The organism is Tsukamurella paurometabola (genome assembly GCF_900631615.1).
In the GTDB taxonomy this organism is placed as follows: domain Bacteria; phylum Actinomycetota; class Actinomycetes; order Mycobacteriales; family Mycobacteriaceae; genus Tsukamurella; species Tsukamurella paurometabola_A.
Genome location: NZ_LR131273.1, coordinates 559,987 through 613,119, shown reverse-complemented (window position 1 = coordinate 613,119; position 53,133 = coordinate 559,987). Strand labels below are relative to the sequence as shown.

The following is a 53,133-nucleotide window of genomic DNA, read 5'->3' as shown; positions in this document are numbered from 1 at the left end:
CCCGCATCATCGGCCCGAACTGCCCCGGCATCATCACCCCGGGCGAGGCCCTCGTCGGCATCACCCCGGCCAACATCACCGGCACCGGCCCCGTCGGCCTCGTGTCGAAGTCGGGCACGCTGACCTACCAGATGATGTACGAGCTGCGCGATTTCGGCTTCTCCACCGCCATCGGCATCGGCGGCGACCCGGTGATCGGCACCACCCACATCGACGCCATCGAGGCGTTCGAGAAGGACCCGAACACCAAGCTCATCGTCATGATCGGCGAGATCGGCGGCGACGCCGAGGAGCGCGCCGCGGCGTACATCCAGGCCAACGTCACCAAGCCCGTCGTGGGCTACGTGGCCGGCTTCACCGCTCCCGAGGGCAAGACCATGGGCCACGCCGGCGCCATCGTCTCCGGCTCCTCGGGTACGGCCGCCGCGAAGAAGGAGGCCCTCGAGGCCGCCGGCGTCAAGGTGGGCAAGACCCCGTCCGAGACCGCCGCTCTCGCCCGCGAGATCCTGCAGTCGCTGTAACCGCAGCGTATTCGGTCCACGACCCCGCCTCCCGTCCGGGAGGCGGGGTCGTCCCGTATCCCGGGTAGGCGCGCAGCTGTGCCTTCCGGCGGCGCCGGCCCGGCGCGTCCGGGGGGAGCCGCGCCGCTCAGGCGCACACGTCAGCGGGTGCCGCCGCTACCCCGACCCGGCGGAAGGCGAGGTACAGGACCAGCGCCGCGGCGGCGAGGCCCGCGCCCAACAGGCACGCGCCGGTCCAACCGGCGAGCGGCCACAGCGCGGCGGTCGCCGCGGAACCCAGTGTGCCGCCGAGGAAGAACGTGCCCATGAAGACCGCGTTGATCCGTCCGCGCGCCTCCGGCCGCAGCGAGAAGACCACCGCCTGCGACGAGTTCAGAGCCGCCTGCTGGCCGATGCCCATGAGCGCCAGCCCCACGATCAGCGCGGGCAGGCCGATCCCGCCGCCGGCCGGGATCATGAGCAGCCACGCCGCGGCCTGCAGGCCCAGTCCGCCCGCGGTGAGCACGGCGCCGTGGCCGCGGTCGACGAACTTCCCGATCGTCGGGCCCGAGAGTGCGCCGACCGCACCGAGGAGCCCGATCGCGCCGATCGACGCGGGCGTCCACCCGTAGCGCGGGCCGGCCAGCAGGAAGGTCACGGCGGCGCCCTGCACCATGAACGAACCGAGCGCGAGGCCGATCAGCACCGCGCGCAGGCGCAACACCGGTAGTTCGCGCACGAGCCCGGCCATCGAGACCAGCAGCGCGCGGTAGCCCGCCGGGGTCAGGCCCGGCCGGCCCGGATCGTGCCGGGGGAGCGCGCGGGACAGGGCCGCGGCGACGGCGACCAGGAGCGCCGCGAGGACGAGGTACGGGGCGCGCCAGCCGGCGAGGTCGGACAGCACGCCGGACAGGAACCGGCTCACGACGGTGCCCAGCACCAAACCGCTCATCACGATGCCGACCGCGCGGGCCTGATGCTCCGGTCCCGCCAACTCCGCCGCGTACGGCACGATCACCTGGGCACCGACCGACGTGATCGCGGCGACGGTCGCCGCGGCCAGCAGCACCCCGCCCGACGGAGCGGCGCCCGCGAGCACCAGCGCTGCCGCCGTGACGAGCAGCAACGCCAGCGCCAGCGGGCGGCGCCGCACCGCGTCGGCCATCGGCACCAGCAGGAGCAGGCCGACCGCGTACCCCGCCTGCGCGGCGGTGACCAGCATCCCGGCCGCGGTCTCGGACATCCCGAGCCGGTCCTGCAGCAGGCCCAGGATCGGATGCGCCAGGTAGTTCCCGGCCACCGACAGCCCCGTCGCGAGGGCCATGAGGCGGAGCAGGCCGGGCGCGGCCGCGGCGGTGTGCGGCGTGGTCGTGGTGGTCATGCTTCCACTGTCGCCGCTAGCGCATCATGCGTCCAACGTATGATTTCGATGAAATGATCTCTCTAGGAGATGGTCGATGGAGCTGCGCAGCTGCGGTACGTGATCGCGGTGTCCGAGACGCTGAACTTCACCCGCGCCGCCGAACGATGCCACGTCGTGCAGTCCGCGCTCAGCCATCGCATCGCAGCGCTCGAGAAGGAACTCGGCGCGCGCCTGTTCGATCGCACCAACCGCTCCGTCCGGCTCACGAGGGCCGGCGAGGCCTTCCTCCCGCACGCCCGGGCCGCACTCGCCGCCACCGAGCGCGCCGCCGACGAGGTCGCCGCGACCCTCGGCGGGGTCCGCGGCACCGTGACCGTCGGGATGATCCCCACGTTCACCGCCTTCGACGTGGTCGACGTCCTGCGCACGTACCGCGCCGCCTATCCCGACGCCACGGTCCGGCTGCGCAGCGGCCCCAGCGAGGACCTCATCGAGGACGTGCGTACCGGCACAGTCGACCTGGCCCTTCTCGGCGTGCCCGACGGCTTCTCCACCGCCGGCGTCGTCGCCCGACGGCTCGCCGTCGACCACCTCGTGCTCGTCGTCCCCGAGGCCGAGCGGGTCGACGGTCCGCTCACCCTCGCCGCGACCGCCGATCGCCCGTTCGCCGACTACCCCGCCGGCGGCGCCGGCCGCGCCGAATCCGACCAGGCCTTCGAGCGCGCGGGCGTCCGGCGCACCGTCGCCTTCGAGGTGGACCGCTCCGAGACCATGCTCGAACTCATCGCCGCCGGGCTGTGCGTCGGGACGGCCGCGCGGGAGACGGTGCCCGACGGTGCCGGGCTCGCCGTGGTCCCCCTCGTCGACGGCCCCACCCGCTCCCAGCTGCTGGTGCACTCCATGCTGCTGAGCCCCGCGGCCCGGGCGCTGCTGACCGTCGTGGACCAGCACACTCGATGAGCTGAATCGGGTTGCCGTCGGACAGCGTGTATAGGGTGGTGGCGTACTGGCTCCGTGCGGAGCCGCGTCGACCGTCGGGGAGAAGGATCATGACCTACTCAGGTGGAGGGTACGGGCAGCAGCCGGGCCAGGGGGGCTACGGGCAGCCGGACTACTCGCAGCAGGGCTACGGCCAGCAGGGCTTCGGTCAGCCGGGCCAGCATGGCGGCTACGGCCAGCCGGCTCAGCAGGGCGGCTACGGCCAGCCCGCGCCGCAGGGCCAGCCCGCGCAGCAGGGCTACGGCCAGCAGCCCGATTACTCCCAGCAGGGCTACGGTCAGCAGGGCTTCGGCCAGGGCTACCCGCAGCAGGGCTACGGCCAGCAGTACGGCGGCTACCAGCAGGCGCCGGCCGCACCGTCGAAGCCGCTCGACCTGGCGCTCGTGCTGTCCATCGCCACCGCCGCGCTGGGTGTCATCACTTTCCTCCTGGGCTTCCTCAACTTCTTCGAGCGGACGGTGTCGGCGGGGTCGTTCTCGGCCAGCGCGTCCGCATCCGGCCTCGAGAGCCCGACCGAGCCGCTCCTCGTGCTGCTCCTTGCAGCGGGCATCGCAGCGGGTCTCAGCCTGATCTCGAAGGGCTCGACCGGCCGTACGCCGGCCGCGGCACTCGCCGTCGCCGGCTTCCTCGGCTTCCTCGTCGGCATCTTCTCCTGGGAGAACCTGGCCTACGGCTACTGGATCGCGCTGGTCTTCTCGCTGTTCACCGCGGCCGCCGCGGTCGTGCTGGTGCTCGTCGACGCGGGCATCGTGAAGAACCCGGCCGCCGCGGACACCGCGCCCGCGGACGCCGCCGCGACCGCCACTCCGGCCGCCGCTGAGGCGCAGTCCGCGCCGTCGAACCCGGCCGCCCCGTCCGCGGCCCCGGTCCAGCAGGAGCAGCAGGCGCCGCAGGCGCAGGGCCAGTCGCAGTGGCCGTCCTACGGCGGCTACCAGGCTCCGGCCTCGTCGGGCTACCAGGCTCCGTCGTCGACCCCGTCGACCCCCGCAGCTCCGAGCGCGGGCTTCCCGTCGGGCGCACCGTCGAACCCCGGCGCCTCCGCCTCGGGCGACGAGGTGACCACCGCCTTCGGCCAGGCCTCCACGGCCAGCACGCAGGCCTTCGGCTCCCCGTCGACCCCGCAGCACGGCTCGCACTCGTCGGACGACGAGAACAAGCCGCAGGGCCAGTAGTCCCCGCCTGCGGCGCGCCTGAGACAACATCGACCACTGCGATGTCACAGTGGTGAAGATGATCGACTCAGCGCGCGCCGCCGGGCCGGGCCCGAGCGAGACCCGGCCGCTGTTCGTGATGGCCTTCGGGCCGTCGCTCGTGACCCTCGCGACCACCCTGGTGGTGGGGCTGGGGGTCCTGCTCACCACGTCGACGGGGCTGGGGGCGATCGTCCCGACCGTCGCCGGGCTGTGGCTGGCCGTGCACCAGGTGCCGGTCACCATCAGTGACATCACCCTCGGCGTGCTGCCCCTGATCCCGACCGTCGCCCTGGTTCTCGGCGTCGCCCGGGCCGCGCGGCGCGCCGGCGGCGAGGGCCGCGCGCTCGCCGATCTGCGCTCCGTCCTGCTGTGCGCCATCGCCGGCCCCGCCCTGTTCACCGCCATCGCGCTGGCCGTCGTCAACGACGCCGCCGGGCGGTACACCATCGGCACGCCGCCGCCGCTCACCGCCTTCGTCGCCACCGTCGCGGTGCACTTGGGTGCGGCGCTCCTCGGCCTCGCGCCCGCCTACTGGCGCGACGCCGCCCGGTTCCTCCGCATCCCCGGCTGGGTGGACGACTGCGCCCGCCTCGCCGGCCGGGCGCTGCTCACCTTCGGCGCCGCGGGCCTCGTCATCGTCGTGGTCCGCCTCGTGATCCGCTGGGAGACCGTCTTCGAGCTGGTCCGCTCCGGCAACGACGGCGTCGGCATGGTCTCGCTGGTCGTGCTCTCGCTGCTGTACCTGCCCAACGCGGTGATCGCCGCCGCCGCGCTGCCGCTCGGCGCGACCGTGGACCTCGGCCCCATCTCCCTGAGCGTCTTCTCCGCCGTCCCGGGCCGCGCGCCGGGCGTACCGATCCTCGCGGTTCTGCCGCAGGGGCCGTCGCCCTGGTACCTGCTGCTTCTGCTCGCGGTGCCCGCCGTCGTGGCGGTCCAGGTGGGTCGACGGTGCGCCGCCCGCTCCCTCGACCTCGGGCCGACGGTGACCGCCGTCGCCGCGACCGCGGTGCTGACCGCGACGGGCTTCGCCGCCGCGGCGTTCGTGGCCGGCGGCGAGCTCGGCGGGTTCGGCTACGCCGGCGCCGACCTGTTGCAGGTCTTCGGCTTCACCCTCGGCTGGGTCGGCCTCGTCGGTGTGCTCGCGGCGCTGGTGCTGCAGCAGGCGGGCGAGTCCCGGGCCGTGCGCGCCGCGCGCCGGGCCGCCGAGGAGGCACCGTCGGGCTACACCACCTACGCCGACGAGGCGGACGTGATCGACGACGGCGTGACGGTGGAGATCGAGCCCGCGGACCGCGAGGCCCACGACGACCAGCGCGCAACCGAGGACGAGGCGGCCGACACCGGCGACTTCGATGCCCTCGCCGACCAGCCCACCGAGGAGGTGCGGCCGGCCTCGCGGCAGGCGGTCGGGCCCGCCGCCAGCAAGCGCGAGCGCGACATAGCAGACATCGAGGAACTCGACAGCTACACCTTCGGGCAGTAGCGCGCGGGACCGGCGCTAGGCTGTTGCCGAATCGTCCCTCTGCGATGGAGTGCATCCTGACCACGCCCAGCCCCACGGTCGTGCCGCCGTGCGCGCCCGCCCGGATCGTCGTGCTGGCGTCCGGCACCGGTTCGCTGCTCGAGGCGCTGCTCGCTGCGGCGGCGGAACCAACCTACCCCGGGTCGGTGGTCGGCGTCGTCGCGGACCGGAGCTGCCGCGCGCTGGAGATCGCCGCGGGCGCCGGCGTCGAGTCGGCCGAGGTTCCCGTCCGGGCCTACGAGGACCGTGCCGCCTGGGACGAGGCGCTCACCGCCGCCGTCGCGGAGCTGGAGCCGCACCTCGTGGTCGCGGCCGGCTTCATGAAGATCCTCGGCCCCGCGTTCCTCGCCGCGTTCGGCGGCCGCGTCATCAACGCGCACCCCGCGCTGCTGCCCGCCTTCCCGGGCGCCCACGCCGTTCCCGCCGCCCTCGAGCACGGAGTCAAGCTCACCGGCTCCACCGTGCACCTCGTGGACGCGGGGCTCGACACCGGACCGATCCTCGCGCAGGAGGCGGTCGCGGTGCAGCCGGGGGACACCGAGGAGACCCTGCACGAACGGATCAAGGTCGTTGAGCGCCGACTTCTGACAGAGGTCGTCGCCGCAGTCGCCCGCCAGGGCTACAGCACGGATGGACGAAAGGTCACCATTCCATGAGCAGCAACATCCCGATCAAACGCGCGCTCATCAGCGTGTACGACAAGTCGGGCCTGGTGGAGCTGGCCACCGGCCTGGCCCAGGCGGGCGTCGAGATCGTCTCGACCGGCTCGACCGCGCGCACCATCGCCGACGCCGGCGTCGCCGTCACCCGCGTCGAGGACGTCACCGGCTTCCCGGAGTGCCTCGACGGTCGCGTCAAGACCCTGCACCCCAAGATCCACGCCGGCATCCTCGCCGACACCCGCGTGCCCGAGCACCTCGCGCAGCTGCGGGAGCTGGACGTGAAGAAGTTCGAGCTCGTCGTGGTGAACCTCTACCCGTTCACCGACACCGTGGCCTCCGGCGCCTCCGAGGACGAGTGCATCGAGCAGATCGACATCGGCGGGCCGTCCATGGTGCGCGCCGCCGCCAAGAACCACCCGTCGGTGACCGTCGTGGTCTCGCCCGACGACTACGGCGACGTGATCGACAACGCCCGCCTCGGATTCTCGCTGGAGCAGCGCAAGGCGTTCGCCGCGAAGGCCTTCCGGCACACCGCCGACTACGACGTGGCCGTCGCCTCGTACATGACCAACGTCGTGGCCCCCGAGCCCGAGCAGACGTTCCCGTCGTGGATGGGCGGCACCTGGACCCGTGAGGCCGTGCTCCGCTACGGCGAGAACCCGCACCAGGGTGCGGCCCTGTACGTGGGCGGCGAGAAGTCCGGGCTGGCGCAGGCGCAGCAGCTGCACGGCAAGGAGATGAGCTACAACAACTACACCGACGGCGACGCCGCGTGGCGCGCCGCCCACGACTTCAACGAGCCGGCCGTCGCGATCATCAAGCACGCCAACCCGTGCGGCATCGCGATCGGCAAGGACGTCGCGCAGGCCCACCGCAAGGCTCACGCCTGCGATCCGGTCTCCGCCTACGGCGGCGTGATCGCCGCCAATCGCGAGGTCAGCCTGGAGATGGCCGAGCAGGTCTCGGAGATCTTCACCGAGGTGATCATCGCCCCCGCGTACGCCGACGGTGCGCTGGCGGTGCTGCAGCGCAAGAAGAACATCCGCGTGCTGCTGGCCGAGCCGCCGGTGCTGAGCACCGAGATCAAGCAGATCACCGGCGGCCTGCTCGTGCAGCAGTCCGACGCGATCGACGCCGGCGGGGACGACCCCGCCGAGTGGACGCTGGCCGCGGGCGACCCGGCCGATGAGGCCACCCTCGCCGACCTCGAGTTCGCCTGGCGCGCCTGCCGTGCCGTGAAGTCGAACGCGATCCTGCTGGCCTCCCGCGGCGCCTCCGTGGGCGTGGGCATGGGGCAGGTCAACCGGGTCGATTCGGCGCAACTCGCCGTGACCCGCGCGGGTGACCGTGTGCTGGGCTCGGTCGCCGCGTCCGACGCCTTCTTCCCGTTCCCCGACGGCCCGCAGATCCTGATCGACGCGGGCGTCAAGGCCATCGTGCAGCCCGGCGGCTCCATCCGCGACAAGGAGGTCGTCGAGGCGGCCGCCGAGGCCGGCGTGACGATGTACTTCACCGGGACTCGGCACTTCTTCCACTGATCGGCGCGTCGCGAACGCCTCCGGGGTGACATCATCGCCCCCCGGGGGCGTTCGCCGTTTCCGCCCTCTCGTCGCGCTCGCGACGATCACACGGAGGAGATGTCGATGCAGGTGCCCGCCGAATACCTACCGCTGCTCGAGGCCGCCGTCGGGCCGATGCCCGAGAACGCCGACCTGCCACTGCCGCCCATGGGATTGTCGGTGGAGGAGGAGCGCGAGCAGCGCAAGCGCGACCTCGCCGTGGCCTTCCGCGTCTTCGGGCGGCTCGGCTTCTCCGAGGGCGTCGCCGGGCACATCACCGCCCGCGACCCGGAGGATCCGGGCCTGTTCTGGGTGAACCCGTTCGGCATGAGCTTCAACCAGATCCGCGTCTCCGACCTGATCTGTGTGGATCACAACGGTGTCGTCGTGCACGGGCGGCGGCCGGTGAACCGGGCCGCGTTCGTCATTCACGCGCAGGTGCACGACGCGCGAGCCGACGCCGTGGCCGCGGCGCACGCGCACTCGGTGCACGGCAAGTCCTTCTCGTCGCTGGGCATCCCGCTGGCACCGCTCACGCAGGACGCCTGCGCCTTCTACGAGGACCACGGCGTCTACGACGACTACGCGGGCGTGGTCAACGAGACCGTCGAGGGCAAGCGGGTCGCCGCGGCGATCGGCGACTACAAGGCCGCGATCCTCAAGAATCATGGGCTCATCACCGTCGGCGGCTCGGTGTCGTCCGCGGCCTGGTGGTTCGTGACGATGGAGCGCTCCTGCCAGGCCCAGCTGCTCGCCATGGCCGCCGGGAAGCCGCACGAGATCGATCCCGCGACCGCGCGGCTGACCCACTCGCAGGTCGGCAGCGACGTCGCCGGGTGGTTCCAGTTCCGTCCGCTGTGGGAGCAGACCGTCGCCGCCTCGCCCGACGTTTTCGATTGAGAACAGCCGCAGTCGCGGCGCAATGTGGTGTGTGGGGCGCACGGGGTGTGACCTGCGGTGGCCGAGTCCCCTGTGCGGCCGCCACCCGCCCGCCGGGCCGGGGTCAGTCGCGGGTGAGGTCGTCGAGGAGGGTGACGGCGGCGCGGGCGTACTCGCCGATCCAGCGGTCGTGGATGCGTTTGATGGGGACGGGTGCCAGCGTGAGGTGACGCTCGCGGCCGACCTTGCGGCCGATCACCAGCTCCGCGCGTTCGAGGACCCGCAGGTGTTGCAGCACGGTGGTGCGGTCGAGGTCGGGGAACTGCGCGCACAGGTCGCCGGTGGTGCGCGGCGACTCCTTGAGCACGTCCAGCATGCGCCGGCGCGTGGCGTTGGCGAGCGCCTTGAACACCGCGTCATCCGCATCCTCCGCCGTGGAAGCGGGTGCGTCCTTGCGATCGCTCTTGCGGCCTCCCGAAGACATGTTGTAGTTTTATCACATGTCCGAACTCAACGATCTCTCCTTCACCGTCTCCGGTTACGTGGCGCGCCCCACCGCGCAGGTCTACGAGGCCGTCGCCGACCCGGAGCAGCTGTCCAAGTACTTCACCACCGGCGGCGCGCGCGGCCGGCTGGAGCCGAACACCGAGGTCACCTGGGACTTCGCCGATTTCCCCGGCGCCTTCCCGGTGCAGGTGATCGAGGCGACGCCGCACTCGAAGATCGTGATCCGCTGGGAGGCGGAGAACGCCGTCGCCGGCGACGGCCACACCACCACGACCTTCGAGTTCGCCCCCGTCGACGACGACACCCGCACCCTCGTCACGATCACGGAGTCGGCGTGGACCCCGACCGAGGACGGCGCCAAGGGCGCCTTCGGCAACTGCATGGGCTGGACCGGCATGCTCGCCGCCATGAAGGCGTGGGTCGAGCACGGCATCAACCTGCGGGAGGGCTTCTACAAGTAGCCCAGCGTCGACAGCGGGCGCCCGCCCTGACAAGGTGAAGGCATGTCGGAGACCGCCGCCCTCGCCCGTCGCGCCTACGAGACCGTCGAACCCTTCCACGTCGTCGCGTACTTCAACCCCGGCATCCGGGACGCCTGCCGCGACCTCGGGATCGACCAGCACGCGTTCTACGTCGGCGCCCGCGCCGCGCCGATGGGCGAGGCCAACGCCGCCGTGGTCACTGCGGCGTTCTACAACTTCTCGCCCACCGTCATCGAGAACGGCTGGACGCAGGCGCTCCGGACGGGGCTCGCCGAGATCGACGACCGCCGCTACGCCATGCTCGCCGAGCAGTACGGCACCATCCTCGCCGGCATCGACCCCGCCGAGATCGAGGCACTCGCGCACGGCTTCGGCGCCGTCGTCGACGGCCTGCCCCTCGCGGGTCGTGCGCTGGCCTCCGCGTGGGCCGCGTCGCCCGTACCCGACGCGCCCGCCCTCGCGCTGTGGCGGCACATCTCCGTGCTGCGCGAATGGCGCGGCGACAATCACCTCGCCGAGCTCATCGGCCACGGCCTCACGGGCCTCGAAGCGGGCGTCTTCCACGAGGCGGACCTCCCGGACCCGACGGTCCGCCGCCGCGTCATGGGCCGCCGCTTCTTCCGCATCACGCGGGGCTGGAGCGAGGAGCAGTGGGGCGAGGCCGTCGCCCGGCTCACCGCGCGCGGCCTCGTCGAGGGCGAACCGGAGGAGCACCGTCTGACGCCCGAGGGCATGGCCCTCTACGACGAGATCGAGGCCGGCACCGACGCCGTGAGCGGCGCCGCGTTCGACGACGCCGCGGCGGGTCTCCTCGACCGGATGCGCCCGCTGAGCAAGGCCGTGATCGACGCGGGCATCCTGCCCGGGTCCAAGAAGCAGTAGCCACCGCCTATTCCCGGTTTCGCTGCGGGCGTACTCACTGGGGCGGTGGCCGCGGATCGGCGTAGCGTTGTCTTCCGTGAGCACCGCACGCGCTGATGTACGCACTGACACGCCCGCCGAGCTCCCCGCGACGCTCGGCGAACTCAAGGCCTCCGGCCACGTGTACCGGGGGATCAAGGACGAACTCCGCAACAATCTGCTCGCCGCGCTGCGCGCCGACACCGACCCCTGGGCCGGCATCCAGGGCTTCGACGACACCGTCATCCCGCAGCTCGAACGCGCCCTCCTGGCCGGCCACGACGTGGTGCTGCTCGGCGAGCGCGGGCAGGGCAAGACGCGGCTGATCCGCACCATCGTCGGCCTGCTCGACGAGTGGACCCCCGTGATCGACGGTGCCGAGCTCGGCGAGCACCCGTACCACCCGATCACCCCCGCCTCGATCCGTCGCGCGCAGGAACTGGGCGACGACCTGCCGGTCGCGTGGCGCCACCGCGACGAGCGCTACTCCGAGAAGCTCGCGACGCCGGACACCTCCGTCGGCGACCTGGTCGGCGACGTCGACCCCGTCAAGGTCGCGCAGGGTCGCAGCCTGGGCGATCCCGAGACCATCCACTTCGGCCTCATCCCGCGGGCGCACCGCGGCATCGTCGCCGTCAACGAGCTGCCCGACCTGGCCGAACGCATCCAGGTCGCCATGCTCAACGTGATGGAGGAGCGCGACATCCAGGTGCGCGGCTACACGCTGCGCCTCCCGCTCGACGTGCTGCTCCTCGCGAGCGCCAACCCCGAGGACTACACCAACCGCGGCCGCATCATCACCCCGCTCAAGGACCGCTTCGGCGCCGAGATCCGCACGCACTACCCGCTCGATCTCGAGGACGAGGTCGCGGTCATCGAGCAGGAGGCCGACGTCGTCGCCTCCGTGCCGCAGTACCTCACCGAGGTGCTGGCCCGCTTCACCCGTGAGCTGCGCGAGTCGCCCGCCGTCGACCAGCGCTCCGGCGTCTCCGCCCGGTTCGCCATCGCGGCGCAGGAGACCATCGCCGCGGCGGCGCTGCACCGCGCGGCCGTGGGCGGCGAGGACCTGCCCGTCGCGCGGCCCGTCGACCTGATGACGGTGCCCGACGTGCTGCGCGGCAAGGTCGAGTTCGAGGCCGGCGAGGAGGGGCGCGAGATCGCGACGCTCGCGCACCTGCTGCGCCGCGCGACGGCCGAGACGATCGGCGAGTACCTCTTGGGCGTCGATCTCGGGCCGCTCGTCGAGGCCATCGAGGCCGGCGGGCCCATCGTCACCGGGGACGACGTGACCGCCGACGAACTGCTGGCGAACCTGCCCGAGGTGCCGGTGCTCGCCGAGGTCTACCGCCGGCTCGACGCCGAGTCGCCGGGGGAGCGGGCCGCGGCCGCCGAGTTCGCGCTCGAGGGGCTGTACCTGGCCCGCCGTATCGGCAAGGAGTCCGACGACGAGGGGCAGACCGTCTATGGCGGATAGGCGCGCGCGCACGCGACGCGACCGGCAGGGACGGCGCGGGCACCTCGCCCGGTACCGCCGCTACACCGGCGGGCCCGATCCGCTGGCCCCGCCGGTGGACCTGCGCGACGCGCTCGACGAGATCGGCCGCGACGTGATGAGCGGCGTCTCCCCGCGCCGCGCCCTGCAGGAGTACCTGCGCCGCGGCGGCGAGAACCGCCGTGGCCTGGACAAGCTCGCGGAGCTGGCGAACCGCCGGCGGCAGGAGCTGTTGCAGCGCAACAATCTCGGCAAGACCTTCGAGGACGTGCAGAAGCTGCTCGACGAGGCCGTGCTCGCGGAGCGCAAGGAGCTCGCGCGGGCCCTCGACGACGATGCCCGGTTCCAGGAGATGCGGATCTCCAACCTGCCGCCGTCCGCGGCGCAGGCGGTGCGTGAGCTGGGCGACTACTCGTGGCGCTCGCCCGAGGCCGCGCAGAAGTACGAACAGATCCGGGACCTGCTCGGCCGAGAACTCCTCGATCAGCAGTTCGCGGGGATCAAGCAGGCCCTCGAGGGCGCGACCGACGAGGACCGCGCGGCCATCCAGAAGATGCTCGACGACCTGAACGCCCTGCTGGACAAGCACAACGCCGGCACGGCCACGCAGGACGACTTCGACGCCTTCATGGCCGAACACGGCGACTACTTCCCCGAGAACCCGCGCACCATCGACGAGTTGATCGACGCGCTTGCCCGCCGGTCCGCGGCGGCGCAGCGGCTCTACAACAGCCTCACCCCGGAGCAGCGCGCCGAGCTGGAGGAGCTGTCGCAGGCCGCCTTCGGCTCGCCACAGCTCTCCCAGGCGCTCAGCGACCTCACCGGCAAGCTCATGGACGCCCGCCCCGGCGAGGACTGGTACGGCGGCCAGGAGTTCGAGGGCGATTCCGGGATGGGGTTGGGAGACGCGACGCAGGCGATGCAGGACATCGCCGACCTGGAGTCCCTCGCGGAGCAGCTGAGCCAGCAGCACAACGGTGCCTCGCTCGACGACATCGACCTCGAGGCGCTGCAGCGGCAGCTCGGCGACGAGGCCGTCGCCGACGCCCGGACGCTCGCCGAGCTGGAGAAGGCGCTCAAGGACCAGGGCTACTTCTCGCGGGACCCCGACGGCGCGCTGCGCCTGTCGCCCAAGGCGATCCGGCAACTGGGCCAGTCGATCCTACGAGACGTCGCGCACCGTCTGACCGCGCGCGGCGGGGAGCGGAACACCGCCCGCGCCGGCGCCACCGGCGAGGCCACCGGCGCGAGCCGGGAGTGGCGGTTCGGCGACACCGAGCCGTGGGACGCCACCCGCACCGTGCTCAACGGCGTACTGCGCCAGGCCGCCTCCGGCCAATCGGGCCCGGTCACGCTGGACGCCAAGGACATCGAGGTCACCGAGACCGAGGCGCGCAGCCGCGCGGCGGTCGCGCTGCTCGTGGACACCAGCTTCTCCATGGTGATGGAGGGGCGCTGGCTGCCGATGAAGCGGACCGCTCTCGCTCTGCACCAACTGATCTCGACCCGCTTCCGTGGGGACGACCTCGCGCTCATCGGCTTCGGCCGGTACGCGCGCACGCTCAGCGTCGGCGAACTGACCGGGCTGGACGGTGCGTACGAACAGGGCACCAACCTGCACCACGCACTGCAGTTGGCGCAGCAGCACTTCCGGGCCCACCCGAACGCGCAGCCGGTACTGCTCGTGGTCACCGACGGTGAGCCGACGGCCCACCTGGAACGCAACGGCGAGCCCTTCTTCGACTACCCGCCGCACCCGCGGACCCTCGCGATGACGGTGCGCGGCCTGGACGCCGTCGCCGCGCAGGGCGCGCAGATCACCGTCTTCCAGCTGGGTGACGACCCGGGCCTGACCCGCTTCCTCACCGCGGTGGTGCGGCGCGTGGGCGGGCGGCTCGTCTCGCCCGATCTCGACGGGCTCGGCGCGGCGGTGGTCAGCGACTACCTGGGCAACCGCGTGCGCCGGTAGTCACTTGATCAGCACCTCCACGCCGCCCCAGAAGGCGAAGCCCTTCACCACGATCCGTGGTCCGGTGGGGTCGCCCGTCTGCGGGTTCTTGTGCTCGAACGCGCCCATCACGCCCACGCCCTCCACGTGCACGTTGGCGCCGCGCGGCAGGATGATCTTCACGCCGCCCATCACCGCGTAGGCGTTCAGCGTCACATCGCCGACGAGGAACGTCGCCTCCCGCAGATCGAGCGAGACGCCGCCCCAGAACCCGATCGCGGTGTGCTCGGGCCCCACGGCGACCGGCCCGCGGACCTTGGTCTCCGACATCACGGCCCACTTCGTCTCGCCCATGCGCGGCACGCCCGCGGGCGCGGTCGACGGTGCGCGGTACGCGGGCGTCGCGGTCGTCGACGGGTGCTGCACGGCGGGCAGATCCACGACGAGCCGGTCGAGGTCGGCGAAGGTGCGCGCCGCCACCGCCTGTTGGGAGCGCTCCTCGTACTCGGGGAGCGTGATCTGGCCGAGGCCCAGCGCCTCGGAGAGCATCTCCACGACGCGGTTGCGGTCGACATCGGATGCTCGCAGGACGTCGCGGCGCAGGGGTTCCAACTCGTCGGACATGCCCCCGACTCTAGGCGAAACGGGCAGGTGTCCGCTCCCAGCTGGGAGCCGAACTCCCCGCAGAACGCCGATGTCCCCCCAACAGCGGTTGAGGGGACATCGGATGGAGTCGGGGGTGCCGGCTCCCGGCCGGGAGCGGATGCCCGGTATCAGAGCAGGCGGCCCACCACGGGGAGGCGCTTGAGCAGGAGCGCGATGCCCGAGGGCTGGCCCTTCTTCGGTGCCGTCTTCTGCTCGGCCTTCGCCACGTCCTTCGACGGTGCCTCGGCCTTCGCCTTCGGCGCGGCCTTGGCGTCCGCCGCGGCGGCGGGCTTCGAGGTCTTCGCGTCGATGGAGGCGGGAGCCTTACTCTTGGCGGCGGCGTCCTTCTGCGCGGCGATCGGGGTGATCTTCGCCTCCGACGCCTTGACCGGTGCCTTCTTCGCCGCGGGCTTGGCGGCCGGCTTGGTCGCAGCCTTCTTCGCGGCGGGCTTCGCCGCGGTGCTCTTGGCAGCGGCGGGCTTGGCGGCGGTGGTCCTGGCCGTCGCGCTCTTGCCGGCCGTGCTCTTCGCGGCGGTCTTGGCCGCGGACTTCGCCGGAGCCTTCTTCGCGGGTGCCTTCTTCGCGGGTGCCTTCGTGGCCGGGGCGGCCTTCTTGGCGGCCGGGGTGGCCTTACCGGCGGCCTTCTTGGCCGGGGCCTTCGCCGCCGACGATGCGGCGGACTCGTCGGCGGCCGGCTTGTCGGTGGCTGGCTTGTCGGCGGCCGGCTTCGCGGGCGCGGCGCCGTCGAGGCCGAGCACGGCCCAGGCGTCCTCCCAGGCGGCGACGGCGTCGGCGGTCACGGCGAGGTTGGTGTTGGCGGTGAGCGACTTGCCCGGGTTCTTGCCCTCCCACGCGGCGGCGAGCTTGGCGACGTGCGCGGCGTAGTCGGCGGCCGGGGCGAGCGCGATCGGCGCACCGTCGGACAGGTCCACGAGGGCCCACGCGGTCACGGGGGCCTTGGCGACGGCCTCGCTCTTGCGGGCCTGCCACGCATCGCCGGTGGTGGCCTTGACGCGGAGCGTCTCGGTGCGGCCGTCGGCTGCGGTCACGGTGACGAGGGTGGTGCTGCCCTTCGTGGTCACCTCTGCCTTGCCCCCGCGGGCCTCAACGGCAGAGACGAACACGTCGACGGCGCGCTGTGCGGCGGTCTGAGCCATGGGGTCTCTCCTGGGTTCGGTTCGTAGCGCGCCGTTCAGCGCCCTACTCGTGGCCTTATTAACCCACGAGTAGTTTCGCCGACCCAAGCCGAAACGGACGTCACAGGCGTAATGTGACCGGGTCGTCCGTCACATTCGTCAGGTGAGAAGGACCGCGATCAGCATGATCGCCGGGATCGACAGGGCCGTTGTGATAAGGCCGGCATCCCGCGCGAGGATCACGCCGCGGTTGTATCGCAGGCCGTAGACCAGCACGTTCTGCGCCGTCGGGAGGGCCGCGGTCACCGTCTGCGCGAGGAGGGCGTGGCCCGACTGCCCGAACAGGAACCGCGCCATCGCCCATGCCAGCACGGGCATTGCGATCATCTTGAGCGCGGTCGCCAGGGCGATGTCGCGGCGCGGCGCCGCGCCCTTCTGCAGCACCCGCACGCCGCCGAGGGAGAGGCCGAAGACGATCAGGGCCATGGGGACGGACGCGTCGCCGAGCAGCTTCACCGGGCTCATCAGCCAGTCCGGCGGGTGCCACCGCGTCAGCGAGATCGCGAGCCCGATCAGCGCGCCGACCACGATCGGGTTGAGCAGTGGGGTCACGACGGTCCGCCACAGCGGTTGCTTCGGCCCCGTGCTCTCGCGTGCCTCCGCGAGGTCGAGCACGGTCAGCGCGATCGTCGAGAAGACGAGGATCTGGAACAGCAGCAGCGGGGCGACGTACGACGTGTCGTGCAGCACGAAGACCGCGATCGGGATGCCGAGGTTCGAGGAGTTCACGTAGCTCGAGGCGAGGGCGCCGATGGTCGCGTCGCCCGTCGGCCGGCGCCAGAGCACGCGCACGACCACGTAGTACACCGCGGCGATCGCCAGCGCGGATCCCGCGCTCACCCACAGGCGCGAACTGAACAGCACGGCGACATCCGTCGTGGCGAGCGCGTGGAGGAGCAGAGCGGGTGTGAGCAGGTAGAACACCAGCAGCGAGAGCTGCTTCTCCGGCTCCTCGCCCAGGACCTCCAGCCGGCCGAGGAGCCACCCCGCCGCGATGATGATCGCGATCACGGCGAAGCCGGCCAGCACGGAAGTCACGGGCGAAAAGGTTACGCGATCGAAGTATCGCCTCGCCCGGACGGTCGGGGCTCCCGAAACCGGCCCTCAGCTCGCACAGGACGGAGCATTTGCATCGTGCTGGTGCTGGAGGCCGGTTTCGGACGCCTGCTACTTCTTCGAGGAGTAGGGGAGCAGCGCCATCTCGCGGGCGTTCTTCACCGCCGCCGCCAGCTTCCGCTGGTCCTGCGGGGACAGCCGCGTCATCGCGCGCGAGCGCAGCTTCCCGCGGTCGTTGAGGAAAGTGCGCAGGTAGGTGACGTTCTTGTAGTCGAGGGCGCCCTCGGGCACGCGGACGAGGCCGCGCCGCGACGCAGGAACACGGGTCGGTTTGCGCGCCATCACCAGCTCGACTTCCGGACGCCGGGCAGCTGACCGTCGTGCGCCATCTGCCGCACCCGCACGCGCGAGAGCCCGAACTTGCGCAGGTGCCCGCGCGGGCGGCCGTCCGCTGCGTCGCGGTTGCGGACGCGGGTGGCCGAGCCGTCGCGCGGCAGCTTCGCCAGCGCGCGCACGGCCGCGGCGCGGTCGTCCGGGTCCGTCGACGGGTGCGCGATGGTCCGCTTCAGTGCGGCCCGCCGCTCGGCGTACCGCGCGACCAGTTCCTTGCGCCGCTCGTTCTTGGCGATCTTCGCGGTGGTGGCCATCAGCGCTCCTCCCGGAAATCGACGTGCCGGCGGACCACCGGGTCGTACTTGCGCAGCACCATGCGGTCGGGGTCGTTGCGACGGTTCTTCCTGGTCACGTACGTGTACCCGGTGCCGGCGGTCGACTTGAGCTTGATGATCGGACGGATCTCGTTGCGGGCCATTTACAGCTTCTCCCCTCGGGCGAGGATCTCGGCGACCACCGCGTCGATGCCGCGGCGATCGATGGTCTTGATGCCCTTCGTCGACACCCGGAGCACGACGGTGCGACCGAGCGAGGGCACGTAATAGCGGCGACGCTGGATGTTCGGGTCCCAGCGGCGGTTCGTGCGCACGTGACTGTGCGAGACCCGCTTGCCGAAGCCGGGCGCCCGGCCCGTCACCTGGCAGTGTGCGGACATGCTTCTCCTTCTTGCGAATGATTGTCGATAAGGTAACGTACTGGAAATGGGAATCATTTCCAAGAGAACCCCGGTCCTGCTCCTGACCGGCTTCGGCGGGCAGGAGCGCGCGCTCGAACTCGCCGAACCCGGCACCGTCGTCGTGCACCACGACCTGTCCGGCCTCCGAGAGGGCCTGGTCGTGCGGTCGGAGGCCACCGTCCGGCCCGACGGGACGGCCGAGGAGCGTGTCGCGCTGCTCGAACTCGCCCACGGTTGCGTCTCATGCACGCTCCGCGAGGACCTCCTGCCGCTGCTGCGCACGCTGCACCGGCGGGCGAGCGTCCGGCGCATCGTCGTGCGGCTCGATCCGATCCTCGAGGCCGACGCCGTGCGGCACGCCATCGAGCACGTGATCGTCGAGATGGTCGGTGCCGTGCGGGGGCCCGCGGCGCGCGACGTCGAGGTGACCGGCACGATCGGCTTCGTCGACGGCGCGACCTGGCTCGACGACGCCCTCGGCGAGGAGGAGGTGGGGGAGCGCTTCGCCGTGCCGGACGACGACGAGCGCACCGTCGCACAGCTGGCCGTCGGGCACGCGCAGAGCGCCGACCTGCTGGTCGTGACCGGCGACAGTCCCGACCCCGCGCGCCTGCGCGCCGTGCTGCGCCGCCTCGCGCCCGGAGCCCCGATCGCCCGCGAGCGCGTCCCGCTGGACCGGCTCGTCCCGCGCCTCGGAACGCCCCGCCCGCCGATCGAGCCCTTCGGCCCGCTGCTGCCCGGCTGCCCTCCGCTCGACGCCGACGGCGACGTCCGCCTCATCGAGTTCAGCGCCCGCCGCCCGCTGCATCCGGGCCGCTTCCACGAGGCGATCGACGTGCTGCTCGACGGCGTCGTCCACGCGCGGGGCCGCATCTGGCTCGCCACCACGCCCGACGAGGCCTTCTGGCTGGAGTCCGCGGGGGCGGGCCTGCGCGTCGGCGCGGCCGGACGGTGGCTCGCGGCCGGCGGCGACGGTACGCCCGAGCGGTGGGCGATGGCGTCCGCGGCGTGGGACGAGACGTACGGGGACCGTCGGACCGACCTGGTGGTGCTCGCCGCCGGGGCCGACCCCTCCCGCATCGCCGAGACCCTGCGGTGGGCCGAACTCACCCCCGCGGAACTCGCCGCCGGCCCCGAGGAGTGGGCCGGCTGGCACGACCCGTTCGGCGCGATGCACGCCGACCCGTGCGAGGACCTCGCCCCGGCCCCGGGGCGCGACGAGATCGATGAGGAGATGTCATGAAGCAGGGAATCCACCCGGAGTACCGTCCGATCGCGTTCCAGGACGCGTCCACGGGGAAGGTGTTCGTCACGCGCAGCACCGCGACGTCGGAGCGCACCGTCGACGTCGACGGGGTGACGTATCCGCTGATCGTGGTGGACGTGACCAGCGACTCGCACCCGCTGTGGACGGGGAAGCAGCGCGTCATGGACACCGCCGGGCGGGTGCAGAAGTTCCAGGAGAAGTACGCGCGTTTTGGCGGGCGCGTGTCCAACCGGTAGACTTCAGTGCTTGTGACGTTGGAAGCCTCCCGGGCTCGCGTCGAGAGCTTTTTTCGTCAAGACCGATAGGAAGAATCATGGCTGTACCGAAGCGCCGTATGTCGCGGGCGAACACGCATGCTCGCCGCTCGCAGTGGAAGGCGAACAACCCCGAGCTGCAGGCCGTGCAGGTCGGCGGCCGTACCCACCTGGTTCCGCGCCGCCTCGTGCGCGCCGCGAAGCTGGGTCTGGTCGATCTCGACCGCCGCTAAGACGTTCTTTCCCTCAAGAGCGGGTCGGCTGGTGCCGGCCCGCTCTTGAGGTGTATCCGAAGGGGCCCACGTGCTGCTGGCGGTGCTGAACCACGCGGGGATCGCGGTCTTCGCCGCCTCCGGCGCGCTCATCGGCGTCCGCAAGCGGCTCGACCTGTTCGGCGTGTGGACCCTCGCCGCGCTCACCGGGGTGGGCGGCGGCGTCGCCCGCGACGTCCTGCTGGGCATCCACCCACCCGCCTCCTTCCAGGGCTGGGAGAACATCACCACCGCCTCGATCGCGGCGGCGTTCGTCTTCGTCTTCCACCCGCAGTTCGGGCGGCTCCGCAACTCCGTGCTCGTGCTCGACGCGATCGGCATGGGCGTCTTCTCCGCCACCGGCGCCCTGACCGCGCTGCACCACGACGCGTCGCCCTTCGCCGCCGCGCTCATCGGCATCACCACCGCCCTCGGCGGCGGCGTGCTGCGCGACATCCTGGTCAACGAGGTGCCCCTGCTCATCCAGGAGCGCGACCTCTACGCGATCCCCGCGCTCACCGGCGCCGCCGCGACGGTGCTCGCCGCGTCGTGGGGCGCGACGGACTCCCGGGCGCTCCTGGTCGGCGCCGTGCTGGCCTCCGGCTTCCGCCTCCTCGCACTGTGGCAGGACTGGCGCGTGCCGATCGCCCCCGAGGACGTCGCGGGCCGATTCGTCGGGGCCTGCAAGCGCGCGCTGCGTCGGTAGCGGTCAGGCAGGCCGACGGTCCGCGCTCGCGTGGTGCGATGCCGCTCCGCCCGCGAGTCCTGGCCCCGCTCGGTTGTCCTCGCTCCGCTCGGTTGTCCTCGCTCCGCTCGGGTGTCCGCTCCCAGCTGGGAGCCGACCTCCCCGTCGAAATGTGGTGTCCCGCCAGCTGCTGTGGAGGGGACAGCAGCCCGCGGCGGGGACTCCGGCTCCCTGCTGGGAGTGAAACGTGCAGGAAGCAGAGGTTCGACGGTCCGCTGCCCGTTGTCGCCGGTCGGCGACCGCGCTGCGCTGAGTACGCCCCGGCCGACGTGCGCAAGGGGGCTGTGGACAACCGCGTTCCTGTGGAGGGATCGGCCTATTCGAGGTCACGCAGCGGAGTCGCGGACCTGTGTCGGCGCATTCTGCTCGGCATGAGGGGGTTGAGGACACGGGCGGTGATGATCGCCGAGGGGTGGACGGACGACACAATCAGAAAGGCGATCAAGGCGAAGAAGCTGCGCCGGGTGTGGGCCGGTGTGTACACGGAGCGGCCCGTCGGAGAACGGTGGGAGGAGGCGGCGTTGACGGTGGTCGCCGCGGGCCTGGCCGGCGATCACGGCGTGATCAGTCATCAGAGCGCCGCGGTGCTCCACGGCCTGCCGATGCTCCACGCGGACTTCACGAAGGTGCACACCACGGTGAACGGCAAGCACGGCGGTGGCCTCGTCAGCAGGAACCGGCACGTGCATCCGCGGCTGCTGCTACCGGGCGATGTGATCACCGTCGAGGGCCTGCTCGTGACGTCGCGCGCACGGTCCACCGTCGACACCGCGCTCGGTGGAACCTACGAGCAGGCGCTGGTGGTGTTCGACGGTGCGCGGCGGGTCCGGCGATATCCGAAAGCCGGTGATCCGCGGCCGGTCGCCGTCGACGAGCTGCGGGCCGTGCTGGACCGGCTGGGCGCGGTCCGCGGCCGCGCGACGGCGCGCCGGGCGCTGGATGATTCGTGCGACGTGTGCGAATCGGCAGGGGAGTCGTGGTCGCGGGCGCGGATTCTGGAGTGGGGACTCCCGCTACCGGAGCAGCAGAAACACTTCCGCATCAACGGGCGCACCTATTTCGCCGACTTCCAGTGGGGGCACGTCATCGGCGAGTTCGACGGGGACAAGAAGTACGACTCCGATGCCGCCCGGCGCCGCTACGAGAAGCGGCGCGACAGTGACTTCGCGACGATCGGAATGACTGTGTGCCACTGGACCTGGGAGGACCTAACCGATCGGCTGCGATTCTTCAAGATCCTCACGACTGCGTTGAACAACGGCGGGATTATCGGAGCGGTGCCGCCGTTCCCCGGCTGACCGCAACCAGCGGCTCCCAGTGGGGAGCCGCGCTCCCTGGCCTTGGCTGCTGTCCCGTCGACTGCAATCAGGGGGAGTCCAGCTGACTATGGGGACACCGGCTCCCCACTGGGAACCGGGAGCCAGGGGGGCGGGCCCGGCGCCGGACACGAGCCCATTAAGCCAATTCACACACGACTTCGGTAAGACTGTGGACTATGCGAATTCTGGTGGTCGACGACGATCGTGCGGTGCGGGAGTCCCTGCGCCGCTCGCTGACCTTCAACGGGTACCAGGTGGATACCGCCGTCGACGGGCAGGACGCGCTCGATCACATCGCGAGCAACCGGCCGGACGCGCTGGTCCTGGACCTGAACATGCCGCGGGTCGACGGCCTCGAGGTGTGCCGCCGGCTCCGCAGCGCGGGTGACGACCTGCCGATCCTGGTGCTCACCGCCCGCGACGCCGTGAGCGACCGGGTCAGCGGCCTCGACGCCGGTGCGGACGACTACCTGCCCAAGCCCTTCGCGCTGGAGGAACTGCTGGCCCGGATGCGGGCGCTGCTGCGTCGCGCCGCACCCGAGGCCGGCGCCGACAACGAGGTGCTCCGCTTCGAGGACCTCAGCCTGGACCCGGCCACCCGTGAGGTGCTCCGCGGTGACCGGAACATCAGCCTGACCCGCACGGAGTTCAGCCTGCTCGAGATGCTCATGAGCAATCCGCGCCGCGTGCTCACCCGCAGCCGGATCCTCGAGGAGGTGTGGGGCTACGACTTCCCGACCTCGGGCAACGCGCTGGAGGTGTACGTCGGCTACCTGCGCCGCAAGACGGAGGCCGAGGGCGAGAGCCGCTTGATCCACACCGTGCGGGGGGTCGGCTACGTCCTGCGCGAGACCCCGCCGTGATGCGATGACGGTACCCAGGCACGCACGTCCGGAGGCCAAGGACCGGCAGGTCCGGGACCGGCGCGCCGCGTCCGACCCGGGCGCGCGGCGCCCCATGCGCGACCCGAACCCGATCACCCGCAACGTCAGCTTCCGCTGGCGCGTCACGCTGCTGGCCGCGGCCGTCGTGGGCATCGCGGTGGCGCTGATGGCGGCGTCGGCGTTCTTCGTGGTCAAGCGCGCGATGTACGCGGACGTCGACAACCGGCTGCAGCAACAGGTGGATTCGGTGGCGCCGGCGATGAGCTCGCCGGTCACGCAGTTCACCACGGTGATGATGATGCTGATGTTCCGGCCGGACATGTCCGTCAACCGGACGATGGTCGTCTACCCCGACGGGACGCCGTACCACTCGGGACCGTCGGGCCAGGTGCCGATCGGTGATCAGGAGCGGCAGGTCATCGAGGGGAAGTCGCCCGAGTCCCTGAGGTCCGTCGGCGACACCCGCGTCATGGCCCGACGCCTCGACAACGGCGTGACGATCCTCGTGGCCGAGGACCTCACCCCGACGAAGAACCTGCTCAGCGAGCTGGGCACGGTGCTCATCGTGGTGGGCGCGTGCGGCATCGTGCTGGCCGCGATCGCGGGCACCGCCGTCGCCCGCGGCGGCCTCAGACCCGTGCAGCGGCTCACCGAGGCCGCGGAACGGGTGGCGCGCACCGACGACCTGACCCCGATCCCGGTGACCGGCCGCGACGAGCTGGCACGCCTGACCACGAGCTTCAACACGATGCTGCAGGCCCTCGCCGACTCGCGCGACCGGCAGGCCCGCCTCGTCGCCGACGCCGGCCACGAGCTGCGGACGCCGCTCACGAGCCTGCGGACCAACGTCGAGCTGCTCGTCGCGGCGAACCAGCCGGGCGCGCCGCCCATCCCCGAGGACGACATGAAGGAGCTCTCCGACGACGTCCTCGCCCAGGTGGAGGAGCTGACCACGCTGGTCGGCGACCTCGTCGACCTCGCCCGCGAGGACGCGCCGGAGGCGGTCAACGAGGAGATCGACCTCGAGGAGGTCCTGCAGAAGGCCGTCGAGCGCGTGGAGCGCCGCCGCCCGACGGTCCGCTTCGAGGTCGCGAGCGCCCCCTGGTACGTCTACGGCGACCAGGCGGGCCTCGGGCGGGCCGTGGTCAACGTGCTCGACAACGCCGCGAAGTTCTCCCCGGACGGCGGGGTCGTGCGGGTCGAGCTCGCGGAGATCGGTGTCGCCCGGGCGGCGCTCAGCGTGGCCGACAGCGGACCGGGCATCCCGGAGGAGGATCGGGAGCTGGTCTTCGAGCGGTTCTACCGTTCGATGGCGAGCCGGTCGATGCCGGGCTCGGGCCTGGGACTCGCCATCGTCAAACAGGTGGTGGAGCGGCACGGCGGGTCGGTCGCGGTCGGCACCGCCGACGGTGGCGGCGCGCTGGTGCGCCTCGAGATCCCCGGCAGCCCCGTCGCGGGCGGGCGGGCACCGCAGGTGGTGCAGCGGGAACCCCGGCTGCGCCTGCGCCGAGGCAGATGAGGGATTCTTGGTCCCGGGGAAGTGACAATCTGCTCACAGGCACTTCACAGCAGCCGTATGCAGTCTGGGCGGGTAAGTACACGAAGGAGGGGGCTCCATGACCGAGGGTCCGCAGAATCCCTATCAGCAGGGGCAGCAGGCGGGACAGTACGGCCAGCAGCCGGGCCAGGCGTCGCAGCCCGGCCAGCAGGCGCCCGGCCAGCAGGCGCAGCCGGGGCAGTACCGGCCCACGCAGCAGTACTCGGGTGCCTACCCGGCACCCGGCGGCGGACCGTCGGGCTATCCCGGGCCGGGTGGCCTGCCCGCGGTGACCACGACGCCCCCGCCCGCGCGCGGCCCCCGGATGGGCGCGCTGGTCGCGATGGGTGTCGCGATCGCGCTGATCGCGTCGCTGCTGTCGGTGACCGGGGCGTACCTGGTGTGGGGCAAGCACGGCTCGACGTCGACGGTGACGGTGTCCGGGGGAGACGCTCCGCCGGTGGTGAAGGGGTCGGTGCAGGACGTGGCGCAGAGCGTGCTGCCGGCCGTGGTGTCGATCGACAACCAGGCGGGCTCCTCGGAGACCTCGGGCTCGGGCGTGGTGATCACCGCGGACGGCAAGATCGTCACGAACAACCACGTCATCGCCGGGAACGGCAAGCTGACGGTGGCCTTCCCCGACGGCAGCGTGAGCAACGCCGCGGTCGTGGGCGCCGACCCGATCACGGACCTCGCCGTGATCCAGACGGACAAGCGCGATCTCAAGCCCCTCGCCTTCGCGGACAGCGGCAAGCTGTCCGTCGGCCAGGAGGTCGTGGCGGTGGGTGCCCCGCTGGGGCTGGCCGGCACGGTGACCAGCGGCATCGTCTCGGCCCTGAACCGCCCGGTGCCCACCAGCGGCAAGGACGACGATCAGGCGACCGTCATCAACTCGGTGCAGACCGACGCGGCGATCAACCCGGGCAACTCGGGCGGCGCGCTCGTGGACATGACGGGGCGGCTCGTGGGGATCAACTCGTCGATCCTGACGCTCGGCAGCTCCCGCATCACCGGCCAGCAGAGCGGCAGCATCGGGCTGGGCTTCGCGATCCCGTCGAACCAGGTGCAGCGGATCAGCAAGGAGCTGATGGATTCGGGGAAGGCGACGCACGCGGCCGTGGGCATCACGGTGGATCCGCGGGCCTCGGTCAGCCGGCCGGGCGCGCTGGTGGTGGAGGTCTCGCCGACGGGCGGCTTCGGCCGCGCGGGCATCCCCAAGGGGGCGCTCGTCACGAAGATCGACGATCTCCAGATCAGCGACGGCTACGGATTGATCGGAGCCGTGCGCGCGTACCCGCCGGGGGCTACCGTGACCGTTACCTACCTCGACAGCCCGAGTAGTACGAGTCCGGTGACCAAGCAGGTGACGCTCGATAAGTTGGACAAGTGACTGAGGAGTCGAAGATGACCGCGGAGATGAGCCAGAGCCGAGCAGCGGATGCGGAGTGGCTGGAGGACGAGGTCCTGGACGTGCCGGCCCTCGACGACACGGCCCTCGACGGTGCCGGCGTGATCGGCCGCGCCCTGGTGGTGGTGGTCGACGATCACCTGCAGCCCGGTGCGTCGCGCGCGTCCGGCGCGGGGAAGTCGGTCGGATCGCTGGTGACGGAGCTGCTCGAGGAGGCGGGTTTCGAGGTCGACGCGGTCGTCGTGGTCCCCGCCGAGGAGGTGGACGTGCGCAATGCGCTGAACACCGCCGTGATCGGCGGCGTCGACCTGGCCGTGACCATCGGCGGCGTGGGCGTGGGTGCCCGCGATGTGACGCCGGAGGCCACCGAGGAGATCCTCGACAAGAAGCTGCCCGGCATCTGCGAGGCCCTGCGCTCGTCGGGCCTGGCGGCCGGCGCGACCGACGCGGGCCTCTCCCGCGGGTTGGCGGGCGTGTCCGGCAGCACCGTGGTCGTGAACCTCGCCAGCTCCCGCGCGGCGATCCGCGACGGCATGGCGACGCTGACCCCGCTCGCGACCCACGTGATCCGCCACATCGCGGGCGGGGACGACCAGGCCCGGTGATGACCGAGCCCGGCGATCCCACTCCGCGGAAGTACTCCGCGCGCGATATCGCGCGAATCTTCGGGGACGTCCTGCCCTCGCAGACCAAGGACGACCTGCCCGACGACGCCGCACCCCGCCCGGGTGCGGCGTCGCCCGTTTCCGGGTCCGACGGTGACCCGACCGAGCGCTGGTACCGCGAGAACCGCCCGCCACACCACGGCGGGTAGGGCGCATGGAACTGCAAATCTGCTGGTAGTGTGACTAAGGACACGGCTGCGCTGTGAAACGGTCAGGTTACGGCTCTGGTGTATCTGAGTGAACTCTAAGTAGGAAGCCCACCCTAAGTTCCTTGCAGGTAGGTGCCGGTTTTCGGTGAGTGCAGCCTAATAAGTGCTGGTTGACGCATGGGTCGTAGATTTAAAATAGCAATGCGTAACTTCACGAATTCTTCATTTACGAAGATCGAAAGCGTTGCGCGACCCGGAAAGCTGAGGATATGCTCCGCGGGAACCGAAGGTCAGCGAAGACTTCCGGGGAACCGATAGTGATCTCGGCCTGAGACAACGGCCGGGATTCGACCCGCGGCTGGGTGAGCCTCCGGGTCGGCGCTCCTACCGGAGCGGCACACCATGATTCCTGGTGAGGGGAACGAATGAGCAAGATGAGCAAGGTTGCAGGGCGCGCTGGCGTCGTTGCGATCGCGGTGGCCGCGGCCGCCTCGGTCGCGGCTGGATCGGCTAACGCCGGCCCGCTGCCGGACGGCCAGAAGACCGTGCCGGCCCCCGCGGGCTGGAGCGTCGTCCTGAAGTCGACGGGCAACGTCGCGAAGATCCAGGGCTCGCTCGCGACGCCCCAGTCGCGCAGCGCCTGGTACTCCTCCAACGGCTCGGTGACTGTGAAGGCGCCGGCAGATGCGAAGGACATCCAGGGCAAGCTGGGCGTGGGTGTCATCGTCGGTTGCCAGTTCCCCGGTCAGATCGGCGGCGGCATCGACGTGACCGGCCCGAGCGCCGGCCTGGGCATGTCGGGCCCGAGCCTCGGCATCGGCGGTGTGTCCGGCTCGCTGGGGATCCCCCTGACCCCGGGCGCGACCAACAGCGTCTCCGGCTACAGCCGTCAGGATCAGCTGGGCTCGACGGACTCCATCAAGTTCACCAAGCCCGGTACCTACAACGTGACGATCAAGGACCAGAACGTCGACGTGAAGTTCTGCTCGGGTTACGCGCAGGCTCGCGTGGTGACTTGGGTTGAGATCAAGGGCAGCAACCGTGTTCAGGGCTTCCTGTACGGCGCGCCGTTCTCGCTGGGCTGATCCATTCCACTGACCTGACTCTCTTGTCCGCCCACGGGCGGCGAACCTTGAAGGAACTTTCATGAAGAAGATCGCGATCCGCGGCGCCGCCGTTGCCGCCGCGGCTGGCGTGGCGATGGGTGCTCTCTCCACTGGGGCTGCCAACGCCGACACGTTCATCCCCCTGCCCAACAACTCGTCGTCCGCCAAGATCGGTGATGCCACCGTCACGGTGACGATCACGAACCAGAGCGCGAAGCTCTCGCCGGGAATGGTGGCGCTCCCCACGACCCGCAACGCCTGGGTCTCGGGTGTCGTGTCCGCCAAGATCAACGGCGGCAAGGCCGATGGCGGCTCGATCCAGGCCGGCTACGCCGTCGGCTGCCAGGTGGACGTGGGCTCGGCGAGCATCAACCTCGGCGCCAAGGGCGGGGTCAACAACGACAAGGGTGCTGCATTCGATAGCAGTGGCTGGGTCGGCTCGCCCTCCGTGTCCGGGTCGACCGGTGGCAGCATCAAGCTCGCCGCGGGCAGCGTCGGCACCCAGATGCTGACCTATGACCGTGCCACCTGGCCGCAGCCCGGCGATGAGGTCGCGCCCGACTGGGCCGATCCCAGCACCGGCTTCAAGTTCAAGGGCTCCTCGGGCTCGCTCGCTTACACCGAGCAGACCATCGGTGTGGACGGCTGCGCCGGCTACGCGCAGGCTCGTTTCTTCGCCAAGGTCAAGGCGAAGGTCGGCAACTCGCAGGGCACCGTGATCCTGTGGGGCAAGCCCTTCACCCTGGGCTGATCTCTGGCCGATGCTAGAAGGCGGTGTCCATCGGGCACCGCCTTCTGCGTCTCACCAGTTTGGTACCAACGTACAAATCGAGCGCGGCGCCGACGATTTGTACGGCACCACCAGGCGTCGACTCCGAACCATGTCATCGAAGGAAGCTGAAGAAATGAATCGCAAGGCCACTCCTTTCATCGCGCTCGTCGCCGCGGCCACCGTCGCTGTGGCGCCCGTCGCCGGCGCCGGTGCTATCACCTCGGCATCGACGGCCCCTGTGGTAGGCGCAGCGGAGCTGCCGTCGCCTGCGCAGGTCCTGCAGTCCGTCTCAGGGGCGACCGGGGGTGCGTCCCTTCCCGCCGGTGTCGCCTCTGATGCCCAGGTTGCCAAGGTTGCTCCGCTGGTCGTCGTCACGGAGGAATCCGCGAAGCCCGCTGTCGCGTCCGCGCAGGACGCATCGTCCGAGCCGATCGCTCTGCCTTCGGTGCCGGCGGCGGTACAGTCCGCGCTCGATATCGCTGGACTTCCGGTGGCCGCCGTGTGGCGCGTCTTCCAGACTGGCAACGGGATCTACACCGTGTTCTACAAGCTCGCATTCAACACCATCCCGAATGCGCTACTGAAGGGGCAGTGGGGCTCGATCCCGACCGCCTTCGAGACCGCTGTCAAGGACTCCCTCACCTGGATCACGACCGGTGCGGGGCCGAAGGCTCCTGACGCGGGCACCACGCCCAAGGCCACAACTGCGCCCACGCCGAGCCCGTCCGTCGTTCCGCCGGTCATCACGAATGCGCTGAACGTCGCGGGTATTCCGGTTGCGACTGCCTGGGCGACCTTCCAGGCAGCGAACACCGTGTACACGAATTTCACCAGTCTCGTGAGTTCGGTGCCGAATGCCTTCATTTCGGGCAACTGGGGCAAGATTCCGACCCTCGTCATCGACGCGGTGTCCAAGTCGATCACGACGATCGTCGACTTCCCGGGCACGCAGATCGCGGCCGCTAAGGAGAAGATCGACAAGCTGATCGCGTCGGTGACCCCTGCCGCTGCAGTTTCGACGGTGACGCCCGCAAGCACGCCTTCCTTGACGAGCGTGGCTACGGCAGTGGCGGACGAGAATGCCGTGACGTCCGTGACCGACACGAAGCCGGGCGTTACCCAGCAGTCCACTGCGGAGCCGACGGCACCGGGGGCAGCGCCCGCCACGCGGACTACGGAGCAGACGAACCCGACGACGGCGGCGGTGAGCGAAACCCCGAAGCCGGCGCCCGAGCCGACGGAGACCAAGCCTGCGACGCCGACAGAGTCGAAACCCGCTGCGGCCGTGGAGACCACGCCGACGGCCTCGGCGGAGTCGAAGCCCACGGCCTCGGCGGAGCCGAAGCCGGCTGCGTCGGGGGAATCGAAGCCCACCGAGGCGGCCGCGAAGCCTGCCGCGGACTCCACGTCGACGGCTTCGGCCGCAGATACGGTGCCCACGGCGGAGGCTCCCGCAGTGGCTTCCGAGCGCACGTCGGGTTCGTCGAGTTCGGCGTCGGGGAGTGACGCCGACTCGTCGACCTCCGGTGCGGAGTGATCTCCCTGCCTCTCTGATCTCGGTCTTCACGCATCGCGCGTTCCGGCGTCTCGCCGGGCGCGCGATGCGTGTTTCCGGAGGTGCCCAGCCGAAAGTGCCTACTTCTGTTACAGCTTCCGCTGAGTGTTACAGACATGTTTCAACGGGCGTTTCGCACAGTTTGCAGCTGATATCTTCCTATCTCAATCGCCGGCGTCGCACGGCCGGCGAATGGAAAGGACTGGGTACATGACCCCAAGATTCACCCTCGCCGCGGCGGGCCTCGCGACTGCAGGCGCTGTGACCGCTGGCCTACTCATGCCTGCGACTGCGAGCGCCGACACCGTGATTCCGCTGCGAGACGCGACGCAGTCAGCGAAAGTCGGCTCCGGCTCGATCGTCATCACAGTGAAGGGGCAGCGCGCACGACTGTCGCCCGGCATGGTCGCACTGCCTACTACTCGCAACGCCTGGGTGTCGGGCACGGTCAGCGTCAAGGTGAACGGCGCTGAAGCGGATGGCGGGTCAATCGAGGCCGGATACGCGGTGGGTTGCCAGATCGACGTCGGGGACGCCTCCATCGATCTGGGTGCTGGCGCGGAGTCGGGAGCGACGTTCAACGATCCCGACGCGGGAACTGGCTTGTCACCGTCGATTAAGGGCACAACAGGTGGCTCGATCAAACTCGCCGCCGGCTCTGTGGGTACCCAGGCACTGACTTACGATCGAGCTACCTGGCCGAAGCCGGGCGACGAAGTCGCACCGGATTGGTACGCACCGTCCACCAGCTTCGACTTCACCGGTGCGAGCGGAAGCTTCACCTACAGCGACCAGACGATCGGCGTCGACGGTTGCGCGGGATATGCGCAGGCCCGTCTGTACGTCATCGCGAAGGCTGGCATCGGCAATTCCAAGGGCACGGTGATCCTCTGGGGCGCGCCCTTCACGCTCGGCTGAGCGGGCCGCACCGTCGGACCTGGAAACGAAAGCCGGCCTCCCCGAGCGGGGGGCCGGCTTCGTCGCGACACGGGTTCGAGCGGTGATTTCGCCTCCGCCGACTAAACGATCCGCGTCGATGGGGTGTGCACAGGCGCTTGAATGTGCTTGCGACAGGTGCGGCAGGGGATGGCGAGTTCCGAGTCGGGGATGGGGTGATCGCTTCACTCGGCCGGAGGTGCTCACGATCGCCAAGATGCTGGCGTTACCTCCGGGGACGGCATCGCCACCGTCTCAACTATTGACGCAATGCCCGCCGGCGAAAGTCCTCGTGATGGATATTCACATTCCACATGTAGTGATGATGTGTGCCGGATTTCCGACAATGCGGTGCGAACTTAAGTGAAACTTGCTTCGGCCTGCACGTGTCTAGTTTGGGAAGATTTAGTTATTCCATCATATGCTCAATCGTTGACGATATGATTACTGTCGCAATGGAATGAACTAGTAGATGGTGAGGCATATGAAGAAGATGCTGGTCTCGACCGGAGCAGCCTTGCTGCTCGTTGGTGGTGGCGCTGCCGCTGTCGTTCCCGCTGCGAATGCGAGCGGCCCGTGCACTCTGAGTAGCATGGTCACGGCTCATTGGGAGCCGTCGAAGTCATCGCCGTCTACCACCCTCTGGCCGGGTGAAGTGATCGACGTCAGCATGTTCACCGAACGGAATGATGAGGGGACGTGGACGAGGATTTCCGATGGTCCGTTCACGAGGTACGTCCTTGACTTCTGGGAGGCATTCAGCTGCAAGTAGGCTGTGTCGCCGCCCAACCTGTGGGAGTGCTGGGCCGAAATGAAACAGCGGACCGGATCTGTGTCAGGTGTCGCACTTGTTGACAGGTCGGACGGTGCCCCGAGAACGAAAGCCGGCCTCCCCGAGTGGGGAGGCCGGCTTTCGTCGTGGGTGGATCAGACCTGCGGCTTCTGCGAGGGGAACTGGCCCGTGGGCGGAAGCTCGGTGACGGAGTGCGCGCCGCCCTGGGGCTGCGATGCCTGTGCGGCGAGCAGGTCGCGGATCTCCACGAGCACATCCACCTCGTCCTCGGTGGCCGGACCGCTGGCGCGCTTCTTCAGCGTTTCGTACGGCAGGATCAGCACGAAGTACACCACGGCGGCGACGAGGATGAAGTTGATGGCGGCCGTGATCACCGCGCCGAAGTCGACGATGGTCTTGTCGTTGCCGTCCACGATCTGCCAGGCAAGGCCCTGCACGTCCTTGCCGCCGCCGATCGAGGCGACGAGCGGCTGCACGATGTTCTCGGTGAATGCGGTGACGATCGCGGTGAACGCGGCACCGACGACAACGGCGACCGCGAGGTCCAGCACGTTGCCCTTGAGGAGGAAGTCCTTGAATCCCTTGAGCATGTTCGAGTGTCCTTCGTGAGGTTGTAACGCCAGTGACGCGTGTTGCAATTTCGGACTTTATGCTAACGGTATGAATCGAATCCGCGCAGTGGACGCGGGCGTTTCGGCCGGTGTGATCTTGGCCGTCGGCGGCCTGGCCGCGGGGTGGTTCGGACTCGAACGCGCGGTGCCGACGCCACACACGCCCGTGAACGACTCTGCATATCGTGTTGGGAACGATTACGCCGGAGTCGATTTCCGCGCACCGTCGGGATGGGAGAAGGTGCCGTCCGGCCGGGCGGACGTCGTCCGCTTCGCCCACACCACCGGCAGCTCGCTGTCCGTGCGTCTCACCACGGGCATGACCGATTTCGACTCCGCCGCGCCGCGCCGACTGCGTGAGTTCGAGGCCGGCGGCGTCGACGCCCGCTTCACCGGCGACCTCCGTGGTGCGCGCTTCACCGGCCGCAGCTGCACCGCTTCCGGCGGCGGCCGGACGGGGGAGTGCGCGGTCGTCAGTCGGGACACGCTGCTGGTCACGGTGCTCACGCTCCGCCCGCCCGACGGTGCCGTGCCCGATCTGGCCGCGCTCGTGCGCTCGATGCGGGAGGTCTGATGCGACAGCGTATGACCACGATCTCCTTCGGGGTGTTCGTGGCGGGCCTGGTCTGCGGCGGCTACGTCCTCGCCCGCGACATGGTGCCGCGGTTCGCCGAGTCCGGCTCCGGCATCGCGGCGGCGCTGCCGATCATCGTGATCGCCGCCGCCCTCATCGCCGTGATCATCTGGGCGCTCGACCGGTCCCACGCCCAGGTCCGCAGCGCGTGGGCACTCGCCTTCGCCTGGGGTGCGATCGGCGCGTGCGGGCTGTCGTTGCAGATCAACGGCTTCGCCTCCGACGCCGTGAACGACGTGCTCGACGACCCGGACGCCACCCACTGGGGTGCCGCGCTCGTGGGCCCGCTCGATGAGGAGACCATCAAGGGCGCAGGCGTGGCCCTACTGCTCGTGATGTTCCGGGACCGGTTGCGCCGCCCGCTCCAGATCTTCGCCGTCGGCGGGTTCGCGGGCCTCGGGTTCCAGGTGGTCGAGAACCTCTCCTACGCGGTCACCTTCGCGCTGCGCGATGCGCAGTCCGACGTCGCCGGGGCGCTCACCGTGACGCTGATGCGGGCGCTGTTCGGCTTCCAGTCGCACTGGGTGTACACGGCGTTCTTCGCCCTCGGTCTCGCACTGATCCGCACGCGCGCGGCCCTGGCGGCGCTCGCCGTGGCGCTCTCCTACCTGATGCACTTCTGGTGGAACGCGCCCGGCGGCGACAACCCGATGATCGTGTTCGCGCTGATCCTGCTCAAGTGCGCCGTCACGCTCACCCTCCTGGGCGGTGCCTGGTGGTGGATGATCCTCGAGCAACGACGGTGGCTGCAGGGCGCGATCGGCACTCCCGAGGCGGCGGCGCTCGCCCCACCCGCCGAACTCGCCACGCTGCCCACCCGCGCCCAGCGCCGCGCCGGCCAGGAGTACCTGCGCTACTACTACGGCCCCGCGTTCGCCGAGGTCGCGCGCGAGCGACAGCTGTGGCTGATCCGCGAGCTGACCTACCGGGTCGGCTGATACTCATCGGAAGACCACCGACAGCGGCGAGCTGAGGGCGGCGGCGGCCACCGCGTGCGCCTCCGCCTCCGACATCGCGAGCATCGCCGTCCGCGCCTGCTGCCGCGTGGCCTGCGGCGCCGCGGCCACCGCCACCGTCGCCGACCGGGCCAGCACGGCGGGGGAGTCGTCCTTGCGCTGCGCCACCACGTCGACCACATCGCCCGCGCGCAGGAGGTCCATCGTGGCCGAGTCCTGCAGCGAGACCGGCACGAGCCGCGCTCCCGGGCGGATCTGCCCCGCGGTGCGGTCGGTGAGCACCCGGCGGCCGGTGAGGATCTCACCCGCGCCCACCGGCCCCGTCACGGACCGGCCGACGGCGTTGCCGGGACTGGTCAACGCGTCCTGTGGTGCGAGCTCCGCGGGGACGGTGCGCAGTGCCAGATCGTCGCCGGTGAGCCTGCCGCCCGGACCCAGCTCGCGAGCGGCGACCACCACCTGCGCCTGCGGCCCACTGGGCCGGCTGGTGAGCGCTACACCGAGGGCCAACACGGCCAACGCCGCGGCCGCCGCGCGGCGGGCCGTCAGCGTGCGCGCCCAACCCGGCCGCAGGGCGGCCCGGATCCGTTCCGCCCCGGTCGGTTGCAAGGAGTCCATGCCGGGACGCTACGACGGCGGACCGTCGGGACCGGGGCCGCGGACGGGCGCCTGTGGATAACCCCGAACCTGTGGAGGAACGCCCCGATCAGGCCTTCGGATCCTTGTAGTAGACGATCTGGTGCGTCGTGGCCAGGAGCGTGCCGTTCCGGCCCCAGAGCTGGCCGTACTGGTCGAAGTGACCGTGGCCGAAGCGGGCCGCGCGGGCGGTCGCGAGCAGGTAGTCCTCGCCCTGCTGCTCGAGGTCCGCGGGGCTCGCGTGGAAGTACGTCGTCAGCGAGATCGTCCCGGCAGGTACGTACGTGCCGCGACGCAGGAAGACGCGGGGGAAGAACGAGTCGGAGATCGAGGCGAGCGCCGGGTAGTCCAGGGCGCGCGCCGGCTTGTCCCGCAGCCACATGGTGGTCGTCGAGTCGTCCTGCGGACCGTCGAGCTCCAGGCTGCCCGCCACGAAGCGGGTCTCGTAGTTCTTGGCCCACTCCACGAACGGGGGCAGCGACAGCTCGGCGTAGTCCTCCGGGCCCTGCACGGGCGGGAAGGCCAGCTCCGTATCGCTCCAGGTGTCGCGGCGGGTGCCGAACACCGCGGTACCGGAGGCGACGGCACCGTCGTCCTGGTTGATCACGTACGTGAAGTGCTGATTGGTGCGGTTCGTGCGCAGCACCGTGACGGCGACGTCCCACGCGCCGTCCTTGATCGGGGCGGCGAAGTTGAGCGTGAGGCTCAGCGGGTGACCCTGCGCCTCGGGATGCGCCTGCAGCGCGGCGACCACGGTGGCGGCGGTGATCCCGCCGAACGGCCCGACCATGTTGTTGTACGCCGGGTGCGTGTGCGCGCGGAAACCGCCGTCGACGGGCTCGACGGCGGTCGCCTCGTCGAAGGCGTGGGTCATGAACCCGTGGTCGTGGCCTTGTCGGCCTTCGGCGCCGCGTCGGACTTCTTCTCCGACTTGGCCGTGGTATCGGCCTTGGAGCTGCGGGAATCGGTGCGGTAGAAGCCGCTGCCCTTGAACACGACGCCGACGGAGTTGAACAGCTTCCGCAGGGGACCGCCGCAGTTGGGGCACACGGTCAGCGGATCGTCGGAGAACGACTGCACGGCGTCGAAAGCCTCGCCGCACTCCTTGCACTGATACGAATAGGTAGGCACCTGCTGATTCTACCCCTCGAATTAGCACTCCTGCGATTCGAGTGCCAAGGATGTGAGCGGATACGATACCGCTATGACGGTTCCCTCCCCTGCGCGGCGGATCGTGGACGCGGCTCGTGAGGTGATCGCCGCGAACGGCATCCCCGGCGTCAGCATGGACCAGGTGGCCAAGCAGGCGCACGTCTCCCGCAGCACCCTGTACCGCATCTTCCCCAACCGCGATCAGCTGATCGCCCGCGTCGTGGCCATCGAGATCCGCACTCTGCGCCGCAAGCTCGACAAGACGATCGTCGGGTTCACGCCGCAGCAGACGCTGGTCGAGGTGTTCGTCCTCAGCATCGAACAGGCCGAGGCGAACATGGCCGTGTCCAAGGTGCTGGCCGCTGAGCCCGAGTACTTCCTGCGCATCCCGCGCGGCGTGTGGGACCTGCTCATCCAGGGCATCGTGATCCGGCTGCGCAACTCCGGCGCGGAACAGGACTACGCCGACCTGTGCTCCGTCGTCGACCTCATGCTCCGGATCACCGGCTCACTGCTGTCGAACTCGCCCACCGGGCTCGACATCAGCGACTCCGCCGCCCTGCGCGCCTACGGCGAGAAGTACATCACCCGCCTCCTGGTGTAGGCCTTCCGGGGAATTCGCGTTTCACGCGGATTCGAAGCCGGATTCGGCCTCGGTGCGGTTCTCGATGCTGATCTCCCGAGTCTTCCCGCGGTGACGGTCGGTCCGCACGATGTCGAGGATGTCATCGCGGACAGCGTCCCAGTTCGCGATCACATCCTGGTAGTCGATCCGCATCACGCGATAGCCGGCGCGCACGGCGATGCGATCACGCCGCAGGTCGGCGCGCCGCTGAGCGCCGCCGTGGTACTCCTCGCTGTCGCATTCGATGACCAGTTTCTCGCCGGCGAGGAGGTCGACGATGCCCCAGGGCAGCGGCACCTGCGACCGCGTCCTGATTCCGAGGCAGTGCAGGCGGTAGCGGGTGAGGGATTCGGTGCCCGAGCCCGCCTTCGGGTCAAGGAGGCCGAGTAGGCGACCGATCCGACGGGGTGCTCCGTCGAACGCCACGTGCAGGTCGTCGATGGTGACCGGATCGGGGAGGCGGAGTACCGAATCGAGCACGGCGACCAGGTTCTCGTCGCTCACGCAGTTCGCCGCGCACAGCAACGCCGTGTGGAGTGGATCGACGGCACGGATCGGCGACGGGAGCGTGCGGTACGCCCGACACTGCCTGTGCGTACGCCGGTGCTTGAGATGCCGGGGCCAGCGCAGATGTGTCCTGCCGCTGCCGGGCGGGACCCAGACCCCGGGGTAGTGGGGCAACGCCGAGACACAGGTGAGAGCGGCGCCGTTCTTCACCGCCGCCACCACGATCGGCTTCGCTCCGGGCACCGAGTACCAGCCGCGGCGGACGGCGGAGAGGACGCCCCGGCTCCGCAACCGCTCGATCTCCGCCGCATCGGCGCCGCGACGAATCAACGCCCGCCGGGAAACGACTCCACCGTCGGCGGCGGCCATCTGCTCGATCAATTCCAGTGTGGTCATGGGCCGATGATGGAGGCGGCGGGGGATGCCCCGGGGCTTCCGCGGCCCTGTCTGTGGAGAGAACTCGTTTCGTACCCAAACCTGTGGAGAACGCCGCCGCGAGCGATGTCGGGGATTTCGCGTCCCTCCTGGTCCCGAGGGAAAATCTCCCTCCGACAGCGCGCCGATGCGAATTCCTCGGCGACCTCAGAACGCCACCAGCCCCGCCGGCGTCACTGCGGCGTGCACCGGCACATCCGTGGGCTCCGACGGCAGCCAGTCGACCAGCTCCTCGTCGTAGACCACCGCGATCAACCGCGGCCCCGGCCGCAGCGACCGGTCGTAGTAGCCGGCACCGCGCCCCAGGCGCACTCCCGCGCGGGAGCAGCCCAACGCCGGCAGCAGCACTGTCGAGGCAGAGCTCACAGCATCGGCGCCCAGCCGCGGCCCCGCGGGTTCCAGCAACCCGAACGGCCCGGGGACGAGTGAGCCCGACCACGCCCAGTCGAGTGGCCCGGGCTCCGGCGGGGTCACCGGCAGCAGCACTTCCCGGTCCAGCACGAAGCCCGGCTCGGTGCCCACCGGAACGTACGCCGCGACCGTCTCACCCAGGTCCGACTCGGCCAGCACGGCGGTCAACGCCGCCGCGGCCTCCGTCCGCGCCTGGAGGCTCATCTGCGCGCGTCCGCGCCGGAACCGCGCGCGCCACGCGGCCTTCGATTCAGCGGTCACGCGGCGAACTCCCAGCCACTCGGATCGTTACCATCACGTGACCTAGCCTAAGGTGGGGGAATGACCACAGCGCCGTCCATCCCGAAGACCGCGATCGTCCCCGCGGCAGGCCTCGGTACCCGCTTCCTCCCCGCGACGAAGACGGTGCCGAAGGAACTCCTCCCCGTGGTCGACACCCCGGGCATCGAACTGGTGGCGGAGGAGGCAGCGGCCGCCGGCGCCGAGCGCCTCTGCATCGTGACCAGCCCGGGTAAGGACGGGGTCGTCGCCCACTTCGTCGAGGACCTGGTCCTCGAGGGCACCCTCGAGAAGCGCGGCAAGACCGCGATGCTCGACAAGGTGCGCCGCGCCCCGAACCTCATCCACGCCGAGGCCGTCGTCCAGGAGAAGCCGCTGGGCCTGGGCCACGCCGTGGCCTGCGTCGAGCCCGTCCTCGACCCCGAGGAGGACGCGGTCAGCGTCCTCCTGCCCGACGACCTGGTGCTGCCCAACGGTGTCCTCACCACGATGGCGAAGGTGCGGGAGAAGCGCGGCGGCTCCGTGCTCTGCGCGATCGAGGTCTCCCCGGAGCAGATCAGCAGCTACGGCGCCTTCGACGTCGAGATCGTGCCCGACGCCGCCAACCCCGACGTGCTCAAGGTCAACGGCATGGTCGAGAAGCCCAAGGCCGAGGACGCCCCGTCGAACTACGCGGCCGCCGGACGGTACCTGCTGGACCGGGCGATCTTCGACGCGCTGCGCCGCATCGACAAGGGCGCCGGCGGCGAGATCCAGCTGACCGACGCCATCGCCCTGCTCATCAGCGAGGGGCACCCCGTGCACGTCGTGGTGCACCGCGGAACCCGACACGACCTCGGAAATCCCGGTGGCTACCTCAAGGCTGCGGTTGACTTGGCGTTGGACCGTGACGACTACGGCCCCGACCTGCGCGAGTGGCTGCAGGATCGCCTGAACCGAGACTGACGCACCGAGGAGGCCGAGAGCATGCGCTCCGTGGAGGACCATCTGGCACGGGTCACGGCGGCGGCGGTCGCCCCGCGGCCGGTGCGCGTGGGCATCTCCGAGGCGCAGGGCCTCATGTGCGCGGAGGAAGTGGTCGTCGAGAACGCCCTCCCGGCGTTCGACCAGGCCGCGATCGACGGTTACGCCGTGCGCTCGGTCGACGTGGCCTCCGCCGGCGACACCGACGAGGAGACCGGCGAGCAGATCATCGTGAGCCTGCCCGTGGTCGGCGAGGTGCGCGCGGGCAACCGCCAGCCCATCCGGCTGCAGCCGGGCCAGGCGGTCAAGGTCGAGACCGGCGCGCCGCTGCCGACCCTCGCCGACGCCGTCCTCCCCGACAAGTGGACCGACGGTGGCCTGTCGAAAGTCCGCGTCGGGCACTCGGTCCGGTCCGGGCAGTACGTCCGCCGCACCGGTGACGACGTGCAGCCCGGCGACGTGGCCGTGCGCCGCGGTACCGTCGTCGGCCCCGCACAGGTGGGCCTGCTCGCCGCCGTCGGGCGCGACAAGGTGCTGGTGCACCCGCGGCCGCGGGTCGCCGTGATCTCCGTGGGCCGCGAGCTCGTCGACATCGACCGCGACACCGGCGCCGGGCAGGTGTACGACGTGGCCTCCTACGCGCTGGCCGCCGCCGCCCGCGACTGCGGCGCCGAGGTGCACCGCGTGGGCATCGTCACCACCGACGGGGTGCGCGAGGCCGTCGAGGCGCAGCTGCAGCGGTCCGAGGTGGTCATCGTGACCTCCGCGCTCGGCGGCAGTGCGTCCGACGACATCACCGCCGCGCTGGCCGAGCTCGGCGACCTCGCGGTCGAGCGGATCGCGATGCACCCCGCATCCGTCCAGGGCTTCGGCACCCTCGGCGCCGACCAGGTGCCCACCTTCCTGCTGCCCTCGAACCCGATGAGCGCGCTGGTCGCCTTCGAGGTCATGGTGCGGCCGCTGATCCGCATCGCGCTCGGCAAGCGGCAGCCGATGCGCCGGCTGGTGACCGCGAAGAGCGCCGCCTCGCACCAGTCGCCGGCGGGCCGCCGCGAATACGTCCGCGGTCAGCTCATGCGCGACGAGGACACCGGCGAGTTCATGGTCGCGCCGATCCCCGACAACGGCTCCCACCTGCTGGTGAGCCTCGCCGAGGCGAACTGTCTGATCGTCGTGGACCCGGAGGTCACCGAGGTCCGCGCGGGCGACGACGTGGTCGTCGCCTTCCTCGCCCAGCGCGGCTGACGTGTTCTTCGGAGCGGACTGGCAGGTCGAACTCGGGCCCCTCACCACCGCCGCGGGCGTCGTGCGGCTGCGGCCCATCCGCGCCCGCGACGGCCGGCAGTGGTCACGGCTGCGGCTGCTCAACCGGGCCGAACTGGAACCCTGGGAACCGTCGGGCGAGGTGAACTGGCAGCGCCGGCACGCGGCGTCGCAGTGGCAGCCGCTGTGCGCGTCGCTGCGCTCGCAGGCCCGGTCCGGCACCATCGTGCCCCTCGTCATCGAGGTCGACGGTGCCTACGCCGGCCAGATCACCATCGGGAACATCACGCGCGGGCAGTTGCAGAGCGCCTGGGTCGGGTACTGGGTGGACCGGCGGGTGACGGGCCGCGGGGTCGCGACGACGGCGGTCGCGCTCGCCGTCGACCACTGCTTCGGGCCGTTGCGCCTGCACCGCGTGGACGCGACCGTGCGTCCCGAGAACACCGGATCGCGTGCCGTGCTCCGCAATTCGGGATTCCGCGAGGAGGGGCTCCTGCGCCGGTACCTGCACGTCGACGGTGCCTGGCGGGACCACCTGCTCGTCGCGATCACGGCCGAGGAGGTCGCGGATTCGATGGTCGCGCGGCTGGTCCGGTCGGGCCGCGCCCGGTTCTGACCCGTGTGACTGAAGTGACTGTTTGAGATTTTTGGGGTTTGGCTTCGGCGCGTCGGGCGCGCTGATTCGCGCAGTTGAAATAGCCTTCTAGGCGACTTACACGGATGTGATCCGTGCTCGCTGATTGCCGGAGGGAGCCGACATGATCCCGCAGACACTGCTCTGGGTGGGGCTGATCGTCGCGTGGCTGGTGGTACTCGTTCCGATGCTCGCGGCGCGGCACCCCAAGGTGAACCAGGTGTCGGACGCGACGCTGAAGACGCGCCTGCTGCACCGCGGTGGTTCCGCCACGCGCGCCGTGCGGCGGCGCATCCGGCCGGCGGCCACCGTCGCCGAGGAGCGCGCGACCGAGGATGCGGAGCTCGATGAGGTCGAGGACCTCGAGGACGGGCGGATCGTGTTGGGCAGGACCGCCGACCGCGCCGCCGACGACGACGTCGATCTCGTCGACGAGGACGCCGACGCGCACGCCTACGTCGACTCCGACGTCGACGACCTGCACGGCTCCAGCCCGATGGACGGCGATACCACCCCGATCCCCACGGTCGAGCGGGCCGCGATGGCCGCGCGGGCGAAGATCGTCGACCTCGATCACCTGGACGCTCCCGTCGTGTCCGACGCGGGCGACGAGGCCGCCGCGCCGGAGTCCGCGCCGATCGTGCGGCGCGTGACCGCGCCGGCCGAGCCCGCCGAGGAGCCGGTCGAGCCCGTCGGCGAACCGGTCGAGGAGCCGGCCGCCGAGGTCGAGGACGACCTCGAGGGTCAGGATGAGCAGAACGACGAGGCCGCCGAGTACGACGAGGCCGACGAGATCGTCGACGAGGGCGACGAGGTGCCCGCGGACGAGCAGCTGACCGAGGAGTTCGATCCCGTCGAGCGCCCGGCCGCCGAGCTCGCCGAGGACCTGGACGCCGAGCCGCGTCGCCGCCGCGGCGGCTACGACCCGGAGAACGACGCCCGGCTCACCGAGGCGCGGTTCCGGTTCCGCCAGCGCGTGACCCTGGTGCTGGGCGTGCTCGCCGTGGTCGCGCTCGGCGCGGGCCTGATGAACGTCCCCTTCGCCTGGTACGGCCTCGGCGCGGTGGTACTCGCGCTGGTCGTCTACCTCGCCTACCTGCGCCGGACGGTGCGGATCGAGACCGAGATCCGGCGCCGCCGGATGGCGCGCCTGGAGCGGGCGAGGCGCGAGCGCGCCCGCGAGGCCGAGGTGCGCGACGGGGTGCCGGCGCACCTGCGCCGCGGCGGCTGCATCGTCATGGAGATCGACGACGAGGACCCCGCCTTCGACCACCTGCCGCGCTACCGGGCCGAGGAGTTCGACTTCCTCGATCGCCCCGCTGACCTGCGGGAACCGTACGAGCGCAAGGTCGGTTAACAGTTTCGCCGCGGGGCTTGCTAAGGTATTCGAGTTCCGCAAGGGGCTATAGCGCAGTTGGTAGCGCGCCTCGTTCGCATCGAGGAGGTCAGGGGTTCGATTCCCCTTAGCTCCACAGAGGAGACCGCAGATCGGGCGGGGTTCTGAGACATCAGAACCCCGCCCGATCTCGTTTCCGGGCCGCCCGTGACGGTGGGCTCGCGGTAGCGTGAAGTCCCCGCCCGACAGCAGGAGGCCCACCGTCATGTTCACCAAGAAGGGCGACGCCGCCGTCCTCGCGAAGCTCCGCGCCATGCCCGCGCCGTACGACGGGATCGGGGAGCGCCTGCACGCGATCATCCGCGAGAACGCGCCCGGACTCGAGCCGGTGGTGCGCTGGGGCCTGCCGTTCTACGTCGGCGGCGGCGAGGACGTCTGCTACATCAAACCGGGCAAGGACTACGTCGCCTTCGGCTTCGGCGAGACCGTCAACCCGGCCTTCGAGGAGGGCGCGACGATGCATCCCATCGTCTGGAACGTCACGGCGCTGGACGCCGAGACCGAGGCGCGGATCGCGGCCCTGGTCGCGAAGGCCGTCGCCTGACGGCGGCCCGTCGGCCATGACCCCGCTCGATCAGCTGCGGCGCTGGGAGGACTCCGGCGGCACCTGGACGGTGTTGAGCCGCACCGACGAGCGGGCGGTCGTGGCCCTGCTCCGGTGCGACGGCGGCGAGATCGTCGACCGCCTCGAGTCCGGCGACGCCGCCCTCCTCGCCTACCTGACCGCGGGGCCCGACGGGGCCTGACGTCGACGGCCCGTCGCGTGTCAGGCCGCGACGATGCTGCGCTTGGCCAGCCCCATCCAGAACCCGTCGATGGGTTCCGCGGGCGCCGCCTCGGGGTCCGTCGCCGCGCCGAGCGTGACGAACAGGGGCGCGAAGTGCTCGATCCGCGGGTGCGCGTAGGGCATCCCCGGTGCCTCCTCCCGGAACCGCATGAGCCCGTCCACATCCCCGGCGGCGAATCGCTCGTGCGCCCAGGCGTCGAACTCGACCGACCAGCCGGGCGCGACGGCGTCGGCGCTCGGGTCGGTGAGGAAGGGCAGGCCGTGGGTGGTGAACCCGGATCCGATGATCATCACGCCCTCCTCGCGGAGTTCCGCGAGCCGCCGCCCCAGCCCGAACAGCGCCTCGGGTTCGAGCGTGGGGAGCGAGACCTGCAGCGTCGGGATGTCCGCGTCGGGGTACATCACGGTGAGCGGCACGTACGCGCCGTGATCGAGCCGGCGGCGCGCATCCCGGTGCACGGGCTGATCGTCGGGAGCCATGGCCGCGATCCGGTCCGCCAGCTCGGGTGCGCCGGGGGAGGGGTAGACGGTGCGGTAGTACCGCTCGGGGAAGCCGCCGAAGTCGTAGGTGAGCGGGACGCGGGAATCCGTGGCGCCCACCGTGAGCGGCGCGGCCTCCCAGTGCGCGGAGACCACGAGGATCTGCTCGGGCCGCGGCAACTCGGCGGCGAGCCCGCGCAGCTGCGCGACCCACCGTTCGTCGTCGACGAGCGGCGGCGCGCCGTGGCTGAGGAAGAGCGCGGGCATCGTGGTCATGAATTCCCTCCCGGGGGATCGAGCGCGTGCGTCAGGGACGGTCCGCCGTGGTCATCGCCGTCTCCACGGCCTCGGCCAGCCGCAGGACGGCGTCGGCCACGTCGGCGCCGGCGGGGGTGAGGCGGTACTCGGTGTGCGGCGGATTGGTGCCCGCGGAGTACCGGCTGACCAGTCCGTCGTCCACGAGCGAGCGCAGCGTCTGCGTGAGCATGCGATCGCTGATGCCCTCGACCTGGCGGCGGATCTCGCCGAACCGCTGCGGCTCGGTGCGCAGGCGCCCCAGGACGAGCGCACCCCACCGTCCGGTGACGTGCGCGAACACGGCACGCGACGGGCAGTCCTTCGCGAAGACGTCGAAATCGGCCATGGCGGAAAACCTTACACGTACGGAACTATTGCGCTTACGAATCGTCTGTGCTTCTATGGTACCGGCACAAGCTTGAAGCTTCAACCATCTTAGGAGATCGCATGGTCAAGAAACTGGTCACCGCCCAGTTCACCCTCCTGACGGTCGCCCGGGTCATCCTCGGCGTCGTCTTCTTCGCCCACGGCTGGCAGAAGGTCGTGACCAACGGCCTCAGCGCCACGGGCAAGGCCTTCGAGGGCATGGGCGTCCCCGCGCCCACCCTGTCCGCCTGGTTCGCGGGCCTCGCCGAGCTCGTCGGCGGCGCGCTGCTCATCGTCGGCTTCGCCGTCCCGATCGTCGCGGTCGTGCTCATCGTCGACATGCTGGGCGCCATCTTCACCGTGCACCTCGACAACGGCTTCTTCGCGGCGAACCCGGGCGGCGGCATCGAGCTGCCGCTCGTGCTCATCGCGGGCCTGCTCGCCGTGGCCGCCGTCCCGCAGACCTCGCTGGGCGTCGACGCGCTGCTGCTCAAGAACAAGCTGGAGGAGGCGAAGTGAGGATCACCGTCTTCGGCGCGTCCGGCTACTCGGGCGGCCACATCACCACCGAGGCCCTGTCCCGCGGCATCGAGGTCGTCGGCGTCGCCCGCGACGTCGCCAAGGTCCCGGCCGGCGCCACCGCCGAGGCCGGCGACGTGACCGATTCCGCCTTCGTCGCCCGCGCCGTCGAGGGCGCCGCCGTCATCGTCTCCGCACTGCCGACCGCGGCACCGTCGGGCACCGGCACGGACCTGCCGACCGCCCTGGCGGCCCTGGTCACCGCGGCCCGCGCCACCGGCGCCCGCCTCGGCGTCGTCGGCGGCGCCGGCAGCCTGCTGGTCGCCGAGGGCGGCCCCAAGCTGGTCGACACCCCGTCGTTCCCCGACGAGGTCAAGCCGATCGCCCAGGAGCACGACCGCGCGCTCGACTACCTGCGCACGGTCGACGACGTGGACTGGTTCTACCTGAGCCCCGCCGCGAGCTACGGCTCCTTCAACCCCGGCGAGAAGCGCGGCACCTTCCGCACGAGCGGCGACGTGCTGCTCACCGACGCCGAGGGGAACTCCGAGATCTCCGGCGCCGATTACGCCACCGCCTTCGTCGACGAGATCCTCACCCCGGCGCACGAGCGGCAGCGGTTCTCCGTCGCCTACTGATCGGACGCGGCCCGCGCCGCGCCGTCGTATCCTCGGCTCAAGAAGCGAGCACAGGGGGTGTGATGGCGCGGCGCGAACCCGTCTACGAGGTGGTCCAGGTCCTGGCGAAGGGCATCCTGCGCGCGCAGGGCCTGCAGGTGGACTGGCGGGGGCTGGAGAACATCCCGGCCGAGGGCGGGGTCCTGCTCGCGGTCAATCACACCAGCTACGTCGACTTCCTCGAGGCCGGCCTCGCCGCCCGCCGCGCCGGACGCTGGCCCCGCTACATGCTCAAGGCCGAGCTCAAGAAGATCCGCATCATGGCCTTCCTCATCAAGCACTGCGGCGCCATCGGCGTGGACCGCGAGCACGGCGCCGAGAGCTACCACGAGGCCGTCGCCGCGCTGGAGGCCGGCGAGGCAGTCATCGTCTACCCCGAGGCCACCATCAGCCGCAGCTTCGAACTGAAGGAGTTCAAGTCCGGCGCGGCCCGCATGTCCATCGAGGCCGGCGTGCCGATCGTCCCCGTCATCGTCTGGGGCACACAGCGCATCTGGTCCAAGGGAACGCAGCGGCGCATCGGCCGGCACCGCTACCCCGTCGTCGTGCAGGCCGGTCCCGCGCTCCTGCCCGACGGTGACGACCCCGCCGCCCTGACGGCCCGGTTGCGCACCGCGATGGCCGAGGCCCTCGCCGACGCGCAGCGCGGATTCCCCGCTCCGGCGGGGGAGGACTGGGTGCCCGCCCGGCTCGGCGGCGGTGCTCCTCCGCCCGACGAGGCGCTGCGGCTCGAACAGGAGGAATTCGCACGTCGGAAGGCGAAAAGGGAGGCGAAGCGCCAGGCCGGCGCCAGCTGAGCCTCCGCCTATGGTGTGCAGGACGGGCGGTTGGTAGGTTTGCCGGGATCGTTCATGAGCGAGGAGGAGACATGACGCAGCCGCCGAATTTCCCTGGTGACAATCAGGGCGGCTACCCGCAGAACCCGCAGGATCCGCAGCAGGGCGGATATCAGCCGGGGGGCTACCCGCAGCAGCCCCAACCGGGCTACGGACAGGGTGGATACCCGCCGCCGCCCGCCGGCGGTTTCCCGCCGCCGCAGGACCCGGGATACGGCCAGGGCGGCCAGGGTTTTCCTCCTCCGCAGGGCGGACAGGGCTTCCCGCCCCCGCCGCAGGGTGGCTTCCCGCCGCCTCCTCCCGGCGGCTTCGGTGGCCCGCAGTTCGGCGGCCAGCCTCCCTTCAACATCGGTGACGCCTTCTCCTGGGCGTGGAACAAGTTCAGCAAGAACGCCGGTTCGGTCGTGGTCGCGGGCCTGATCTACGGCGTGATCCTCTACGTCGTCATCGGCATCGCGTACGCGCTTCTTCTCGGCGGCCTGTTCGCCACCAGCGACACCACGTACGACCCGGACACGAACACGTACACGGCCGACAACGTCTCGGTCGTCGCGAGCCTGGGCGGCACCCTGCTGTTCATGATTCTCGTGTTCGTGGTGCAGTACCTCATCAACACCGCACTGCTCTCGGGGCTGCTCGACCTCGCGGACGGCAAGCAGGTGTCGGTCGGCTCCTTCTTCAAGCCGCGCAACACCGGCGCCGCCCTTCTCACTGCCCTCGTCGTGTCGATCGTCGTCGCCGTCGGCTCCATCCTCTGCCTGATCCCCGGCCTCGTCGCCTCATGGCTGTTCATGTTCGCGCTCGTCGCGACCATCGACCGGAACCTGGCACTCGGCGACACGCTGCGCACCAGCTTCGAGACTGCGAAGAACAACGCGGGCAACTCGCTGCTCGTCTGGCTGCTCACCTCGCTCATCATGGGGATCTGCATCCTGATCACGCTGCCCTTCGGCCTGCTCGTGATCGTGTACACGTGGCGCAGCTTCTCCGGCGGTCAGCTGGCTCCCGCCACCCCCTGACGGACACGCCGCCGAACAACGCCGCGGGGCCCGCTCACCGAACTGGTGAGCGGGCCCTCGTGTTGTGCCGTTAAATGGGGTGCGACCGCAAAGGGGCGCTCCCGCGCCCCCGGCTGCAGGGAGGGATCCGTGACACAACCACCGAACTATCCGGGCGACGACCACACCGAAGGGGTGCCGCCGCAGGGAGGCGTTCCCCCGCAGCCCGGGCAGGGGTTCCCGCCCCCGGCAGGAGGCTTCCCGCAGGCCGGTCAGCCGGGGTACGGACAGCCCGGTCAGCCCGCGTACGGTCAGCCCGGATACGGCCAGCCCGGTTACCCCGCTCCGCCGCAGGCCCGATTCAACCTCGGCGATGCGATCTCCTGGGCGTGGAACAAGTTCACCAAGAACGCCGCCGCGCTCATCGTTCCGATCCTCGTCTACGCGATCGCGCTGGTCGCCACCTCCGCGCTCGCGTACTTCCTCATCGGCCAGTTCGGCGTCGCCGACGTGACGGAGGAAGCCGACGGCACGACCACCGTGGACCTCACCGCGGCGGGCAGCGTCGCCTCGGTGATCTTCTCGTTCGTGTTCGCGCTCGTGGCCTACGCCTGCCTGGTCGCGTACATCTCGGGCCTGTTGGACATCGCCGACGGCAAGCAGGTCGGCATCGGTTCGTTCTTCGCGCCGCGCAACGCCGGGCCGGCGATGCTCACCGCGTTCCTCCTGGCGCTGCTCACCAGCCTCGTCTCGGCCATCCCGTACGTGGGCTTCATCGTCTCCGTCGTCGTCGGCCTGGTCACGCTGTTCGTCCTGCCGGCCGTCGTCGACCGCACGCTCGGCGTCGGCGAGGGATTCAAGCAGGGCTTCGCCGTCTTCCAGAAGGACGTGGGCAATTCGATCCTCGTGTACATCGTCACGTCCCTGATGGTGATCGTCGGCACGGCGCTTTGCGGCGTCGGCGTCCTGGTCGCCGCCCCGGTCGCATCGCTCGTGGTGATCAACGCGTACCGCCTGATCTCCGGCGGCCGGGTCGCGCCGCCGACCCCGTAGCCGGCGCGTATCGAGAAGGAGTGGGGCCGTGGCCGATACCCGGAAGATCGCGATCGTCGGAGCAGGCGTCATCGGCCTGTCGTGGGCCGAGCTCGCCCGCGCGCACGGCTGGCGCGTCTCCTTCACCGACCCCCGGCCCGACCTCGCGGAGCTGGTCGCGAAGGAGTTCCCCGGCGACGCGCAGGTGGAGGTCGCCGCCGACCTCGCCGCGGCCGTCGCGGACGCGGATCTCGTACAGGAGAACGGCCCGGAACGGCTGCCCATCAAGCAGGACCTGTTCGCGCAGATCGTCGCCGCGGCCCCTGCCGGCGCGGTTCTCGCGACGTCGAGCTCCTCGATCCCCGCGACGCCGATCGCCGCGGACCTCGACGATCCGTCGCGGGTGATCGTGGGCCACCCGTTCAACCCGCCCGCCCTCATGCCGCTCGTCGAGGTGGTGCCGGGGGAGCGGACGAGTGAGGAGACCGTGCAGCGGGCCGTCGCCCTGTATCGCGACCTGGGGCGTGCGCCGGTGGTGCTGCGCAAGGAGATCCAGGGTTTCGTCGCCAATCGGTTGCAGGTCGCCATCAGCCGCGAGGCCCGCTACCTCGTCGAGAACGGCGTGGTGACCGTCGAGGACCTCGACGTCGCCCTGAGCAACTCGCTCGGCCTGCGCTGGGCGGCGACCGGCCTCTTCGAGGGCAACGCGCTGGGCGGCGGCCCCGAGGGCGCGCGGCACCTGTTCACCGGGATCGGGGCCCAGGTCGGCGCGATCCCGCTCGGCTCGCCGTCGACGACCCCCGAAGCGACGGAGGCGCTCATCGAGAAGATCGACGCGGCGTACGGCACGGGGCAGGAGAACTACGAGCGCCTGCTCCAGCGGCGCGACCGCCGCACCCGCGCCGTGCTCGACGCGCTGCGGTCGGTGGACGACGGGGCCTGACCGCCCCCGCTCGGCGGCGCGGCCGCGTCAGCGCAGGAAGTTCAGGACCGCCCGCGCGAACGCGGCCGACGACTCGCGGTGCACCGTGTGCCCGCCGCGCAGCTCGGCGTACTCGCCGCGGGGAAGCGCGTCGGCGACGAGGCGCAGGTACTCGGGGCGCAGGAAGTCCCGCGGGCCGCCGGAGATCACGAGCGTCTCCTGCGGCGTCGCGGCCAGCCGGTCCCACCACGCCGGATCGGGCCGGAACTGCGGCGAGACCGAGTCCATCATCGTCTTGTCGAAGCGCGACAGGGCGCCCGGCGTCTGCACCACCTGTTTGAGCCCCAGCCACACCCGGCGCGGCGACAGCGGCAGGTCCATGGTCTCCGCGATCTGCCCCTCCTCGAGCGCCACCGGCGGCATCTCCTCCAGGACGAGCCGGCGGACACCGCCGGGCAGGCGCCACGCGAGTCGCAGCGCCGCCTGGCCCCCGAGCGAGTGCCCGACGACGTCGAAGGTCTCCAGCCCGACGTGCCGGGCCACCCGTTCGGCGTCCTCGGCGAGCTCGTCGAGCAGGTACTCGGGGCTGTGATCGCTGCGACCGTGGCCGCGCTGGTCGTACGTCACGGTGTCGCGGCCGGCGACGTGCAGCGCGCGGACGGTGCGCCGCCACGTCCGGTGGTCGGCGGCCATGCCGTGGATGAGCAGCACCGGCGGGCCCGCGGGCGCCGGCGCGCGGCGGTGCTGCGCCGCCAGGCGCACGCCGCCGGCGGTGATGGTCTCCTCGCGCATCAGCTCATGGTGCCAGCAGATCACGCCAGCCCGTAGCTCAGCGCGACGCACACGGCCGTGCCCGCGACGATGCTGAGCACCGCGTTGCGCCGCCACAGGTGCGCCAGCGCGACGCCCGCGACGCCCGCGAGCTGCGGGAGCCCGTGTGTCGGGGCCGCGTAGTCCACCTGCGCCATGCAGTAGACGGCGAGCACCACCACGGCGCCCGCGGGCATCCACCGCCCGAAGTCCGCGAGCAGGGGCGAGTCCCGGAGCACCGAGGCCAGGCCGAAGGGTGCGAGCCGCAGCGCGACGGTGACCGCCGCCGCGATCGCGATCCCCGCCAGCAGGTAGCCGGTGCTAGGCATGCGCCGCCTCCTTCGCGGTCCGGCGGGCCACGACGTGCCGCACCACCAGCGCCCCGGCGAAACCGCCCATCGCGACGAGCAGCATCGCCGCGGGTGCGGCGGCCAGCGCGACCGCGCACGCGGCGAGCGCCAGCGCCAGCGTCGTGCGGTCCGGGTGCGCGTCCATCGCGAGCACCACGAACAGTGCCGTGAGCACGAAGTCGACGCCGGGCACGTCGCGCAGGAAGGCGCCGCCCGCGAGCCCGCCCACCAGCGAGCCCGCGACCCACGCCACGTGCAGGCCGATCTGGGTGCGCAGGATCATCTTTCCGGTCATCGTGGCCGACGGTGCCGTGCTCACCAGGGCGTAGGCCTCGTCGGTGAGCGCGTACACGCCGTAGGCCCTCCCGACGCGGCTGCGGATCCGGTCCAGTGGGAAGGTGAGGCCGTAGAACAGGTGCCGCGAGTTCACGAGGAAGGTGGTGGCGGCGATCGCGGCGAGCGGCGTCGCCGCGGCCAGCAGGCCGGCGAGTAGGAACTCGACCGAGCCCGCGTACACCGCCATCGACAGCACCGGCGCGATCCACCACGGCAGGCCGTTGCCCGTGACCACCACGCCGAGGCCGATGCCGAGCACGAACAGGCCCAGCTGCACCACGGCGACCTTCGACGGAACTCCCATGGGAACAATTCTATTTCGCACTGCGCGCAATGTGCTTGCGTGAATGGGCCAATAGATGGCTGATGTGGCAATATTCCGCGTGTGGATGCACTCGATCGAGCAATCATCGATGAGTTGGTGCGGGACGGGCGGCTCACCAACCAGGAGCTGGCGCAGCGCGTGGGCCTCACGCCCGCGCCCTGCCTGCGGCGCGTCCGCCGCCTGGAGGCGGACGGCGTGATCACCGGCTACACCGCCGTCCTCGACCCGGCGGCGCTGGGCCGCGGCTTCGAGGTCGTCATCAACGCCGACCTCGGCGCCAACGACCGCGCGTCGGTGGAGGCGTTCGAGGCGCGGATCGCCTCCTTCGACGAGGTCATCGAGGTGCGGCGCATGTTCGGCCTGCCGGACTACCTGATCCGCGTGCGCGTCGCCGACCTCGCGACCTACGAGCGCTGGGTCACCACGCACCTCATGGGCGACCCGGCGATCGTCCGCGTGGACTCGCGGATGACGATGAAGGTGGTCAAGTGAGCGATCTGGAGGTCGCGCAGCGCGTCGTCGACGGTGCCCTCCCGGGCGCGACCGTCGAGCCGCTCCTGGTTAGCGAGAACGCCACCTTCCGGGTGCGCGGCGGGCCGCGGCCGGCGGTACTGCGGTTGCACCGGCCCGGATACGTCGGCGATGCGGCGATCGCCTCCGAGCTGGCGTGGATCTCCGCCCTGCGCCGCGATACTGCGGTGCCCGTCGTGGAGCCGCTGAGCGGGGTCCTCGTCGATCGGCAGACGGGGCGCCGCGCGGTGCTGTTCGCGGAGCTCCCCGGTGGTCCCGTGCCCGACGAGGCCCTCGACGCCGCGCACTTCGCTGCGCTCGGCGAGATCGCCGCGGTCTTCCACGACCACGCGCAGAGCTGGTCCCGCCCAGCGGGGTTCGAGCGCTTCGCGTGGGGCCTGCCGGAGACGATCGGCGCCCGCCCGCGCTGGGGATCGTGGCGCGACGGACTGGCCGTGGGGGAGGCGCACCGTCGGGCGATAGAGCCGGCGGCCGACCGCGCGGCCGAACGGATCGACGGCTTCGGCGCCGGTGCCGATCGGTTCGGCCTCATCCACGGCGACCTGCGCGCCGCCAACCTCATCACGCCCGGCACCGGCTTCACGGTCATCGACTTCGACGACGCCGGGTTCGGCTGGCACCTCTTCGAGTTCGCGGCCGCGGCGTCCTTCGTCGAGACCGATCCGCGGCTGCCGGAGTGGGCGGCGGCGTGGACCGCCGCGTACCGGCACCGTCGGGCGCTCCCCGAGGCGCACGCCGCGCTCCTGCCCGATTTCGTGCTGCTGCGGCGGCTGCAGCTGCTCGGCTGGCTCGGCACGCACGGGCATGCACTGGAGGCGGATCCCGGATTCGCCGACGGCACCGCCGAACTGGCGCAGGCGTACCTCGCCGGGCGGCTACTCTCGAGCGCGTGAGCTTCTCGGAATCGGTCGCCGCGCACGTCGTGCGCTACGGCGGCACCTTCGCGCCCCTGCCCATCGACCGCGCCGCGGGCACCTACGTGTACTCGGGGGAGCGGCGCTGGCTCGACTTCACCTCCGGCCAGATGAGCGCCATTCTGGGACACAGTCATCCGGCGATCGTGGAGACCGTGCAGCGGGAGATCGCCACGCTCGACCACCTGTTCTCGGGGATGCTCTCGCCGCAGGTGGTGACCCTGGCGGAGCGGCTCGCGGCCACGCTGCCGGAGCCGCTGAGCCACGTGCTGCAGCTGACCACGGGCGCCGAGTCCAACGAGGCCGCTCTGCGGATGGCCAAGCTGTACACGGGCAGGCACGAGATCGTCAGCTTCTCGAAGTCCTGGCACGGCATGACCGCCGGCGCCGCGGCAGCGACGTACTCGTCGGGACACAAGGGGTACGGGCCGACCACGCCGGGCAACTTCGCGCTGCCCACGCCGAACGCCTACCGCTCGCGGTTCGTCTCCCCGGACGGGAAGTACGACTGGGAGTCGGAGCTGGACTTCGGTTTCGAGCTCATCGACGCGCAGTCCACCGGCTCGCTCGCGGCGTGCCTGGTGGAGCCGATCCTCAGCTCGGGCGGCGTCATCGACGTGCCGGTCGGCTACCTCGCGGCGCTCAAGCGCAAGTGCGAGGAGCGGGGCATGCTGCTCATCGTCGACGAGGCCCAGACCGGCCTCTGGCGCACCGGCGCCGCCTACGCCTTCGAGCGCGACGGGATCGTGCCCGACATCCTGACGCTCTCGAAGACGCTCGGCGCGGGCCTGCCGATCGCGGCGGTCGTGACCTCGGCGGAGATCGAGCGGGTCTGCCA

General features: G+C 70.9%; 63 protein-coding genes and 1 tRNA gene (2 of these 64 cut by a window edge). 44 read left to right on the top strand and 20 right to left on the bottom strand.

What is annotated here, in order from left to right; all coding sequences use genetic code 11:
* Positions 1 to 521 carry the 3' portion of a succinate--CoA ligase subunit alpha gene (sucD, locus tag ELY19_RS03210; protein WP_126194915.1) on the top strand. 382 nt of this gene lie to the left of the window's left edge, so only the last 521 of its 903 coding nucleotides appear in the window; its start codon lies beyond the left edge, outside the window; the stop codon is at positions 519 to 521.
* Between the two features lie 127 nt (positions 522 to 648).
* Here the strand turns inward: sucD and ELY19_RS03205 are convergent, their stop codons facing one another.
* Positions 649 to 1,881, bottom strand: coding sequence for an MFS transporter (locus tag ELY19_RS03205; RefSeq protein ID WP_126194914.1), 1,233 nt, complete (start codon positions 1,879 to 1,881; stop codon positions 649 to 651).
* A gap of 69 nt (positions 1,882 to 1,950) precedes the next feature.
* Here ELY19_RS03205 and ELY19_RS03200 point away from each other — a divergent pair, with 69 nt between their 5' ends.
* The 6 genes from ELY19_RS03200 to ELY19_RS03175 all read left to right on the top strand — a co-directional run bounded on the left by ELY19_RS03200 (position 1,951) and on the right by ELY19_RS03175 (position 8,698).
* Positions 1,951 to 2,823 (top strand): LysR family transcriptional regulator, encoded by an 873-nt coding sequence (locus ELY19_RS03200; RefSeq protein ID WP_126194913.1) that lies wholly within the window; start codon positions 1,951 to 1,953, stop codon positions 2,821 to 2,823.
* A gap of 89 nt (positions 2,824 to 2,912) precedes the next feature.
* Positions 2,913 to 4,034, top strand: a complete 1,122-nt coding sequence (locus ELY19_RS03195) for a DUF5336 domain-containing protein (protein WP_126194912.1) — start codon at positions 2,913 to 2,915, stop codon at positions 4,032 to 4,034.
* A gap of 58 nt (positions 4,035 to 4,092) precedes the next feature.
* Positions 4,093 to 5,538: a cell division protein PerM gene (locus ELY19_RS03190; RefSeq protein WP_126194911.1), complete on the top strand. Its 1,446-nt coding sequence runs from the start codon at positions 4,093 to 4,095 to the stop codon at positions 5,536 to 5,538.
* 44 nt (positions 5,539 to 5,582) lie between these two features.
* Positions 5,583 to 6,233, top strand: coding sequence for a phosphoribosylglycinamide formyltransferase (gene purN / locus ELY19_RS03185; protein WP_126194910.1), 651 nt, complete (start codon positions 5,583 to 5,585; stop codon positions 6,231 to 6,233).
* Positions 6,230 to 7,777 carry a bifunctional phosphoribosylaminoimidazolecarboxamide formyltransferase/IMP cyclohydrolase gene (purH, locus tag ELY19_RS03180; RefSeq protein ID WP_126194909.1) on the top strand — a complete coding sequence of 516 codons (1,548 nt, stop codon included), beginning with the start codon at positions 6,230 to 6,232 and terminating at the stop codon, positions 7,775 to 7,777. The genes purN and purH overlap by 4 nt, the downstream gene beginning before the upstream one ends.
* A 156-nt stretch (positions 7,778 to 7,933) precedes the next feature.
* The gene (locus ELY19_RS03175; protein WP_126198669.1) at positions 7,934 to 8,698 is read left to right on the top strand and encodes a class II aldolase/adducin family protein; all 765 of its coding nucleotides are present in this window, start codon (positions 7,934 to 7,936) and stop codon (positions 8,696 to 8,698) included.
* 103 nt (positions 8,699 to 8,801) lie between these two features.
* Here the strand turns inward: ELY19_RS03175 and ELY19_RS03170 are convergent, their stop codons facing one another.
* Positions 8,802 to 9,161 (bottom strand): ArsR/SmtB family transcription factor, encoded by a 360-nt coding sequence (locus ELY19_RS03170; RefSeq protein ID WP_126194908.1) that lies wholly within the window; start codon positions 9,159 to 9,161, stop codon positions 8,802 to 8,804.
* Positions 9,162 to 9,177: 16 nt separating this feature from the next.
* Between ELY19_RS03170 and ELY19_RS03165 the strand changes: the two genes are divergently transcribed.
* From ELY19_RS03165 to ELY19_RS03150, 4 genes are all read left to right on the top strand, one after another.
* On the top strand, positions 9,178 to 9,645 hold the full coding sequence (locus tag ELY19_RS03165; RefSeq protein WP_126194907.1) for an SRPBCC domain-containing protein: 468 nt from the start codon (positions 9,178 to 9,180) through the stop codon (positions 9,643 to 9,645).
* A 42-nt stretch (positions 9,646 to 9,687) separates the two neighbouring features.
* A complete protein-coding gene (locus ELY19_RS03160) occupies positions 9,688 to 10,548 on the top strand; it encodes an SCO6745 family protein (RefSeq protein WP_126194906.1) in 861 nt (286 codons plus the stop codon).
* Positions 10,549 to 10,624: 76 nt separating this feature from the next.
* Positions 10,625 to 12,040 (top strand): sigma 54-interacting transcriptional regulator, encoded by a 1,416-nt coding sequence (locus tag ELY19_RS03155; protein ID WP_126194905.1) that lies wholly within the window; start codon positions 10,625 to 10,627, stop codon positions 12,038 to 12,040.
* On the top strand, positions 12,030 to 14,027 hold the full coding sequence (locus ELY19_RS03150; protein ID WP_126194904.1) for a vWA domain-containing protein: 1,998 nt from the start codon (positions 12,030 to 12,032) through the stop codon (positions 14,025 to 14,027). Before ELY19_RS03155 ends, ELY19_RS03150 begins: the two co-directional genes overlap by 11 nt.
* Here ELY19_RS03150 and ELY19_RS03145 read toward each other — a convergent pair whose 3' ends face one another.
* From ELY19_RS03145 to rpmB, 7 genes are all read right to left on the bottom strand, one after another.
* Complete coding sequence (locus ELY19_RS03145) at positions 14,028 to 14,630, bottom strand: DUF1707 SHOCT-like domain-containing protein (protein ID WP_126194903.1); 603 nt, start codon at positions 14,628 to 14,630, stop codon at positions 14,028 to 14,030.
* 149 nt (positions 14,631 to 14,779) lie between these two features.
* Entirely contained in the window at positions 14,780 to 15,808 is a 1,029-nt protein-coding gene (locus tag ELY19_RS03140) for a hypothetical protein (RefSeq protein ID WP_126194902.1), read from the bottom strand.
* A 138-nt stretch (positions 15,809 to 15,946) separates the two neighbouring features.
* Entirely contained in the window at positions 15,947 to 16,885 is a 939-nt protein-coding gene (locus ELY19_RS03135; RefSeq protein ID WP_126194901.1) for an AEC family transporter, read from the bottom strand.
* Positions 16,886 to 17,014: 129 nt separating this feature from the next.
* Positions 17,015 to 17,245: a 30S ribosomal protein S18 gene (gene rpsR / locus ELY19_RS03130; RefSeq protein ID WP_126194900.1), complete on the bottom strand. Its 231-nt coding sequence runs from the start codon at positions 17,243 to 17,245 to the stop codon at positions 17,015 to 17,017.
* On the bottom strand, positions 17,245 to 17,550 hold the full coding sequence (rpsN, locus tag ELY19_RS03125; RefSeq protein WP_126194899.1) for a 30S ribosomal protein S14: 306 nt from the start codon (positions 17,548 to 17,550) through the stop codon (positions 17,245 to 17,247). Before rpsN ends, rpsR begins: the two co-directional genes overlap by 1 nt.
* Entirely contained in the window at positions 17,550 to 17,714 is a 165-nt protein-coding gene (gene rpmG / locus ELY19_RS03120) for a 50S ribosomal protein L33 (RefSeq protein ID WP_126194898.1), read from the bottom strand. Before rpmG ends, rpsN begins: the two co-directional genes overlap by 1 nt.
* Positions 17,715 to 17,951 (bottom strand): 50S ribosomal protein L28, encoded by a 237-nt coding sequence (gene rpmB, locus ELY19_RS03115; RefSeq protein ID WP_126194897.1) that lies wholly within the window; start codon positions 17,949 to 17,951, stop codon positions 17,715 to 17,717. It lies immediately after the preceding gene.
* A 46-nt stretch (positions 17,952 to 17,997) separates the two neighbouring features.
* Between rpmB and mrf the strand changes: the two genes are divergently transcribed.
* The 14 genes from mrf (at position 17,998) to ELY19_RS03045 (ending at position 30,802) form a co-directional block, all read left to right on the top strand.
* On the top strand, positions 17,998 to 19,215 hold the full coding sequence (gene mrf, locus ELY19_RS03110; RefSeq protein ID WP_197715974.1) for a ribosome hibernation factor-recruiting GTPase MRF: 1,218 nt from the start codon (positions 17,998 to 18,000) through the stop codon (positions 19,213 to 19,215).
* Positions 19,212 to 19,475, top strand: a complete 264-nt coding sequence (locus ELY19_RS03105) for a type B 50S ribosomal protein L31 (RefSeq protein ID WP_126194896.1) — start codon at positions 19,212 to 19,214, stop codon at positions 19,473 to 19,475. Before mrf ends, ELY19_RS03105 begins: the two co-directional genes overlap by 4 nt.
* 77 nt (positions 19,476 to 19,552) lie before the next feature.
* A complete protein-coding gene (gene rpmF, locus ELY19_RS03100) occupies positions 19,553 to 19,726 on the top strand; it encodes a 50S ribosomal protein L32 (protein WP_013127873.1) in 174 nt (57 codons plus the stop codon).
* Between the two features lie 70 nt (positions 19,727 to 19,796).
* A complete protein-coding gene (locus ELY19_RS03095) occupies positions 19,797 to 20,450 on the top strand; it encodes a trimeric intracellular cation channel family protein (protein ID WP_126194895.1) in 654 nt (217 codons plus the stop codon).
* Between the two features lie 410 nt (positions 20,451 to 20,860).
* Positions 20,861 to 21,787: a hypothetical protein gene (locus ELY19_RS03090; RefSeq protein ID WP_126194894.1), complete on the top strand. Its 927-nt coding sequence runs from the start codon at positions 20,861 to 20,863 to the stop codon at positions 21,785 to 21,787.
* 197 nt (positions 21,788 to 21,984) lie between these two features.
* The gene (locus tag ELY19_RS03085; protein WP_126194893.1) at positions 21,985 to 22,671 is read left to right on the top strand and encodes a response regulator transcription factor; all 687 of its coding nucleotides are present in this window, start codon (positions 21,985 to 21,987) and stop codon (positions 22,669 to 22,671) included.
* Between the two features lie 4 nt (positions 22,672 to 22,675).
* The gene (locus ELY19_RS03080; protein WP_164711496.1) at positions 22,676 to 24,211 is read left to right on the top strand and encodes a HAMP domain-containing sensor histidine kinase; all 1,536 of its coding nucleotides are present in this window, start codon (positions 22,676 to 22,678) and stop codon (positions 24,209 to 24,211) included.
* 97 nt (positions 24,212 to 24,308) lie between these two features.
* A complete protein-coding gene (locus ELY19_RS03075; protein WP_126194892.1) occupies positions 24,309 to 25,619 on the top strand; it encodes a S1C family serine protease in 1,311 nt (436 codons plus the stop codon).
* A complete protein-coding gene (locus ELY19_RS03070) occupies positions 25,616 to 26,242 on the top strand; it encodes a MogA/MoaB family molybdenum cofactor biosynthesis protein (RefSeq protein WP_374101495.1) in 627 nt (208 codons plus the stop codon). The genes ELY19_RS03075 and ELY19_RS03070 overlap by 4 nt, the downstream gene beginning before the upstream one ends.
* A complete protein-coding gene (locus tag ELY19_RS03065) occupies positions 26,242 to 26,451 on the top strand; it encodes a hypothetical protein (protein ID WP_126194891.1) in 210 nt (69 codons plus the stop codon). The genes ELY19_RS03070 and ELY19_RS03065 overlap by 1 nt, the downstream gene beginning before the upstream one ends.
* 425 nt (positions 26,452 to 26,876) lie before the next feature.
* Entirely contained in the window at positions 26,877 to 27,536 is a 660-nt protein-coding gene (locus ELY19_RS03060) for an MspA family porin (protein ID WP_126194890.1), read from the top strand.
* A gap of 61 nt (positions 27,537 to 27,597) precedes the next feature.
* On the top strand, positions 27,598 to 28,308 hold the full coding sequence (locus tag ELY19_RS03055; protein WP_126194889.1) for an MspA family porin: 711 nt from the start codon (positions 27,598 to 27,600) through the stop codon (positions 28,306 to 28,308).
* Between the two features lie 130 nt (positions 28,309 to 28,438).
* Complete coding sequence (locus ELY19_RS03050; RefSeq protein ID WP_126194888.1) at positions 28,439 to 29,866, top strand: hypothetical protein; 1,428 nt, start codon at positions 28,439 to 28,441, stop codon at positions 29,864 to 29,866.
* A 228-nt stretch (positions 29,867 to 30,094) separates the two neighbouring features.
* Positions 30,095 to 30,802, top strand: coding sequence for an MspA family porin (locus tag ELY19_RS03045; RefSeq protein WP_126194887.1), 708 nt, complete (start codon positions 30,095 to 30,097; stop codon positions 30,800 to 30,802).
* A gap of 945 nt (positions 30,803 to 31,747) precedes the next feature.
* Here the strand turns inward: ELY19_RS03045 and mscL are convergent.
* On the bottom strand, positions 31,748 to 32,203 hold the full coding sequence (gene mscL, locus ELY19_RS03040) for a large-conductance mechanosensitive channel protein MscL (RefSeq protein ID WP_126194886.1): 456 nt from the start codon (positions 32,201 to 32,203) through the stop codon (positions 31,748 to 31,750).
* 70 nt (positions 32,204 to 32,273) lie between these two features.
* On the opposite strand from mscL, the gene ELY19_RS03035 reads away from it, so the two are divergent.
* Positions 32,274 to 32,798 (top strand): hypothetical protein, encoded by a 525-nt coding sequence (locus ELY19_RS03035; protein WP_126194885.1) that lies wholly within the window; start codon positions 32,274 to 32,276, stop codon positions 32,796 to 32,798.
* Between the two features lie 11 nt (positions 32,799 to 32,809).
* Positions 32,810 to 33,796: a PrsW family intramembrane metalloprotease gene (locus ELY19_RS03030; protein WP_164711495.1), complete on the top strand. Its 987-nt coding sequence runs from the start codon at positions 32,810 to 32,812 to the stop codon at positions 33,794 to 33,796.
* A gap of 3 nt (positions 33,797 to 33,799) precedes the next feature.
* On the opposite strand, the gene ELY19_RS03025 is transcribed toward ELY19_RS03030, so the two are convergent.
* From ELY19_RS03025 to ELY19_RS03015, 3 genes are all read right to left on the bottom strand, one after another.
* Positions 33,800 to 34,432, bottom strand: a complete 633-nt coding sequence (locus ELY19_RS03025; RefSeq protein WP_126194883.1) for an SAF domain-containing protein — start codon at positions 34,430 to 34,432, stop codon at positions 33,800 to 33,802.
* Positions 34,433 to 34,520: 88 nt separating this feature from the next.
* Positions 34,521 to 35,324, bottom strand: coding sequence for an acyl-CoA thioesterase (locus ELY19_RS03020; protein WP_126194882.1), 804 nt, complete (start codon positions 35,322 to 35,324; stop codon positions 34,521 to 34,523).
* Positions 35,321 to 35,581 carry an FmdB family zinc ribbon protein gene (locus tag ELY19_RS03015; RefSeq protein WP_126194881.1) on the bottom strand — a complete coding sequence of 87 codons (261 nt, stop codon included), beginning with the start codon at positions 35,579 to 35,581 and terminating at the stop codon, positions 35,321 to 35,323. The genes ELY19_RS03020 and ELY19_RS03015 overlap by 4 nt, the downstream gene beginning before the upstream one ends.
* A gap of 73 nt (positions 35,582 to 35,654) precedes the next feature.
* Here ELY19_RS03015 and ELY19_RS03010 point away from each other — a divergent pair, with 73 nt between their 5' ends.
* Positions 35,655 to 36,206: a TetR/AcrR family transcriptional regulator gene (locus ELY19_RS03010; RefSeq protein WP_126194880.1), complete on the top strand. Its 552-nt coding sequence runs from the start codon at positions 35,655 to 35,657 to the stop codon at positions 36,204 to 36,206.
* Between the two features lie 21 nt (positions 36,207 to 36,227).
* Here ELY19_RS03010 and ELY19_RS03005 read toward each other — a convergent pair whose 3' ends face one another.
* Positions 36,228 to 37,130, bottom strand: coding sequence for a type IV toxin-antitoxin system AbiEi family antitoxin domain-containing protein (locus tag ELY19_RS03005; protein WP_126194879.1), 903 nt, complete (start codon positions 37,128 to 37,130; stop codon positions 36,228 to 36,230).
* A gap of 186 nt (positions 37,131 to 37,316) precedes the next feature.
* Positions 37,317 to 37,841: a 5-formyltetrahydrofolate cyclo-ligase gene (locus tag ELY19_RS03000; protein WP_227967146.1), complete on the bottom strand. Its 525-nt coding sequence runs from the start codon at positions 37,839 to 37,841 to the stop codon at positions 37,317 to 37,319.
* 60 nt (positions 37,842 to 37,901) lie between these two features.
* Here ELY19_RS03000 and ELY19_RS02995 point away from each other — a divergent pair, with 60 nt between their 5' ends.
* The 7 genes from ELY19_RS02995 (at position 37,902) to ELY19_RS02965 (ending at position 42,861) form a co-directional block, all read left to right on the top strand.
* The gene (locus ELY19_RS02995) at positions 37,902 to 38,804 is read left to right on the top strand and encodes a UTP--glucose-1-phosphate uridylyltransferase (RefSeq protein ID WP_126194877.1); all 903 of its coding nucleotides are present in this window, start codon (positions 37,902 to 37,904) and stop codon (positions 38,802 to 38,804) included.
* A gap of 21 nt (positions 38,805 to 38,825) precedes the next feature.
* A complete protein-coding gene (gene glp / locus ELY19_RS02990; protein ID WP_126194876.1) occupies positions 38,826 to 40,067 on the top strand; it encodes a molybdotransferase-like divisome protein Glp in 1,242 nt (413 codons plus the stop codon).
* Position 40,068: 1 nt separating this feature from the next.
* Positions 40,069 to 40,701, top strand: coding sequence for a GNAT family N-acetyltransferase (locus ELY19_RS02985; protein ID WP_126194875.1), 633 nt, complete (start codon positions 40,069 to 40,071; stop codon positions 40,699 to 40,701).
* A gap of 142 nt (positions 40,702 to 40,843) precedes the next feature.
* The gene (sepX, locus tag ELY19_RS02980) at positions 40,844 to 42,076 is read left to right on the top strand and encodes a divisome protein SepX/GlpR (RefSeq protein ID WP_126194874.1); all 1,233 of its coding nucleotides are present in this window, start codon (positions 40,844 to 40,846) and stop codon (positions 42,074 to 42,076) included.
* Positions 42,077 to 42,118: 42 nt separating this feature from the next.
* A tRNA-Ala gene (locus ELY19_RS02975) sits at positions 42,119 to 42,191 on the top strand.
* Between the two features lie 129 nt (positions 42,192 to 42,320).
* Complete coding sequence (locus ELY19_RS02970; RefSeq protein ID WP_126194873.1) at positions 42,321 to 42,659, top strand: DUF1801 domain-containing protein; 339 nt, start codon at positions 42,321 to 42,323, stop codon at positions 42,657 to 42,659.
* Between the two features lie 16 nt (positions 42,660 to 42,675).
* On the top strand, positions 42,676 to 42,861 hold the full coding sequence (locus ELY19_RS02965) for a hypothetical protein (protein ID WP_126194872.1): 186 nt from the start codon (positions 42,676 to 42,678) through the stop codon (positions 42,859 to 42,861).
* 20 nt (positions 42,862 to 42,881) lie between these two features.
* Here ELY19_RS02965 and ELY19_RS02960 read toward each other — a convergent pair whose 3' ends face one another.
* Positions 42,882 to 43,658 (bottom strand): dioxygenase family protein, encoded by a 777-nt coding sequence (locus tag ELY19_RS02960; RefSeq protein ID WP_126194871.1) that lies wholly within the window; start codon positions 43,656 to 43,658, stop codon positions 42,882 to 42,884.
* Positions 43,659 to 43,689: 31 nt separating this feature from the next.
* Positions 43,690 to 44,025 (bottom strand): winged helix-turn-helix transcriptional regulator, encoded by a 336-nt coding sequence (locus ELY19_RS02955; RefSeq protein WP_126194870.1) that lies wholly within the window; start codon positions 44,023 to 44,025, stop codon positions 43,690 to 43,692.
* A 101-nt stretch (positions 44,026 to 44,126) separates the two neighbouring features.
* Between ELY19_RS02955 and ELY19_RS02950 the strand changes: the two genes are divergently transcribed.
* The 6 genes from ELY19_RS02950 to ELY19_RS02925 all read left to right on the top strand — a co-directional run bounded on the left by ELY19_RS02950 (position 44,127) and on the right by ELY19_RS02925 (position 49,050).
* Complete coding sequence (locus ELY19_RS02950; protein WP_126194869.1) at positions 44,127 to 44,564, top strand: DoxX family protein; 438 nt, start codon at positions 44,127 to 44,129, stop codon at positions 44,562 to 44,564.
* The gene (locus ELY19_RS02945) at positions 44,561 to 45,202 is read left to right on the top strand and encodes an NAD(P)-dependent oxidoreductase (RefSeq protein WP_126194868.1); all 642 of its coding nucleotides are present in this window, start codon (positions 44,561 to 44,563) and stop codon (positions 45,200 to 45,202) included. Before ELY19_RS02950 ends, ELY19_RS02945 begins: the two co-directional genes overlap by 4 nt.
* A gap of 62 nt (positions 45,203 to 45,264) precedes the next feature.
* The gene (locus ELY19_RS02940; protein WP_126194867.1) at positions 45,265 to 46,038 is read left to right on the top strand and encodes a lysophospholipid acyltransferase family protein; all 774 of its coding nucleotides are present in this window, start codon (positions 45,265 to 45,267) and stop codon (positions 46,036 to 46,038) included.
* Positions 46,039 to 46,109: 71 nt separating this feature from the next.
* The gene (locus ELY19_RS02935; protein WP_126194866.1) at positions 46,110 to 47,096 is read left to right on the top strand and encodes a hypothetical protein; all 987 of its coding nucleotides are present in this window, start codon (positions 46,110 to 46,112) and stop codon (positions 47,094 to 47,096) included.
* Between the two features lie 129 nt (positions 47,097 to 47,225).
* Positions 47,226 to 48,128 carry a hypothetical protein gene (locus ELY19_RS02930; protein ID WP_126194865.1) on the top strand — a complete coding sequence of 301 codons (903 nt, stop codon included), beginning with the start codon at positions 47,226 to 47,228 and terminating at the stop codon, positions 48,126 to 48,128.
* Between the two features lie 28 nt (positions 48,129 to 48,156).
* Positions 48,157 to 49,050, top strand: a complete 894-nt coding sequence (locus ELY19_RS02925; protein ID WP_126194864.1) for a 3-hydroxyacyl-CoA dehydrogenase NAD-binding domain-containing protein — start codon at positions 48,157 to 48,159, stop codon at positions 49,048 to 49,050.
* 27 nt (positions 49,051 to 49,077) lie between these two features.
* On the opposite strand, the gene ELY19_RS02920 is transcribed toward ELY19_RS02925, so the two are convergent.
* Genes ELY19_RS02920 through ELY19_RS02910 form a run of 3 tightly spaced genes read right to left on the bottom strand, consistent with a single transcriptional unit; the run spans position 49,078 to position 50,829 of the window.
* Positions 49,078 to 49,821, bottom strand: coding sequence for an alpha/beta fold hydrolase (locus ELY19_RS02920; RefSeq protein WP_126194863.1), 744 nt, complete (start codon positions 49,819 to 49,821; stop codon positions 49,078 to 49,080).
* A 20-nt stretch (positions 49,822 to 49,841) separates the two neighbouring features.
* Positions 49,842 to 50,168: a branched-chain amino acid transport AzlD family protein gene (locus tag ELY19_RS02915; protein WP_126194862.1), complete on the bottom strand. Its 327-nt coding sequence runs from the start codon at positions 50,166 to 50,168 to the stop codon at positions 49,842 to 49,844.
* Positions 50,161 to 50,829, bottom strand: a complete 669-nt coding sequence (locus ELY19_RS02910; protein WP_126194861.1) for an AzlC family ABC transporter permease — start codon at positions 50,827 to 50,829, stop codon at positions 50,161 to 50,163. The genes ELY19_RS02915 and ELY19_RS02910 overlap by 8 nt, the downstream gene beginning before the upstream one ends.
* 81 nt (positions 50,830 to 50,910) lie before the next feature.
* Here ELY19_RS02910 and ELY19_RS02905 point away from each other — a divergent pair, with 81 nt between their 5' ends.
* The 3 genes in view from ELY19_RS02905 to ELY19_RS02895 are tightly spaced (each overlapping or abutting the next) and all read left to right on the top strand, a layout consistent with a single transcriptional unit that may run on beyond the window.
* Entirely contained in the window at positions 50,911 to 51,342 is a 432-nt protein-coding gene (locus tag ELY19_RS02905; protein ID WP_126194860.1) for an Lrp/AsnC family transcriptional regulator, read from the top strand.
* Positions 51,339 to 52,274 carry a phosphotransferase enzyme family protein gene (locus ELY19_RS02900; RefSeq protein WP_164711494.1) on the top strand — a complete coding sequence of 312 codons (936 nt, stop codon included), beginning with the start codon at positions 51,339 to 51,341 and terminating at the stop codon, positions 52,272 to 52,274. Before ELY19_RS02905 ends, ELY19_RS02900 begins: the two co-directional genes overlap by 4 nt.
* Positions 52,271 to 53,133, top strand: partial view of an aspartate aminotransferase family protein gene (locus ELY19_RS02895; protein ID WP_126194858.1) — the 5' portion only. It continues 424 nt past the right edge of the window; 863 of the gene's 1,287 nt are visible here — the first part of the coding sequence; the start codon lies at positions 52,271 to 52,273; its stop codon lies beyond the right edge, outside the window. The genes ELY19_RS02900 and ELY19_RS02895 overlap by 4 nt, the downstream gene beginning before the upstream one ends.

Excerpts from the sequence above, each read along its gene's own strand:
- mrf (WP_197715974.1), top strand. The coding sequence starts at position 17,998 with ATGGGAATCATTTCCAAGAGAACCCCGGTCCTGCTCCTGACCGGCTTC.
- purH (WP_126194909.1), top strand. The coding sequence starts at position 6,230 with ATGAGCAGCAACATCCCGATCAAACGCGCGCTCATCAGCGTGTACGAC.
- purN (WP_126194910.1), top strand. The coding sequence starts at position 5,583 with ATGGAGTGCATCCTGACCACGCCCAGCCCCACGGTCGTGCCGCCGTGC.
- ELY19_RS03060 (WP_126194890.1), top strand. The coding sequence starts at position 26,877 with ATGAGCAAGATGAGCAAGGTTGCAGGGCGCGCTGGCGTCGTTGCGATC.
- ELY19_RS03035 (WP_126194885.1), top strand. The coding sequence starts at position 32,274 with ATGAATCGAATCCGCGCAGTGGACGCGGGCGTTTCGGCCGGTGTGATC.
- ELY19_RS03045 (WP_126194887.1), top strand. The coding sequence starts at position 30,095 with ATGACCCCAAGATTCACCCTCGCCGCGGCGGGCCTCGCGACTGCAGGC.
- sepX (WP_126194874.1), top strand. The coding sequence starts at position 40,844 with ATGATCCCGCAGACACTGCTCTGGGTGGGGCTGATCGTCGCGTGGCTG.
- rpmF (WP_013127873.1), top strand. The coding sequence starts at position 19,553 with ATGGCTGTACCGAAGCGCCGTATGTCGCGGGCGAACACGCATGCTCGC.
- ELY19_RS03020 (WP_126194882.1), bottom strand. The coding sequence starts at position 35,324 with ATGACCCACGCCTTCGACGAGGCGACCGCCGTCGAGCCCGTCGACGGC.
- ELY19_RS03055 (WP_126194889.1), top strand. The coding sequence starts at position 27,598 with ATGAAGAAGATCGCGATCCGCGGCGCCGCCGTTGCCGCCGCGGCTGGC.
- ELY19_RS03190 (WP_126194911.1), top strand. The coding sequence starts at position 4,093 with ATGATCGACTCAGCGCGCGCCGCCGGGCCGGGCCCGAGCGAGACCCGG.
- ELY19_RS03150 (WP_126194904.1), top strand. The coding sequence starts at position 12,030 with ATGGCGGATAGGCGCGCGCGCACGCGACGCGACCGGCAGGGACGGCGC.
- ELY19_RS03090 (WP_126194894.1), top strand. The coding sequence starts at position 20,861 with ATGAGGGGGTTGAGGACACGGGCGGTGATGATCGCCGAGGGGTGGACG.
- ELY19_RS02970 (WP_126194873.1), top strand. The coding sequence starts at position 42,321 with ATGTTCACCAAGAAGGGCGACGCCGCCGTCCTCGCGAAGCTCCGCGCC.
- rpmB (WP_126194897.1), bottom strand. The coding sequence starts at position 17,951 with ATGTCCGCACACTGCCAGGTGACGGGCCGGGCGCCCGGCTTCGGCAAG.
- ELY19_RS03165 (WP_126194907.1), top strand. The coding sequence starts at position 9,178 with ATGTCCGAACTCAACGATCTCTCCTTCACCGTCTCCGGTTACGTGGCG.
- ELY19_RS03085 (WP_126194893.1), top strand. The coding sequence starts at position 21,985 with ATGCGAATTCTGGTGGTCGACGACGATCGTGCGGTGCGGGAGTCCCTG.
- ELY19_RS03160 (WP_126194906.1), top strand. The coding sequence starts at position 9,688 with ATGTCGGAGACCGCCGCCCTCGCCCGTCGCGCCTACGAGACCGTCGAA.
- mscL (WP_126194886.1), bottom strand. The coding sequence starts at position 32,203 with ATGCTCAAGGGATTCAAGGACTTCCTCCTCAAGGGCAACGTGCTGGAC.
- ELY19_RS03080 (WP_164711496.1), top strand. The coding sequence starts at position 22,676 with ATGACGGTACCCAGGCACGCACGTCCGGAGGCCAAGGACCGGCAGGTC.
- ELY19_RS02935 (WP_126194866.1), top strand. The coding sequence starts at position 46,110 with ATGACGCAGCCGCCGAATTTCCCTGGTGACAATCAGGGCGGCTACCCG.
- ELY19_RS02940 (WP_126194867.1), top strand. The coding sequence starts at position 45,265 with ATGGCGCGGCGCGAACCCGTCTACGAGGTGGTCCAGGTCCTGGCGAAG.
- ELY19_RS03010 (WP_126194880.1), top strand. The coding sequence starts at position 35,655 with ATGACGGTTCCCTCCCCTGCGCGGCGGATCGTGGACGCGGCTCGTGAG.
- ELY19_RS02965 (WP_126194872.1), top strand. The coding sequence starts at position 42,676 with ATGACCCCGCTCGATCAGCTGCGGCGCTGGGAGGACTCCGGCGGCACC.
- rpsN (WP_126194899.1), bottom strand. The coding sequence starts at position 17,550 with ATGGCCACCACCGCGAAGATCGCCAAGAACGAGCGGCGCAAGGAACTG.
- ELY19_RS03170 (WP_126194908.1), bottom strand. The coding sequence starts at position 9,161 with ATGTCTTCGGGAGGCCGCAAGAGCGATCGCAAGGACGCACCCGCTTCC.
- rpmG (WP_126194898.1), bottom strand. The coding sequence starts at position 17,714 with ATGGCCCGCAACGAGATCCGTCCGATCATCAAGCTCAAGTCGACCGCC.
- ELY19_RS03175 (WP_126198669.1), top strand. The coding sequence starts at position 7,934 with ATGCCCGAGAACGCCGACCTGCCACTGCCGCCCATGGGATTGTCGGTG.
- ELY19_RS02920 (WP_126194863.1), bottom strand. The coding sequence starts at position 49,821 with ATGCGCGAGGAGACCATCACCGCCGGCGGCGTGCGCCTGGCGGCGCAG.
- ELY19_RS03200 (WP_126194913.1), top strand. The coding sequence starts at position 1,951 with ATGGTCGATGGAGCTGCGCAGCTGCGGTACGTGATCGCGGTGTCCGAG.
- ELY19_RS02960 (WP_126194871.1), bottom strand. The coding sequence starts at position 43,658 with ATGACCACGATGCCCGCGCTCTTCCTCAGCCACGGCGCGCCGCCGCTC.
- ELY19_RS03195 (WP_126194912.1), top strand. The coding sequence starts at position 2,913 with ATGACCTACTCAGGTGGAGGGTACGGGCAGCAGCCGGGCCAGGGGGGC.
- ELY19_RS03105 (WP_126194896.1), top strand. The coding sequence starts at position 19,212 with ATGAAGCAGGGAATCCACCCGGAGTACCGTCCGATCGCGTTCCAGGAC.
- ELY19_RS03005 (WP_126194879.1), bottom strand. The coding sequence starts at position 37,130 with ATGACCACACTGGAATTGATCGAGCAGATGGCCGCCGCCGACGGTGGA.
- glp (WP_126194876.1), top strand. The coding sequence starts at position 38,826 with ATGCGCTCCGTGGAGGACCATCTGGCACGGGTCACGGCGGCGGCGGTC.
- ELY19_RS03145 (WP_126194903.1), bottom strand. The coding sequence starts at position 14,630 with ATGTCCGACGAGTTGGAACCCCTGCGCCGCGACGTCCTGCGAGCATCC.
- ELY19_RS02955 (WP_126194870.1), bottom strand. The coding sequence starts at position 44,025 with ATGGCCGATTTCGACGTCTTCGCGAAGGACTGCCCGTCGCGTGCCGTG.
- ELY19_RS03140 (WP_126194902.1), bottom strand. The coding sequence starts at position 15,808 with ATGGCTCAGACCGCCGCACAGCGCGCCGTCGACGTGTTCGTCTCTGCC.
- ELY19_RS03205 (WP_126194914.1), bottom strand. The coding sequence starts at position 1,881 with ATGACCACCACGACCACGCCGCACACCGCCGCGGCCGCGCCCGGCCTG.
- ELY19_RS03065 (WP_126194891.1), top strand. The coding sequence starts at position 26,242 with ATGACCGAGCCCGGCGATCCCACTCCGCGGAAGTACTCCGCGCGCGAT.
- ELY19_RS02910 (WP_126194861.1), bottom strand. The coding sequence starts at position 50,829 with ATGGGAGTTCCGTCGAAGGTCGCCGTGGTGCAGCTGGGCCTGTTCGTG.
- rpsR (WP_126194900.1), bottom strand. The coding sequence starts at position 17,245 with ATGGCGCGCAAACCGACCCGTGTTCCTGCGTCGCGGCGCGGCCTCGTC.
- ELY19_RS03075 (WP_126194892.1), top strand. The coding sequence starts at position 24,309 with ATGACCGAGGGTCCGCAGAATCCCTATCAGCAGGGGCAGCAGGCGGGA.
- ELY19_RS02995 (WP_126194877.1), top strand. The coding sequence starts at position 37,902 with ATGACCACAGCGCCGTCCATCCCGAAGACCGCGATCGTCCCCGCGGCA.
- ELY19_RS03025 (WP_126194883.1), bottom strand. The coding sequence starts at position 34,432 with ATGGACTCCTTGCAACCGACCGGGGCGGAACGGATCCGGGCCGCCCTG.
- ELY19_RS03050 (WP_126194888.1), top strand. The coding sequence starts at position 28,439 with ATGTCATCGAAGGAAGCTGAAGAAATGAATCGCAAGGCCACTCCTTTC.
- ELY19_RS02915 (WP_126194862.1), bottom strand. The coding sequence starts at position 50,168 with ATGCCTAGCACCGGCTACCTGCTGGCGGGGATCGCGATCGCGGCGGCG.
- ELY19_RS02950 (WP_126194869.1), top strand. The coding sequence starts at position 44,127 with ATGGTCAAGAAACTGGTCACCGCCCAGTTCACCCTCCTGACGGTCGCC.
- ELY19_RS03030 (WP_164711495.1), top strand. The coding sequence starts at position 32,810 with ATGACCACGATCTCCTTCGGGGTGTTCGTGGCGGGCCTGGTCTGCGGC.